The 57,671-nt window shown below is 40.8% G+C and carries 56 protein-coding genes (2 of these 56 cut by a window edge); 38 read left to right on the top strand and 18 right to left on the bottom strand.

Features of this window, described 5'->3' with window-relative positions:
- From tkt to QL986_RS12640, 5 genes are all read left to right on the top strand, one after another.
- Positions 1 to 871 carry the 3' end of a transketolase gene (gene tkt / locus QL986_RS12660; protein ID WP_290191599.1) on the top strand. It extends 1,121 nt beyond the left edge of the window, so the window shows 871 of its 1,992 coding nt (coding positions 1,122-1,992); its start codon lies off the left edge, out of view; the stop codon is at positions 869 to 871.
- Between the two features lie 1,282 nt (positions 872 to 2,153).
- On the top strand, positions 2,154 to 2,468 hold the full coding sequence (locus QL986_RS12655) for a pyrimidine/purine nucleoside phosphorylase (RefSeq protein WP_024602085.1): 315 nt from the start codon (positions 2,154 to 2,156) through the stop codon (positions 2,466 to 2,468).
- A gap of 190 nt (positions 2,469 to 2,658) precedes the next feature.
- Positions 2,659 to 3,015 carry a ribosome-associated translation inhibitor RaiA gene (raiA, locus tag QL986_RS12650; protein ID WP_008110321.1) on the top strand — a complete coding sequence of 119 codons (357 nt, stop codon included), beginning with the start codon at positions 2,659 to 2,661 and terminating at the stop codon, positions 3,013 to 3,015.
- A gap of 142 nt (positions 3,016 to 3,157) precedes the next feature.
- Entirely contained in the window at positions 3,158 to 4,390 is a 1,233-nt protein-coding gene (locus QL986_RS12645; protein WP_290191598.1) for a divalent metal cation transporter, read from the top strand.
- Positions 4,391 to 4,626: 236 nt separating this feature from the next.
- Entirely contained in the window at positions 4,627 to 5,202 is a 576-nt protein-coding gene (locus QL986_RS12640; RefSeq protein ID WP_290191597.1) for a hypothetical protein, read from the top strand.
- A gap of 253 nt (positions 5,203 to 5,455) precedes the next feature.
- Here QL986_RS12640 and QL986_RS12635 read toward each other — a convergent pair whose 3' ends face one another.
- From QL986_RS12635 to QL986_RS12625, 3 genes are read right to left on the bottom strand one after another with little or no spacing between them, the layout of a single operon-like run.
- Complete coding sequence (locus QL986_RS12635; RefSeq protein ID WP_138686832.1) at positions 5,456 to 6,643, bottom strand: VWA domain-containing protein; 1,188 nt, start codon at positions 6,641 to 6,643, stop codon at positions 5,456 to 5,458.
- 1 nt (position 6,644) lies between these two features.
- A complete protein-coding gene (locus tag QL986_RS12630) occupies positions 6,645 to 7,493 on the bottom strand; it encodes a MoxR family ATPase (RefSeq protein ID WP_138686833.1) in 849 nt (282 codons plus the stop codon).
- 50 nt (positions 7,494 to 7,543) lie between these two features.
- Complete coding sequence (locus tag QL986_RS12625; RefSeq protein ID WP_008110327.1) at positions 7,544 to 7,768, bottom strand: DUF1653 domain-containing protein; 225 nt, start codon at positions 7,766 to 7,768, stop codon at positions 7,544 to 7,546.
- Between the two features lie 61 nt (positions 7,769 to 7,829).
- On the opposite strand from QL986_RS12625, the gene QL986_RS12620 reads away from it, so the two are divergent.
- The 11 genes from QL986_RS12620 to rpoS all read left to right on the top strand — a co-directional run bounded on the left by QL986_RS12620 (position 7,830) and on the right by rpoS (position 15,461).
- On the top strand, positions 7,830 to 8,303 hold the full coding sequence (locus QL986_RS12620; RefSeq protein ID WP_138686834.1) for a DUF2947 domain-containing protein: 474 nt from the start codon (positions 7,830 to 7,832) through the stop codon (positions 8,301 to 8,303).
- Positions 8,304 to 8,373: 70 nt separating this feature from the next.
- The gene (locus QL986_RS12615; protein ID WP_016899656.1) at positions 8,374 to 9,006 is read left to right on the top strand and encodes a hypothetical protein; all 633 of its coding nucleotides are present in this window, start codon (positions 8,374 to 8,376) and stop codon (positions 9,004 to 9,006) included.
- 35 nt (positions 9,007 to 9,041) lie between these two features.
- Positions 9,042 to 9,329 carry a cell division protein FtsB gene (gene ftsB / locus QL986_RS12610; protein WP_013465673.1) on the top strand — a complete coding sequence of 96 codons (288 nt, stop codon included), beginning with the start codon at positions 9,042 to 9,044 and terminating at the stop codon, positions 9,327 to 9,329.
- A complete protein-coding gene (ispD, locus tag QL986_RS12605) occupies positions 9,319 to 10,020 on the top strand; it encodes a 2-C-methyl-D-erythritol 4-phosphate cytidylyltransferase (RefSeq protein ID WP_290191596.1) in 702 nt (233 codons plus the stop codon). Before ftsB ends, ispD begins: the two co-directional genes overlap by 11 nt.
- Positions 10,017 to 10,499, top strand: coding sequence for a 2-C-methyl-D-erythritol 2,4-cyclodiphosphate synthase (ispF, locus tag QL986_RS12600; protein ID WP_138686837.1), 483 nt, complete (start codon positions 10,017 to 10,019; stop codon positions 10,497 to 10,499). The genes ispD and ispF overlap by 4 nt, the downstream gene beginning before the upstream one ends.
- Complete coding sequence (locus QL986_RS12595; protein ID WP_013465670.1) at positions 10,496 to 11,545, top strand: tRNA pseudouridine(13) synthase TruD; 1,050 nt, start codon at positions 10,496 to 10,498, stop codon at positions 11,543 to 11,545. Before ispF ends, QL986_RS12595 begins: the two co-directional genes overlap by 4 nt.
- Complete coding sequence (surE, locus tag QL986_RS12590) at positions 11,526 to 12,290, top strand: 5'/3'-nucleotidase SurE (RefSeq protein WP_138563435.1); 765 nt, start codon at positions 11,526 to 11,528, stop codon at positions 12,288 to 12,290. The genes QL986_RS12595 and surE overlap by 20 nt, the downstream gene beginning before the upstream one ends.
- Entirely contained in the window at positions 12,280 to 12,918 is a 639-nt protein-coding gene (locus QL986_RS12585; RefSeq protein ID WP_128583119.1) for a protein-L-isoaspartate(D-aspartate) O-methyltransferase, read from the top strand. Before surE ends, QL986_RS12585 begins: the two co-directional genes overlap by 11 nt.
- A 9-nt stretch (positions 12,919 to 12,927) precedes the next feature.
- The gene (locus QL986_RS12580; protein WP_016899662.1) at positions 12,928 to 13,506 is read left to right on the top strand and encodes a YqaA family protein; all 579 of its coding nucleotides are present in this window, start codon (positions 12,928 to 12,930) and stop codon (positions 13,504 to 13,506) included.
- Between the two features lie 41 nt (positions 13,507 to 13,547).
- On the top strand, positions 13,548 to 14,372 hold the full coding sequence (locus QL986_RS12575; RefSeq protein WP_128583120.1) for a peptidoglycan DD-metalloendopeptidase family protein: 825 nt from the start codon (positions 13,548 to 13,550) through the stop codon (positions 14,370 to 14,372).
- A 117-nt stretch (positions 14,373 to 14,489) separates the two neighbouring features.
- Positions 14,490 to 15,461 carry an RNA polymerase sigma factor RpoS gene (gene rpoS / locus QL986_RS12570; protein WP_128583141.1) on the top strand — a complete coding sequence of 324 codons (972 nt, stop codon included), beginning with the start codon at positions 14,490 to 14,492 and terminating at the stop codon, positions 15,459 to 15,461.
- 61 nt (positions 15,462 to 15,522) lie between these two features.
- On the opposite strand, the gene mutS is transcribed toward rpoS, so the two are convergent.
- A complete protein-coding gene (mutS, locus tag QL986_RS12565) occupies positions 15,523 to 18,108 on the bottom strand; it encodes a DNA mismatch repair protein MutS (RefSeq protein ID WP_290191595.1) in 2,586 nt (861 codons plus the stop codon).
- A 21-nt stretch (positions 18,109 to 18,129) separates the two neighbouring features.
- Here mutS and QL986_RS12560 point away from each other — a divergent pair, with 21 nt between their 5' ends.
- Complete coding sequence (locus tag QL986_RS12560; RefSeq protein ID WP_290191594.1) at positions 18,130 to 18,618, top strand: CinA family protein; 489 nt, start codon at positions 18,130 to 18,132, stop codon at positions 18,616 to 18,618.
- A 68-nt stretch (positions 18,619 to 18,686) separates the two neighbouring features.
- Positions 18,687 to 19,730 (top strand): recombinase RecA, encoded by a 1,044-nt coding sequence (gene recA, locus QL986_RS12555; protein ID WP_013465663.1) that lies wholly within the window; start codon positions 18,687 to 18,689, stop codon positions 19,728 to 19,730.
- A gap of 127 nt (positions 19,731 to 19,857) precedes the next feature.
- On the opposite strand, the gene QL986_RS12550 is transcribed toward recA, so the two are convergent.
- Positions 19,858 to 21,978 (bottom strand): TonB-dependent siderophore receptor, encoded by a 2,121-nt coding sequence (locus QL986_RS12550; protein ID WP_175610029.1) that lies wholly within the window; start codon positions 21,976 to 21,978, stop codon positions 19,858 to 19,860.
- Positions 21,979 to 22,180: 202 nt separating this feature from the next.
- The gene (locus QL986_RS12545; protein WP_290191593.1) at positions 22,181 to 23,341 is read right to left on the bottom strand and encodes a DcaP family trimeric outer membrane transporter; all 1,161 of its coding nucleotides are present in this window, start codon (positions 23,339 to 23,341) and stop codon (positions 22,181 to 22,183) included.
- A gap of 417 nt (positions 23,342 to 23,758) precedes the next feature.
- Between QL986_RS12545 and acs the strand changes: the two genes are divergently transcribed.
- From acs to QL986_RS12530, 3 genes are all read left to right on the top strand, one after another.
- On the top strand, positions 23,759 to 25,699 hold the full coding sequence (gene acs, locus QL986_RS12540) for an acetate--CoA ligase (protein ID WP_290191592.1): 1,941 nt from the start codon (positions 23,759 to 23,761) through the stop codon (positions 25,697 to 25,699).
- A gap of 92 nt (positions 25,700 to 25,791) precedes the next feature.
- Positions 25,792 to 26,442, top strand: a complete 651-nt coding sequence (locus QL986_RS12535; protein WP_013465659.1) for a response regulator transcription factor — start codon at positions 25,792 to 25,794, stop codon at positions 26,440 to 26,442.
- Positions 26,443 to 26,596: 154 nt separating this feature from the next.
- Positions 26,597 to 28,204, top strand: a complete 1,608-nt coding sequence (locus QL986_RS12530) for an AbgT family transporter (protein WP_028833942.1) — start codon at positions 26,597 to 26,599, stop codon at positions 28,202 to 28,204.
- Positions 28,205 to 28,275: 71 nt separating this feature from the next.
- On the opposite strand, the gene purU is transcribed toward QL986_RS12530, so the two are convergent.
- Positions 28,276 to 29,106 (bottom strand): formyltetrahydrofolate deformylase, encoded by an 831-nt coding sequence (gene purU, locus QL986_RS12525; protein ID WP_013465657.1) that lies wholly within the window; start codon positions 29,104 to 29,106, stop codon positions 28,276 to 28,278.
- Positions 29,107 to 29,507: 401 nt separating this feature from the next.
- On the opposite strand from purU, the gene QL986_RS12520 reads away from it, so the two are divergent.
- Both QL986_RS12520 and QL986_RS12515 read left to right on the top strand, forming a co-directional pair.
- Entirely contained in the window at positions 29,508 to 31,175 is a 1,668-nt protein-coding gene (locus QL986_RS12520; RefSeq protein ID WP_024602336.1) for a methyl-accepting chemotaxis protein, read from the top strand.
- Positions 31,176 to 31,474: 299 nt separating this feature from the next.
- Positions 31,475 to 32,827 (top strand): magnesium transporter, encoded by a 1,353-nt coding sequence (locus QL986_RS12515; protein WP_016899669.1) that lies wholly within the window; start codon positions 31,475 to 31,477, stop codon positions 32,825 to 32,827.
- Between the two features lie 124 nt (positions 32,828 to 32,951).
- Here the strand turns inward: QL986_RS12515 and QL986_RS12510 are convergent, their stop codons facing one another.
- The 7 genes from QL986_RS12510 to QL986_RS12480 form a co-directional block, all read right to left on the bottom strand.
- The gene (locus QL986_RS12510) at positions 32,952 to 33,947 is read right to left on the bottom strand and encodes a GGDEF domain-containing protein (protein ID WP_024602337.1); all 996 of its coding nucleotides are present in this window, start codon (positions 33,945 to 33,947) and stop codon (positions 32,952 to 32,954) included.
- A gap of 181 nt (positions 33,948 to 34,128) precedes the next feature.
- Positions 34,129 to 34,506, bottom strand: coding sequence for a DP-EP family protein (locus tag QL986_RS12505; RefSeq protein WP_016899671.1), 378 nt, complete (start codon positions 34,504 to 34,506; stop codon positions 34,129 to 34,131).
- A 23-nt stretch (positions 34,507 to 34,529) separates the two neighbouring features.
- Positions 34,530 to 37,784 (bottom strand): winged helix-turn-helix domain-containing protein, encoded by a 3,255-nt coding sequence (locus QL986_RS12500; RefSeq protein WP_024602338.1) that lies wholly within the window; start codon positions 37,782 to 37,784, stop codon positions 34,530 to 34,532.
- 76 nt (positions 37,785 to 37,860) lie between these two features.
- A complete protein-coding gene (locus QL986_RS12495) occupies positions 37,861 to 38,694 on the bottom strand; it encodes a mechanosensitive ion channel family protein (protein ID WP_024602339.1) in 834 nt (277 codons plus the stop codon).
- 37 nt (positions 38,695 to 38,731) lie between these two features.
- The gene (locus QL986_RS12490) at positions 38,732 to 39,463 is read right to left on the bottom strand and encodes an LrgB family protein (protein ID WP_013465650.1); all 732 of its coding nucleotides are present in this window, start codon (positions 39,461 to 39,463) and stop codon (positions 38,732 to 38,734) included.
- The gene (locus QL986_RS12485; protein ID WP_013465649.1) at positions 39,456 to 39,809 is read right to left on the bottom strand and encodes a CidA/LrgA family protein; all 354 of its coding nucleotides are present in this window, start codon (positions 39,807 to 39,809) and stop codon (positions 39,456 to 39,458) included. The genes QL986_RS12490 and QL986_RS12485 overlap by 8 nt, the downstream gene beginning before the upstream one ends.
- Positions 39,810 to 39,892: 83 nt before the next feature.
- Complete coding sequence (locus QL986_RS12480; protein WP_024602340.1) at positions 39,893 to 40,684, bottom strand: crotonase/enoyl-CoA hydratase family protein; 792 nt, start codon at positions 40,682 to 40,684, stop codon at positions 39,893 to 39,895.
- Positions 40,685 to 40,974: 290 nt separating this feature from the next.
- Between QL986_RS12480 and QL986_RS12475 the strand changes: the two genes are divergently transcribed.
- Genes QL986_RS12475 through QL986_RS12465 form a run of 3 tightly spaced genes read left to right on the top strand, consistent with a single transcriptional unit; the run spans position 40,975 to position 42,667 of the window.
- On the top strand, positions 40,975 to 41,295 hold the full coding sequence (locus tag QL986_RS12475) for an HI1450 family dsDNA-mimic protein (protein ID WP_013465646.1): 321 nt from the start codon (positions 40,975 to 40,977) through the stop codon (positions 41,293 to 41,295).
- A 46-nt stretch (positions 41,296 to 41,341) separates the two neighbouring features.
- Positions 41,342 to 42,154 carry a DUF481 domain-containing protein gene (locus QL986_RS12470; RefSeq protein WP_013465645.1) on the top strand — a complete coding sequence of 271 codons (813 nt, stop codon included), beginning with the start codon at positions 41,342 to 41,344 and terminating at the stop codon, positions 42,152 to 42,154.
- Between the two features lie 27 nt (positions 42,155 to 42,181).
- On the top strand, positions 42,182 to 42,667 hold the full coding sequence (locus tag QL986_RS12465; RefSeq protein WP_013465644.1) for a hypothetical protein: 486 nt from the start codon (positions 42,182 to 42,184) through the stop codon (positions 42,665 to 42,667).
- Between the two features lie 41 nt (positions 42,668 to 42,708).
- Here QL986_RS12465 and QL986_RS12460 read toward each other — a convergent pair whose 3' ends face one another.
- Both QL986_RS12460 and QL986_RS12455 read right to left on the bottom strand, forming a co-directional pair.
- Positions 42,709 to 43,194 carry a peptidylprolyl isomerase gene (locus tag QL986_RS12460; RefSeq protein WP_013465643.1) on the bottom strand — a complete coding sequence of 162 codons (486 nt, stop codon included), beginning with the start codon at positions 43,192 to 43,194 and terminating at the stop codon, positions 42,709 to 42,711.
- Between the two features lie 11 nt (positions 43,195 to 43,205).
- Positions 43,206 to 44,117, bottom strand: a complete 912-nt coding sequence (locus QL986_RS12455; protein ID WP_016899678.1) for a folate-binding protein YgfZ — start codon at positions 44,115 to 44,117, stop codon at positions 43,206 to 43,208.
- Positions 44,118 to 44,269: 152 nt separating this feature from the next.
- On the opposite strand from QL986_RS12455, the gene QL986_RS12450 reads away from it, so the two are divergent.
- Positions 44,270 to 44,521, top strand: a complete 252-nt coding sequence (locus tag QL986_RS12450) for a succinate dehydrogenase assembly factor 2 (RefSeq protein WP_013465640.1) — start codon at positions 44,270 to 44,272, stop codon at positions 44,519 to 44,521.
- A 55-nt stretch (positions 44,522 to 44,576) separates the two neighbouring features.
- Positions 44,577 to 44,933 (top strand): hypothetical protein, encoded by a 357-nt coding sequence (locus tag QL986_RS12445; RefSeq protein WP_013465639.1) that lies wholly within the window; start codon positions 44,577 to 44,579, stop codon positions 44,931 to 44,933.
- Here QL986_RS12445 and nadB read toward each other — a convergent pair.
- Complete coding sequence (gene nadB, locus QL986_RS12440) at positions 44,908 to 46,518, bottom strand: L-aspartate oxidase (RefSeq protein ID WP_013465638.1); 1,611 nt, start codon at positions 46,516 to 46,518, stop codon at positions 44,908 to 44,910. The genes QL986_RS12445 and nadB overlap by 26 nt on opposite strands.
- Before the next feature lie 245 nt (positions 46,519 to 46,763).
- On the opposite strand from nadB, the gene rpoE reads away from it, so the two are divergent.
- From rpoE to pdxJ, 10 genes are all read left to right on the top strand, one after another.
- A complete protein-coding gene (rpoE, locus tag QL986_RS12435) occupies positions 46,764 to 47,345 on the top strand; it encodes an RNA polymerase sigma factor RpoE (RefSeq protein ID WP_010387792.1) in 582 nt (193 codons plus the stop codon).
- Between the two features lies 1 nt (position 47,346).
- Positions 47,347 to 47,961 carry an RseA family anti-sigma factor gene (locus QL986_RS12430; RefSeq protein ID WP_024602341.1) on the top strand — a complete coding sequence of 205 codons (615 nt, stop codon included), beginning with the start codon at positions 47,347 to 47,349 and terminating at the stop codon, positions 47,959 to 47,961.
- A gap of 4 nt (positions 47,962 to 47,965) precedes the next feature.
- Entirely contained in the window at positions 47,966 to 48,919 is a 954-nt protein-coding gene (locus QL986_RS12425) for a MucB/RseB C-terminal domain-containing protein (RefSeq protein WP_016899682.1), read from the top strand.
- Between the two features lie 11 nt (positions 48,920 to 48,930).
- Positions 48,931 to 49,380 (top strand): SoxR reducing system RseC family protein, encoded by a 450-nt coding sequence (locus QL986_RS12420; RefSeq protein WP_013465635.1) that lies wholly within the window; start codon positions 48,931 to 48,933, stop codon positions 49,378 to 49,380.
- A gap of 122 nt (positions 49,381 to 49,502) precedes the next feature.
- Positions 49,503 to 51,290, top strand: coding sequence for a translation elongation factor 4 (gene lepA, locus QL986_RS12415; protein ID WP_013465634.1), 1,788 nt, complete (start codon positions 49,503 to 49,505; stop codon positions 51,288 to 51,290).
- Between the two features lie 16 nt (positions 51,291 to 51,306).
- Positions 51,307 to 52,242 (top strand): signal peptidase I, encoded by a 936-nt coding sequence (gene lepB / locus QL986_RS12410; protein WP_138686845.1) that lies wholly within the window; start codon positions 51,307 to 51,309, stop codon positions 52,240 to 52,242.
- A gap of 2 nt (positions 52,243 to 52,244) precedes the next feature.
- Positions 52,245 to 52,922, top strand: coding sequence for a ribonuclease III (rnc, locus tag QL986_RS12405; RefSeq protein WP_008466504.1), 678 nt, complete (start codon positions 52,245 to 52,247; stop codon positions 52,920 to 52,922).
- Positions 52,912 to 53,844, top strand: coding sequence for a GTPase Era (gene era / locus QL986_RS12400; protein ID WP_013465632.1), 933 nt, complete (start codon positions 52,912 to 52,914; stop codon positions 53,842 to 53,844). The genes rnc and era overlap by 11 nt, the downstream gene beginning before the upstream one ends.
- 22 nt (positions 53,845 to 53,866) lie before the next feature.
- Positions 53,867 to 54,559, top strand: coding sequence for a DNA repair protein RecO (gene recO, locus QL986_RS12395; protein WP_013465631.1), 693 nt, complete (start codon positions 53,867 to 53,869; stop codon positions 54,557 to 54,559).
- Positions 54,560 to 54,580: 21 nt separating this feature from the next.
- Positions 54,581 to 55,312: a pyridoxine 5'-phosphate synthase gene (pdxJ, locus tag QL986_RS12390; RefSeq protein WP_010387803.1), complete on the top strand. Its 732-nt coding sequence runs from the start codon at positions 54,581 to 54,583 to the stop codon at positions 55,310 to 55,312.
- A gap of 29 nt (positions 55,313 to 55,341) precedes the next feature.
- Here pdxJ and barA read toward each other — a convergent pair whose 3' ends face one another.
- On the bottom strand, positions 55,342 to 57,671 hold the 3' portion of the coding sequence (barA, locus tag QL986_RS12385) for a two-component sensor histidine kinase BarA (protein ID WP_013465629.1). Its footprint extends 445 nt past the window's final position; 2,330 of the gene's 2,775 nt are visible here — the last part of the coding sequence; the start codon falls outside the window, past its right edge; its stop codon occupies positions 55,342 to 55,344.

Here is a 57,671-nt window from a genome sequence, read left to right as displayed (position 1 = left end):
GTTTATGGGTGGCTCTGCCGATTTAGCAGGTTCAAACTTAACAATTTGGGATGGCTCTAAAGGCTTAACGGCAGACGATGCAAGTGGTAACTACGTTTACTACGGTGTGCGTGAGTTTGGTATGTCGGCAATTATGAATGGTATTGCACTTCATAAAGGCTTTATCCCTTACGGTGCAACGTTCTTAATGTTTATGGAATACGCACGTAACGCGGTTCGTATGGCTGCATTAATGAAGCAACCAAGCATTTTTGTATACACGCACGATTCAATTGGTTTAGGTGAAGATGGTCCAACTCACCAACCAGTAGAGCAAATTGCCAGCATGCGTTTAACGCCTAACCTTTACAACTGGCGCCCATGTGACCAAGTTGAGTCGGCAATTGCATGGCAACAAGCTATTGAACGTAAAGACGGCCCTACATCATTAATCTTTACTCGCCAAGGCTTAGAGCAACAAGCGCGTGATGCACAGCAATTAAGCGACGTTAAAAAGGGTGGTTACATCCTAAGTTGTGACGGCAACCCAGAGCTTATTTTTATTGCTACCGGCTCTGAAGTACAACTAGCGCAAGATTCTGCGAAAGAGCTACGTGCGCAGGGTAAAAAGGTACGTGTTGTATCTATGCCATGTACTGATGCGTTTGAAGATCAATCGCCTGAGTACAAAGAAAGCGTATTACCAGCAAGCGTTTCACGTCGCGTAGCGATTGAAGCGGGTATTGCTGATTACTGGTACAAGTACGTAGGTCTAAATGGCGCCGTAGTCGGTATGACTACTTTTGGTGAATCAGCTCCAGCTAACGAGCTATTTGAATTCTTCGGCTTCACCGTAGAAAACATCGTTAACAAAGCAAATGCATTGTTTTAATTAATTACTTTAGTATTTTAAAAGCCCGCGCTGTGTAAACAGGGCGGGCTTTTTTATGAGTTGTACTTTTATCACTTCCTCTAAAGCGCAGCGTCTCATAGCCCTCTTTGTGCATAAATCATTAAAAACTTATTTGAACACAGAGAAGCGATTGAGAAGAAAATAAGGTAATACAAAACCCAAATTATAAAAAACAGTTGTTTGAACACAGAGAAGCGAATGAGGCAATATAAAAACCAAATTATAAAAAATAGTTGTTTGAACACTTCTCTAAAGCGCAGCGTCTCATAGCCCTCTTTATGCATAAATCACTAAAAATCTATTTGAACACAGAGAAGGGAATGAGAAGAAAATGAGGCCATACAAAATCCAAATTACAAAATTAATTTTGTTGTTTGATTACTTCTCTAAAGCGTAGCGTCTCATAGCCCTCTTTGTGTATAAATCACTAAAAATCTATTTGAACACAGAGAAGCGATTGTGAAGAAAATGAGGCCATACAAAATCAATTTTGTTGTTTGAACACTTCTCTAAAGCGCAGCGTTTCATAGCCCTCTTTGTGCACAAATTATTAAAAACTTATTTGAACAAAGAGAAGCGATTGAGAAGAAAATGAGGCCATACAAAATCAATTTTGTTGTTTGATTACTTCTCTAAAGCGAAGCGCCTCATAGCCCTATTTGTGCATAATCACTAAAAGGTTTATTTGGACAAAGAGAAGCGAATGAGAAGAAAATGAGGCCATACAAAAACCAAATTAAAAAATTAGTTTAGCTGTTTGATTACTTCTCTAAAGCGTAGCGTCTCATAGCCCTCTTTATGCATAAATCACTAAAAATCTATTTGAACACAGAGAAGCTATTGAGAAGAAAATGAGGCCATACAAAATCCAAATTATAAAATCAATTTTGTTGTTTGATCACTTCTCTAAAGCGCAGCGTCTCATAGCCCTCTTTGTGCATAAATCATTAAAAGTTTATTTGAACACAGAGAAGCGAATGAGAAGAAAATGAGGCAATACAAAAACCAAATTAAAAAATCAATTTTGTTGTTTGATTACTTCTCTAAAGCGTAGCGTCTCATAGCCCTCTTTGTGCATAAATCACTAAAAATTCTGTTCGAAACTCGCAGCCTGTCGCTCGAAGCATATTTCCTATAAAGTCGTTCATTTTTAATCTTTTGGCTTCTAAATGAGTAATTTTCACAGCACTTAACTTGCAAGGTTTTTGTGTATCAGGCACTGTGGAGGTAACAAAATTATAAATTAATAACAGGAGTTAACATGCCAAAGTTCGACAACGTTAGTGTGGTTAAAAAAGCCAATGTATATTTTGATGGCAAAGTATCAAGCCGAACTGTGCTTTTAGGAAATGGTGAAGCGAAAACCTTGGGTTTTATGCAACCCGGTGAATTTGAGTTTAATACTAACCAAAAAGAGTGTATGGAGTTGTTAGCAGGGCAGTGGGATGTGTTACTACCAGGTGAAACACAGTGGAAAACATTTAATGCGGGTGAGTCATTTAATGTTGATGCTAATGTCAGCTTCCATGTAAAAGTAAGTGATTTTGCTGATTATTGCTGTTCATACACAGATTAATTACATGAATGGTTAAATTATCAGCACCTCTGAAAGGCCGCTATCACGCGGCTTTTTGCATACTTAATGCTAAATGAATGATCTAAATCAGGTGGGGTAATAAATAATTGCTAAATTTAGCTATTTTCTCTTGTGTTAATTCGTTTAGCCCCCAATACTAACTGTGAGGTAACATAAAAAAGGATACCCTATGAAAATTAATCTTTCTGGTCACCATGTTGACGTTACTGATTCTATTAAAGAACACATTAACGAAAAGTTTTCTAAAATTGAGAGTCATTTTCCATCATTGATAGCGCTCGACATTATTCTTTCAAAAGAGCATCACAAGTTCCAAGCAGAAATTAGTACAAATTATGAAGGTGCGCGAATATCAGTTAAAGGGGAAAACGAGGTTATGTACCCAGCCATTTCAAGCGCAGCTAAAAAACTCGATGCCGCACTAAAGCATCGTAAAGGGCAAATAAAAGCAAACTTACATGAAAAGCCTGTAAGTACCACTCCTGAAATAGCACACGAAATCATCCAAGAGATGGATTTAAATTAATAACTAACAATGTGTTATTTTTAAAAAGAGCCTAAGGGCTCTTTTTTATTGCCTTTAAATTAGGTAAGTTATGCATTCACACAGTTTATTGATGATTAAAATTAATAATAAAAGCACATAACACACCAAATTTGAGAAGTTAATGCAGTACACACAAAGCACATGGAAGTCTCGGTTAGGGGCGCTCGGCCCAGGTATTTTAATGGCCACCGCTGCCATTGGTGGCTCACACTTAGTTGCATCGACCCAAGCTGGCGCATTATTTGGCTGGCAGCTATTTTGGCTTATTGTGGTGGTTAACGTTTTAAAGTACCCGTTTTTTCGTTTTGGTATGGAGTACACACTCGCTACTAAAAATAGTTTAGTCGAAGGGTATAAAAGCCAAGGGCCTGGCTATTTTTACAGTTTTATTGCCCTCAATATTATTGCCGCTGTGGTAAATACCGCGGGCGTATTGTTGCTTACTGCGAGCTTATTACACTACGCATTACCTATTAGTATTCCTGTTACCTTATTGTGCTGGTTAATATTGGCTGCGTGTTTAATTATATTATTACTAGGGCACTTTAAAGCGCTCGATAACGTTGCAAAAGCTATTATGGGGCTACTTACTATAGCAACCATAACCGCATTAGTTATTGCTATAAATAACGGCCCTGTAGCGCCTGTAAACTATGTTTGTCCCTCACCGTATGAACTTGCCATGTTAGGCTTTATGGTTGCTTTAATGGGCTGGATGCCAGCGCCTATTGAAATTTCGGCTCTGAGCTCGTTGTGGCTTAAAGAAAAACAAACTCAGCAAAGTGTGACTAAAAGCCAAGGCTTATTCGACTTTAATGTAGGTTATTGGTTAACCGCCGGGCTTGCGCTGGTATTTTTTAGTTTAGGTGCGTTAGTGCAATATGGGCAAAGCAGTAATATAGAGCTCGGTGGTGTCGCGTTTGCCAAGCAGCTTATTGATATGTACGCATTAACAATAGGCGAGTGGGCAAGGCCCTTGGTATCAGCCATCGCGTTTTTGTGTATGTTTGGCACCACACTCACCGTGCTTGACGGCTACGCACGTACACTTAACGAATCACACAAATTACTTGGTTTTAAGCAATCAAAACACAGTTTAAATAGGTGGCTTATATTACAAGCGTTGGCTGGTATGGCGGTGATTTTATTTTTTAAATCAGCCCTTGGCCCGATGCTTACCTTTGCCATGACGCTTGCGTTTGTAACTACCCCCGTTTTTGCATGGCTTAACTTCAGCCTAGTTCGATCAGAGCCTGCGATTAAACACAGTCTACTTTTGCGTGTCTTAACCTGGTTAGGCTTGGTGTACTTGGTTGGTTTTGCTGTTGCGTTTGTAGTGTGGAAGTTGATGTGATTTTATATTCGAGGTTCGAGGTGAAAGGTACAAATCAAACAACCTCTGCATAGATGTCGACTGTTGTAGACCCCGATAGGCTTCAGCGAGCGAAGATAAGACGGTCAAAAATTATGATGTTTATCCTAATTAGTTAAAATATGAATTAGATAGGGCTGAGCAAATGTACGATAACAATCCAATTGAGTTTATACACCGCTTATTTGGTATTCCTTACTCAGGAAGACGATACTAAAATGGCAAGTTCGGCTAATCAACTCTCACCTGCCAACCCTAAAAAGGGGTGGTTTTCTATAGGCGTTTTATGTTTAATCATTACTCTCTATGCCTACAGCTTTGAATTAGAAATTAGCACATTAAGTCTTATTGCTGAAAATGTAATTTCGTTAAAAATTAAACCTGTAGTAATTCCTTTGATAGTTATGATGCCCGCTTTTTTTGTACTCATCTACGGGATTTATCAAAGAATGTATGGTGATATATCAGAGAAATCGATGCGAAGGGGGCTGTTTGTTATTATAGGATGCTTCCCTCTATTTCTGATTACCTGGTGGATTTACAGCTGGCAACTTAGTGATAAGCTTGAAAGTGAAGGCTATTCCATTTGTCACTGGTATTCAGGAGCTTCACTAGGGGCTCCAAAAATTTGGCTTTCAGACCCAAGTTACTGCATTGAAGACGGTTATTTAGTAAGGATTGAATTACTTGAATGGCTAAAGCAGCGGTTAAGTGGAAAAAAACCATCCATTGAAGTCTTCGAGAAGGAATTAGAATTCATGCTCAGTGAATACCATCAAAAATATAGTGTATGAACTACTTAAAATACATTAACTAAGTTCTTTTATCGCTTTACTTACCCCATCTTAACTAAGTGGGTACATGCGGTTGTTCATTAACGCGATGCGTCGGATTGTTTCTGGTACATCCATCATTTTGTCGGATGGCGTGGCTTCGCCACTTATCTGAACTACATCAAAAGGTAGGTTGGTTAAGCCGAAGGCGCCACCCAACAATTTTATAGGTTCACGACCGAAGCTCTGCTGCTGAGCTGTCGTAAATTAATATTTAACTCAGCTCTTTTATTGCTCTACTTATCCCATCTAAACTCAGCGGGTACATTCTGTTATCCATCAGCTGCTTTATAAAATCAATTGATTGATAATACGGCCAGTGTTCAACCGGTTGTGGGTTGAGCCACGCGACTTTATCAAAGTGATTAGTGATTCGTGCCAGCCACGCGCTGCCGGGTTCTTCATTCCAATGTTCTACTGAGCCGCCAGGATAGGCAATTTCATATGGGCCCATAGTGGCATCACCGACAAATATAACTTTGTAGTCGCTGGTAAACTTGTTGATCAGCGTCATGGTGTCAATAACGTTTGAGTGGCGGCGTTGGTTATCTTGCCAAACATGTTCGTATAAACAGTTATGAAAGTAGTAAAACTCTAAATGTTTGAACTCGCTGTGGGCGGCGCTAAATAATTCTTCACAGGTATGAATGTAATCATCCATTGAGCCGCCAATATCAAACAGCATCAATACTTTTACGGCGTTGTGGCGCTCGGGTGCCATTTTTACATCCAGCATGCCACCTTGTTTGGCGGTCGCGCGTATGGTTTCGTTTAAATCAAGGGTGTCGCTTGCGCCAGTGCGGGCAAATTTGCGTAGTTTTTTAAGTGCCAGCTTTATAGTGCGTGAGCCAATTTCGCGGTCAGAATCTAGATTACGGTATTCGCGCTTATCCCACACTTTTACTGCTTGGCGATTGCGGTTGCCATCTTGACCAATACGCACACCTTCAGGGTTATAGCCGTATGCCCCAAAAGGCGAGGTGCCGCCGGTACCTACCCACTTATTGCCGCCTGCGTGGCGTTTTTGCTGTTCTTCTAAACGCTCTTTAAGAGTTTTCATCAGCTCGTCTAGCCCGCCCATGGCTTTTAGTTGGGCTTTTTCTTCATCGCTTAGGTGCTTTTCAAACTCTTTGCGCAACCAATCTTCAGGTAAGTTGTGTTGCTGTTTTAAGCTCTCGAGCAGGTCTAAGTCGGCAATACCGCTAAAGTAATCGCTAAAAGCTTTATCGAAACGGTCAAAATGGGTTTCGTCTTTTACCATAATAGTGCGCGCTAAATGATAAAAGGCGTCTACATCAGCAAATACAACACCTTGTTTTAAAGCGTTTATTAAATCGAGCAGTTCGCGCAGACTCACGGGTAAGCGGTATTTGCGTAGCGTGAAAAAAAACTGTACCAACATATTAGCGACGGCTCATAAACGCGAGCTTTTCGATTAGGCTTATGTCTTGCTCGTTTTTAAGTAGTGCGCCAAACATCGGCATTAAGCCGCCTTTTTGCGCTTTGTCGTGCAGGGTTTTTGCGTCTATATCTTCAGCCATTAATAGTTTTAACCAATCCAGTAACTCGCTGGTGGATGGCTTCTTTTTAAGGCCGTTGGCTTCGCGTAAGTTAAAAAACACTTCAAGTGCTTGGCGAACTAAATCTTGTTTAACATGCGGGTAGTGCACATCAATAATTTGCTGCATTTCGTCGCTATTTGGAAAATCAATATAATGGAAAAAGCAGCGGCGTAAAAACGCATCAGGCAGCTCTTTTTCATTGTTTGACGTGATGATCACAATAGGGCGCTCTTTGGCCACAATGCGCTCACCGGTTTCGTAAACGTGAAATTCCATTTTATCGAGTTCGAGTAGTAAATCGTTTGGAAACTCAATATCGGCTTTGTCTATTTCGTCAATCAGGAGTACTGGGCGTTTGCCGTTTAATTCAGCGTACATGAAGGCTTTCCACAGCTTACCTTTAACTATGTAGTTGCTAATATTGTGAACGCGCTCATCACCTAGCTGGCTGTCGCGTAAACGCGATACTGCATCGTACTCGTACAAACCTTGCTGCGCTTTAGTGGTTGATTTTATATGCCACTGAATAAGCTCAGTATCTAAACTTTTTGCCAGCTCTTCAGCCAACATGGTTTTACCTGTGCCCGGCTCGCCTTTAATTAAAAGCGGTTTTTGCAGCATAATAGCGGCGTTTACGGCCTGTTTTAATGCTGAGCTTGCGATGTAGTTGTCGGTTGAATTAAATTGCACGGGTCATCCTCTGGTCTGAGCAGTAATTATTATGCGTTATAATGCCATAGTTAATCGGCTTCACCAAGGTAGGCAAAACGAGCAATCGTTTTACCGTCTTTTTCTACGGTTTCAGTAAACATACTTAGTGGGCGTGCCCATATGCCGTATTCACCGTATAAGGCTTGGTAAATAACCAATTGCTCGTTGGTTTCGCTGTGAGTTGCCACATGCATAACTTTGTATTGTGGGCCTTTGTAGTGTTGATATAAACCCAGTTTTAGTGCTGTAGTCATAGTCTGTTATCTTGTATAATTTGCCTTCGCTTTTTATTATGCCAAAGAATACGCCAATACTATGAATTATATTTCTCTTGATGATTACAAAAAAGCCTGGGTATTTCGCCACAAAGATATTCCGGTTTCAGATATTGATGCAGCTAATATTAAACCGATGAGCAGCGAGCGTGCTGCAGTGCTATGGACAACCATGGTGAGTCGTGAACATGATCATCCTGACTTTTTTGATAAAACCGATTGGTGCGCGCAAGAGCAAAACTTTAGCCAAGAAGTAAATTGGGAAGACGCATGGGAAAGCGAAGATCCCCAATTTCCTTACGCTATTTTAAACCACCTAGACTGGCAGGCTAACACCACCGTTTATTTTTGTATGGCGCGCGATAATATTATTGAAACGAGCTTTGATGTGTTTAAACGCAACTGGCAAAACTTTATGTTTTTAGCCGATGGCAGTTTATTAATTGGAAAAAAACGTAATACGGTTGTGCAATTTTTAGAATCAGGCATTGCGAAATTAGGCGAAAAGCCCTAACAATCGGTGCTTAAAAACTGTGCATTACTGTGTTATAAAACATCTATTAAGGTGTTTTTGAGTACAGCGATTGGTCAGTAAAAATAAGCAATTTGACACAAACCAACAAGTTGAAATGTGGCAAACTGATGCACAAAAAGTGCTTTATGCACAATTATGTAATGCCTTTTATCAGCGTGAGGTGCAGCGCTTAGTGGCTGAACCTAATGGTGATCGTTTACGCAGGCAATTAAAAAGCCTGCCTTATTACATTGAACGTGCCGCAACACGGGTGGCTAATGCAACATCGCCTTTTACGCTCGATGCGCAAAATGGTGGGTGGCTTGAAAAGCAAAAACCAACTCCGCCAGAAGTTAATTCTTCAGCGAATGAACTTTTTTATCAAGTCTATGCCAAAGTTGGGCTGATTATTCCTGTATTATTACAAAATCACGGCCAAATTCGGGTTAGAATAGACAGCATTGATCAAGTAACTAAAACACAGGTTCATTGCAATGAGCTTGGCTGGTTTGATTTTTTAGGTCAAGGGCTTGAGCAGCAAAGTGCGCAATTACTCAAACCCAACAAAGCAACGCTTGCTGCGGCGTGTTGTGGCCACCAGTGGCAGTTTTCAAAGCGCAGTACGCCACGGGTATTATCGTTACGGGAAATGTTATTGGCTGCCAATATTAATTGGCGCAATGTTAAGCGGCCATTGGCGTAAAGCTTACAATTCAAAATTAAAATAAGGAGTGTTTAATGCGATTTTTTCAATTTGGCTTGTTGTGCTTAGCACTTTTTATTCAGTATAGACTTTGGTTTGGCCATAATGGTGTGCAAGACTACACCCGTCTAAAAAATGCGGTAGCATCGCATCAACAAACAAACGAAAAGCTGATCAAGCGTAATAAAGTATTAAAAGCGGATATAGAAGATTTAAAGCTCGGCCTTGAAGGTATTGAAGAGCGTGCCCGCAACGAATTAGGAATGATTAAACCGGACGAAACCTTTATTCGTGTTTTACCGGCTCAACACCATGACAAATAAATTTACTATTGCAGCTATTGTTCCTGCCGCAGGTGTTGGCAGCAGAATGCAACACACAACACCAAAGCAATATATTTCCTTAGCAGGGAAAACCATTTTAGAGCACACGCTCGCTAAGTTATCGCAGTTACCGCAGTTAAATTCTATAGTGGTGGCTTTGAGCGAAACCGACCCTTACTTTGACGACCTTACGCTATCTGATCCTCGCATCTTGCGTGTTATTGGCGGTAAAGAGCGTGCAGATTCAGTATTAAACAGTTTATTGTTTTTAGCTGCCAATCCACCGACTTGGGTTTTGGTGCATGATGCAGCAAGACCTTTAGTTGATATTGCTGATATAGAGCGCCTAATAGCACAGTGCATGCAGGCTGATGAAGGCGGCATTTTAGCCAGCAAAGTAAAAGACACCATAAAACGAGGGCAGAGCCATGCGCAGCAAACAGTGCCTCGTGATGATTTATGGCAAGCACTTACGCCACAGCTTTTTAAATATGACGAGCTCAAAACAGCACTGCAAAATGCGTTAGCCAATGGGGCAATTATTACTGATGAAGCCAGTGCAATGGAGTGGGCAAATAAGCCGGTAAAGCTGGTGGCAGGGCGCAGTGATAATATTAAAATTACCACCCCAGAAGATTTAGACTTAGCAGGCTTTTTACTGCAAAAACAAAATAATGAGAGTGCAACATGATACGAATAGGCCATGGTTTTGACGTGCATAAGTTTGGAGGCCAAGGGCCTTTAACCATCTGCGGCGAAAAAATTGATTACCCTCAAGGCTTTTTAGCGCACTCAGATGGTGATGTAGCTATTCATGCTTTATGTGACGCGATTTTAGGCTCATTGGCATTAGGTGATATTGGTAAGCACTTTCCAGATACAGCCAGTGAGTATGAAAATATCGATAGCCGTATTTTACTTCGCCATGTAGTGAACCTAGCCAAGCAACAGGGCTATGTATTGGGCAATGCGGATGTCACCATTGTGGCACAAGCACCAAAAATGCTGCCGCACATTCAAGCAATGCGAACCAATCTTGCCAGTGATTTAAATGCTGAGCTCTCACAGATAAATGTTAAAGCCACAACCACTGAAAAGCTCGGGTTTGAGGGGCGAAAAGAAGGTATTTCAAGCCATGCCGTGGTCATTATGAGTAAACAAAGCGCATGAGCGAATTAAATTATTTATACGGCGCGCCGCTTTCTAAAGCCGATTTTAAAACCACCGCAGAAGACTTCATGGTTGATGAAGATCTCGGTATAGAGTTTACCGGCAGTGGTGAACACGTGTGTTTGCAAGTGGTTAAAAAGGGTGAAAACACTCAATATGTGGCTAAGCTCATTGCACAAAAAGCGGGTGTATCGCCACGTGATGTAAGCTATGCCGGTATGAAAGACCGCCATGGAGTATGCTCGCAGTGGTTTAGCGTAAAAGTACCGATTAAAAAGCATATTGATTTTACTGAGCTGAACAGTGAAAGCGTGTTTGTGGTATCGCAGCAGCGCCATGAGCGAAAATTACGCACCGGTTGTCATAAAGGAAATAGATTTACCATTACCTTGCGCAATGTAACCGAGCCGCTTGATATTTTGTGCCGTATAAACGCAGTGCGTGCTGGTGTGCCTAACTACTTTGGTGAGCAGCGTTTTGGCCGTGATGGGCATAACTTAGTCATGGCTGAAAAAATGTTTGCCGGTGAGCGCATACGCGATAAAAAGCTGCGAGGCATTATTATTTCTGCAGCACGTTCACATGTGTTTAATCAAATTGTTAGTTTACGCGTGGCAGAACATGGCCTTGCTAAAACCATGCACCGCGAAGTATTTATGCTTAGCGGTAGCAATGCGTTTTTTGAAGATGCGATCAGCGATGAAAATATTGCACGTCTTGCCTCTGGCGATATTATGATGTCGGCGCCCATGGTGGGCAAAAGCGAAAAAGGCCTTACCGAACAAGAAAAAACATGGTTGGCACCGTATCAAGCATGGTGTGATGGCTTAGGTGAGTTAGGGCTTAAAAACGAGCGCAGAATGCTGCGTTTAATCCCCCAAGATCTAAGTGTAGAAACACTTGATGAACGCACATTAAAACTCAGCTTTGGTTTACCCAAAGGCTGCTTTGCAACGGCTTTACTGCGCGAACTGGTTGATTATACTGACGCCAGTCCTCGCGAGCGAAAAGAAAAGGATAACGCAGATGAAGATTCTATTAAGTAATGATGATGGTGTTAATGCCAAAGGTATTGCTGTTTTATACCAAGCATTAACACAAATTGCTGAGGTAACGCTGGTTGCGCCAGATAGAAATTGCAGTGGCGCAAGTAATTCACTGACGTTAATGAATCCTTTGCGTGCAACGACACTCGACAATGGCTTTATGTCGGTTAATGGCACGCCAACGGATTGTGTGCATTTAGGTGTGAATCAATTAATGGATGAAAAGCCCGATTTAGTGGTAGCCGGTATTAACCACGGCGGCAATTTAGGTGACGATACACTTTACTCTGGTACGGTTGCTGCGGCGACTGAAGGTCGTCATCTGGGTTTACCAGCAATTGCGGTGTCTTTGTGCTCTCACCATGGTGAACACTTTGAAACGGCAGCAGCCGTTACGGTCAATATTATTAAAGGGCTTGCTTCGCATCCACTGCCTAAAGATCAGATCATCAATATTAATGTGCCAGATATTCCTTTAAGTGAGCTAAAAGGGGTTCAGGTAACTCGTTTAGGGGCTCGTCACAAAGCAGAAACCATGACCAAGCAAACCGATCCTTGGGGACGCGATATTTTTTGGTATGGTTCTTTGGGTACAGAAAGCGATGCCGGTGAAGGCACTGACTTTTATGCTGTAAATAATGGCTATGCATCAGTCACCCCATTGAGCGTTGATATGACCGCTAAAGACAGTATCAAAGCTGTGGGAGAGTGGTTAGCCGAGTTGGAGATTAACCGTGCTGGCTAATTATACCCGCAGTGCACAAGCGCTTTCAGACCTATTACAACGAGAGGGCGTAGAAGATAAGGAGGTTTTAAAGGCGATTGCGCAAATTCCTCGGCATATCTTTATTGATGATGTACTCAAACACAAGGCGTATCAAAATACCGCGCTACCTATAGGACAAGGGCAAACTATTTCTCAGCCCTATATTGTTGCGCGCATGACCGAGCTAATGCGATTAGCCGGTGTGCAACATAAGGTGTTAGAAATAGGCACCGGGTCGGGCTATCAAACTGCGGTTTTAGCTAAAACCTTTGATAAGGTGTATTCGGTAGAGCGTATAAAAGCTTTGCAATGGCAAGCAAAGCGTCGATTACATCAGCTCGATTTATATAATGTCACTATGAAACACGGTGATGGTTGGCAAGGATGGCAATCGCAAGCGCCATTTAATGGCATTATTGTGACGGCTGCGGCAACGATTATCCCTCCAGAACTACTCGCACAACTTGCAGATGGAGGCGTATTACTTGCCCCCATTGGTGAGGCAGAACAAAAATTAACCATGGTTATTCGCCAAGGCGATAGCTTTACAGAGCATGTAATTGCGCCAGTAAGATTTGTACCTTTGGTCCCTGGCGATATTGAATAGGAATTCATTTTGAAGTTGTTTACCAAGTTATATGATATGGCCTTAGTGTGGGCTAAGCATCGCCATGCAGAACGTTATTTAGCAGGGATGAGCTTTGCCGAATCGGTTTTTTTTCCGGTGCCACCCGATGTAATGTTAGCGCCTATGTCGCTGGCACAACCGAGTAAAGCATGGCGATTTGCAAGCTTTGCTACCGTAGCTTCTGTGCTTGGCGGCGTGCTAGGTTATCTACTAGGGTTTTGGTTATTTGAACCTGTTGTAGAGCCTTTTATTGCACAAATGCAATGGCAAGATAAATTTAATACGGCACTTACATGGTTTAAAGATTATGGCGTATGGGTGGTATTTTTAGCCGGGTTTTCGCCTATTCCTTATAAGGTATTTACTATTGGTGCAGGGGTATTACAAATGGCGTTTTTACCCTTTATTGTTGCATCGGCGGTTGGACGAGGGGCGCGTTTCTTTTTAGTATCTGCTTTAATGAAATGGGGCGGAGTTAAAATGGAGCAAAAATTACGTCAATATATTGAAGTGCTTGGCTGGGCTGTTGTTGCTTTAATTGTTGTTGCGTACATTTTATTACGTTAAGTACTATATATTAATGTTATTAACACAGAGGGCAAAACGCATTGAATAAACAAATACGCTGTTATGTTGCTTTATTTATTAGTGTTTTGCTCTGTGCATGCTCGTCTCGCCATGTTCCCGCTCCGGTAAGCAGTTTAAATAATAATATTAATGACTATCCCTCACGGATTAATATTAACGGCGGAAAATACACAGTACAAAAAGGCGATACACTTTACTCGATTGCTTTTAGTGCCGGAAAAGATTTCAGAGAGCTTGCAAAAAACAATTCAATTCCATCACCTTACACTATTGTTCCTGGTCAGGTTGTATCCCTTTTAGAACCAAGTAGGTCAAGGGTTACACAAAAAAAGTATAAAAAGAAAGCTGTTAAAAATCCATCCCATTTACAAAAAAGCAACAGAAAATTAAAGAAAGAGCTTGATAAGCCGAAAAAACGTAGGTATGTTCAAAAACAAGCTAACCAAAAAATTAGCAAGCCTCAAGGTTCTACAAACAGAAAGTTGAGTTGGTTTTGGCCTGCTAAAGGTAAAATAATCCAACGCTTTTCTAACAAGGAAAATGGTTATAAAGGCCTACAGATTGCTAATAAAAAGGGGACGGCAGTATTCGCCGCTGCTCAAGGAACGGTAGTCTATGCGGGTAGTGCACTAAGAGGTTACGGTAATTTAATTATATTGAAACATAATGATGATTACCTAAGTGCTTATGCACATAACTCAAAGTTACTTGTTAAAGAAAAGCAAATAGTGAAGGCGGGACAAAAAATAGCAGAAATTGGTAATTCAGAGTCTTCAGTAACGGCACTTCGCTTTGAAATTCGTTATCGAGGAAAAGCTGTTAACCCTGCTAAATACCTACCCTGAACTAAAGGTGTTGATTGACAGTTCTGGAGAAGGCTCATGGCTAATACAGCAAAAGCTAATAAAACGACTACAGACCTTAATCATAAAGTTATTGATAGCTTGCTCAGGAGAAGTCTTATGGCTGATGTAGCAAAAGCTGAGAAAACCCCCACTGATGATAAGTTTGACGATTCAAAAGTTGAAGAGCCAACGCAACTACTTGATAACGTGGAAGATGAAGACGTATTTGTTAAAGAAGAAGTCACTAAAAACTTCGACGCCACTCAGTTATACCTAGGCGAAATTGGCTTTTCCCCTCTATTAAGTGCCGAAGAAGAAGTTTTTTTTGCACGAAAATCGCTTAAAGGCTGTGAAGCTTCCCGTAAACGCATGATTGAAAGTAACTTACGCTTGGTTGTGAAAATTGCGCGCAGGTATAACAATCGTGGGCTTGCTCTACTCGATTTAATTGAAGAAGGTAACTTAGGACTCATTAGAGCGGTTGAAAAGTTTGATCCTGAACGTGGTTTTCGATTTTCTACTTATGCTACATGGTGGATACGTCAAACCATTGAGCGGGCGATAATGAATCAAACGCGTACGATTCGTTTGCCTATTCATGTAGTTAAGGAGCTTAACGTTTATTTACGTACAGCACGTGAGCTAACGCAAAAGCTTGATCATGAGCCTACCGCAGAAGAAATTGCAGAAAGCTTAGATAGACCGGTCGAAGACGTCACCAAAATGCTACGCCTAAATGAAAAAATAGCCTCTGTAGATATGCCCATTGGTGGCGAGAATGACAGTGCATTACTAGATGTGATAGCTGATGAAAAAAATGTAGGCCCTGAAGGTGAAGTACAAAACAACGATATGAATACGCATATTATTGACTGGTTAGGTGAATTAAATCCTAAGCAACGCGAAGTACTTGCACGTCGGTTTGGTTTACTAGGCTATGAACCCTCAACCCTTGAAGATGTTGGCCGTGAAATAGGCTTAACCCGTGAGCGAGTTCGCCAAATACAGGTTGAGGCGTTACGTCGGTTAAAAGATATTTTGCAGCAAGAAGGATTAAGTACCGAAAGCTTATTTGAACAATTTGCTTAATCTAATCTAAACACACAGAAAAATGAATACAGCCCGGCTTTTTAAGCCGGGCTGTATGCGTTTAAAGCAGTGCTTTTAATTTATAAAGCAGTTCATGCGCTTGACGCGGTGATAGGTTATCAGGGTCTATTGCGCTCATTTGTTGCTCAAGCTCACTAGGCTGAATTATTTGCGGTTCACTATCAAACGGTAAAACCTGTTGCTCTGTAGTGACTGTGGTGACACTTTGATGGTTTTCAAGCAAGCTTAGCTTTTGTTTAGCTTGGGCAATAACCGCTTTAGGCACACCAGCCAGGGCTGCCACTTGCAAACCAAAACTCTTACTTGCGGCACCATCTAATACCGTGTGCATAAAGGCAATGGTATCGTTGTGTTCAATGGCATCTAGGTGCACATTAACCAGCCCAGGTGTTTGCTCTGCAAGCTCTGTAAGTTCAAAGTAATGGGTTGCAAACAGGGTTTTAGCCGCTATTTTTGAAGCGAGGTGATCAGCCGTCGCGTACGCCAGTGATAAACCATCGTAGGTGCTGGTTCCTCGGCCTATTTCATCCATAAGCACCAATGATTGCGCGGTGGCATTATTTAAAATAGCCGCGGTTTCGGTCATTTCAACCATGAAGGTTGAACGCCCAGATGCTAAGTCGTCACTGGCGCCAATACGGGTAAATATTCTATCTATATTACCAATTTTAGCGCTATCGGCAGGAACGTAACAGCCAATATGTGCCATAAGCACAATAAGCGCAGTTTGGCGCATGTAGGTTGATTTACCGCCCATGTTAGGGCCGGTAATAATCAACATTTTACGCTGGTTATTGAGCTCCACAGGATTGGCAATAAACGGGTCTTTCATTACCTGCTCTACCACAGGGTGGCGGCCTTGTTTAATGCTGATATTATCGCTATCGCAAAGCTCTGGCTTGGCATAATTAAGTGTTTGGGCTCGCTCTGCTAAATTGTTCAGTACATCTAGATCGGCAATTACTGAGGCCATTATTTGTAGCTGCTCAATATGCGGAGCTATAAATTCAAATAACTGTTCGTATAATTGTTTTTCAAGGGCCAGCGCTTTTGATTGACTGCCGAGGACTTTGTCTTCGTGTTCTTTTAGTTCTGGGATTATATAGCGTTCGTTATTTTTTAATGTTTGACGACGAATGTAATCTGCAGGCACTAAGTGCGAGTTGGCGCGACTCACTTCAATAAAAAAGCCATGCACTCGGTTATAACCAATTTTAAGTGTGCTAATACCGGTGCGTTCTCGTTCGCGCTGCTCTAGCTGTTCAAGCACATCGGTGGCACCTTGGCTTAAATTACGCCACTCATCGAGTTCGCTGTTATACCCTGGCGCAATAACACCGCCATCACGAATTAACACTGGCGGATTATCAATGACAGCACGTTCAAGTAATGCTTGTAGCTCAGGAAGCTCTTTAGAATGCGTAATTATATGTGAAATACGTGTATCAGTTGCATCGTTTAATAAGCTATGCAGCGGTGCTAATGCTTGAAGCGCACTGCGAAGCCGTGTTAAATCGCGTGGGCGAGCGGTATGTAATGCCAAGCGAGCAATTACACGTTCTATATCACCAATCTCTTTGAGCGCGTCATGCAGTTCACCACATAATTGTGCATCTAAAATGGCAGTAATAGCATTAAATCGTGAGTTGAGTTCATCTTTATTACGAATAGGAGTATGAATGCGACGTTTAAGTAATCGCGAGCCCATCGCCGTTGCTGTTTTATCAAGCACTTGGGCTAAGGTGTTTTCAAAGCCGCCGGATAAATTAACCGTTAACTCAAGGTTTTTACGGGTTGGCGCATCCAAAATAACCGCGTGTTCGTTATGCTCAAGAGTGATTGCGCGGATGTGCGGTAATGCAATACGTTGGGTATCTTTTACGTACTGCATTAAACAGCCTGCTGCCACCAAGGCGCTATGTGCTTTGTCGACGCCAAATCCCACTAAATCTTTGGTCCCAAACTGCTCGCACAGTAAGTGTTGCGCGGTATCAAGGTCAAACTCCCAATCAGGGCGACGTCTTGCCCCTTTAATGTGTTCAATTAAGTGAATATTTTCAAAGTGTTCGCTATGCAGTAATTCAGCGGGCGCTAAGCGTTGTAGCGTTGAGCTAAATGCTTCATCAGTGTTTACTTCAACAACATTAAAGCGTCCTGAGTTGATATCAAGATACGCAATACCGTATTGGCCTTTTTTATTTTGCCAAACACTGGTTAAAAGGTTGTCTTGGCGTTCTTGCAGTAAGGCTTCGTCAGAAATGGTACCCGGAGTGACAATACGTACTACCTTGCGCTCAACAGGACCTTTGCTGGTGGCTGGGTCGCCCACTTGCTCACAAATAGCCACCGACTCGCCCATTTGTACTAAGCGGGCTAAATAGTTTTCTACTGCATGATAAGGCACGCCCGCCATAGGAATAGGATCGCCGCCGGCTTTGCCACGATGTGTTTGTGAAATATCAAGCAATTGCGCGGCGCGTTTTGCGTCGTCAAAAAAGAGTTCGTAAAAATCCCCCATCCGATAAAACAATAAAATATCGCGATGCTCTGATTTTATTTTTAGATACTGCTGCATCATAGGGGTTTGTTGTTTTATAGTGTGCGGTGCATAAAGATCAAACGACATGTATTTACCCAAAGGCTGAATATGGAATTACATCAAGAGATTAAGACACTTGCTGCGCAATTAGGCGCTATTTTAACGGATAAACGCTTATGGATCACTACCGCTGAATCATGTACTGGTGGTGGAGTGAGTTATTCGCTTACCGATACCCCCGGAAGCTCTGCATATATTGACCGCGCATTTGTCACTTATAGCAATAACGCAAAGCATGAATTACTCAATGTGAAGCGTGATACCCTCGAGGAATTTGGCGCGGTGAGCGAACAAACAGTCATTGAGATGGCAGCAGGTGCATGTAAGGCGGCTAATGCTGATATTGGCATTGCTATTTCAGGAATTGCAGGTCCCGGTGGTGCCACTGAGGACAAACCGGTAGGGCTTGTGTGGTTTGGCCTACAAATTAACGGTAAACACTGGGCGTTTGAGCAAGTATTTGATGGAGATAGGGCACAAGTTAGGCTGCAAGCTATTGTATTTTCATTGAAAAGTATAATAGAGAAGATAAAATAATAAAATTAGCTTGATACTGTGATTTCATACAGTATACTTGTCTGCATTAGCTGGATTTGGAGAGTAAAATGAACGATAACAAACAAAAAGCATTGGACGCAGCTTTATCACAAATTGAACGTCAATTTGGTAAAGGCTCAATTATGAAATTGGGTGATAACAAGGCGTTAAACATTGACGCTGTATCAACAGGCTCGCTAGGTATTGATATTGCTTTAGGCATAGGCGGCTTACCAATGGGGCGTATTGTTGAAGTATATGGCCCAGAGTCATCAGGTAAAACAACGCTAACATTGCAAGTTATCGCTGAAGCTCAAAAAGAAGGTAAAACGTGTGCCTTTGTTGATGCTGAGCATGCTCTTGATCCAATTTATGCACAAAAACTAGGCGTTAACATTGATGAGTTACTGGTATCTCAACCAGATACGGGTGAGCAAGCACTGGAAATTTGTGACATGTTAGTGCGTTCAAGCGCGGTTGATGTGGTTATTGTCGATTCGGTTGCAGCATTAACGCCAAAAGCTGAAATTGAAGGCGACATGGGTGATTCACACATGGGCTTACAAGCACGTTTAATGTCACAAGCATTACGTAAGCTGACTGGTAACATTAAGCGCTCAAACACGCTATGTATTTTCATTAACCAAATCCGTATGAAAATTGGTGTAATGTTTGGTAACCCTGAAACAACAACCGGTGGTAACGCCCTGAAATTTTACGCCTCTGTACGTATTGATATTCGTCGTATTGGTTCGGTAAAAGAAGGCGACGAGGTTGTTGGTAATGAAACGCGCGTTAAAATTGTTAAAAACAAAGTTGCACCGCCGTTTAAACAAGCTGAATTTATCATTATGTATGGTGAAGGTATTTCTAAGCAGGGTGAGCTGATTGATTTAGGTGTTAAGCACAAACTTGTTGAAAAAGCAGGTGCTTGGTATAGCTATAATGGCAACAAAGTTGGCCAAGGTAAGTCTAATTCAATTAAGTTCCTTAAAGAAAACCCTGAAATTGCAGATGAAATTGAAGGTAAACTACGTGAAATGCTATTGCTAAAAGCAACAGTTGAGCCAGAAGATGGCGAAGACGTATTAGGTGACGAAGGCGACCTTTAAGCCAATTAGTTTTAAAAGCTTGATTTGACCCGAGCTTAAAAAAAGCGCTAACCAATTAGGTTAGCGCTTTTTTATTGCTTGCTATAAATTGACTTAAGCTCTGTTCATGAGAGCCCAGTACTCAGATTTATAGCTGCCAGTTAACTGACAGCGAGTAGTTACGCGGTGCACCGTAGTAACCTTGAGCCCAATAGAGGCTGTTTATGTATTTTTCATCAGTGCTGTTATTAACATTGAAGGTAACACCGACGTTTTGAGTAATTTCGTAGGTGGCCATTAAATCTAGTAAGCCATAAGCACCTTGTTTTGTAGTAACCAATGCGTTGCCTGCTGGATCTTTTACTTGCACACGGCTAATAGAATCTTGCCAGCGGTAATTAGCACCTAAGGTTAAACCATCAATAAATGGCACTTGATAAGTGGCAGCCATTTTTAATTGGTTTTCTGGGGTGTAATCTTTGACAAGTTCGTCACCATCAATACTTAAATTACTAAAGCTGATACTGGCACTTAAATCATCAGTTAAGCGACCGCTTAGCTCAATTTCGAATCCATCGCTATTGATACCATCTGCAGCATAATAACGCGTATCGCTAGGAAGAGAGTTTGGAAGTGCAACAGCAAGTCCATCTTGCTCGGCATCAAAGTAGGCGAGTGTAACAAATACTTGCTCACCTAAAAGCTGTGCTTTTAGGCCAACCTCAGTACTTTTGCCAATTACAGGAGCCAGTTGTTCAGCGTTAATGCCTAACTCTTTTTGTGGTACAAACGTTTCGGTATAGCTAGCATACGCAGATAACGACTCAGTAAAATCGTACACCGTACCAATGTAAGGAATAACCTCTGAGTCATCGCGGGTTTGCACGACACTATAAGCAGTACCTTTAGTTTCCCAATCGGTATAGCGAACGCCTGCCAAAATGCTTAATGGCTCTGCTAGTTTAATACGAGTTGAAATATAGGCAGATCTTTGTGTATTTTGTACATCACTGCCGTTAGGCGAATCAACCAGTGTTGCCTCAGGGATAACACCATCCCAAGTCGCTAAATCAGGCATCGCAGGGAAACCATTTCCTGTGCTGTAGTCATAAAGCGATTGGTCATTAAAGTCCATGTTTGCTTGGCTAATACCGAATGATAAGTCGTGCTCTAGTGAAAATAACTCAAATTTACCGCTGGCATATAAGTCAAACAAATCTTGGGTGTCTTTGTAATCATAACGACTCGCATAGCCGGTTAAACCTAAACCAGTTTCTTTATCTGGGGTACCATACACATAAAATAATTCAGAATTTTGTTCATTCTTTATGTGGGCATAACGCGCTTTTGCGACCCAGGTAGCCGATAAATTTTGCTCAAGAGTTACATAGATACGTTCAGCGCTATTATCCCAATACGAGCAATCTGCAGCTGTACTAGTTGACTCATCATAGTTAGTGGGGGAGCCATCTGTGTAATAAAGCGGTAGCGCGCCCCATAGAGGGCTGTCGGCATCTTTTTGTTGGTTTACGTAGTTAATGTTCAGAAGTGTATCGTCGGTTAGCTTTCCTTCATAGGCAAGGTAGGCAATGGTTTTATCGGTTTCGTAGCGGTCTAGATATGACTCTTTATCTTGCTTAGTAAATACAGCACGGACAGCATGCTCGTCGTTAATCGGTGTGGAAACATCAATATCTACACGTTTGTTATTCCACGAACCATAAGAAACCGATGCATGAACTTGTGTTGTGTAGGTTGGCTTTTTTAGCACCATATTAACAGTCGCTGATGGGTTACCTGCACCGGTCATCATGCCATTGGCACCACGTACAATTTCAACACGGTCGTAAATTGCCGTATCAAGTGTACCTTGAATTGAACCAGAGGTTTGCGGTGTGCCTAAGCCATCGATTAAAAAGTTAGTTATTTCAAAACCACGGGCTTTAAAGTAAGTACGATCGGTTTCTATTTGTTCCACTGTTACGCCTGGGGTGCTTTCTAATACCGCATTAATATCATCAAGTGAAAAGTCATCCATCAACGCGCGTGAGACAACAGAAATTGATTGCGGAGTTTCTTTAATGGTTAAACCTAGCTTAGTCGCTGACTGTGCTTCTTCGGTAATATAATTTTTATGATGTTGCCCATAAACGGCAATTTTTTCTAAAGGTAGGTCGTCTTGCGTGTCGTTTGCAACAGCATGCCCAGATAAAACCAGTGAAGTAAGTAGACTCAGTTTAAATGCAGAGTTTTTATGTTTGTACAGCATCATGTTTCCCATAAGATTAAATGTGGGTGGTAATTTAATCTAAATGAGAGTGATTTGCAATTGCGTTTGCTGGGTATTTTACACGTCTTTAATATTTTTTAAGTAAAGCGCATGGATTTGGTTAACTTGAGCTCTGGTTAAAAACAAAAAAAGCGGCCGAAGCCGCTCAGGAAGTAAATCAGTATTTTAATTGGTTAGGAAATTAAAACGCATACTTTACAGAAAATTGTAAACGATCTAGATCGCCATCTACGCCACTTTCAAGCTCGCGTTCTGCATGTTTAAATTCAGCGCCAAAGGTTAGACGTTTAACCGGTGAGTATAAAATATTTGCGCTGTAGCTTTGGCTTGATTCAACAGGGTCGCCAGAGATAGCTAATAAATCAGTGTTATTGTCAGCACTAAAGAAAGAATATAAGAACGTCGAGCGCCACTGGCTGTTCCACTTATGTTGATACGCAATAAAACCAGATGTTGAATCAATCGCATCTAGGTCATCACCATTAAGAACCGCACCACGTGCTACGTTTAGACCCACATAACGACCTAGTCCTTTACCTTGGGTAAGCATAAATTTTAGATTGTCTTCACCAAGCTTCACCATACCCGATGCACTAACACCAAATGAGGTTTCATCGGCATCAACACCACCTACTTTGTAGGTCAGTTGACGAGCAAGGGCTGTTACTACAAAGTTACCCCAATCAGCATTATGGGTGTAGCGTGCGGTAAAGTCAGGTAATGAGGCATCATCAGTTACGGCCATGCCACCGCCGGCTGTAGTAATTGTGCTTTCTGGGTTCTCTAACGAGAATGACCATGCACCCGTAGTGTATTTAATTTGAGATTGACGAACAAACACCGTGCCTTCTGCAGGACCAACAAAATCAAGTGCTTCTGGTAATGCACCGACGTTTTGAAAGTTTGACCATGTTTGACCAAATAACCAGCCATCATATGAGATAAATGCATGGCGAATGCGCGGAGAGTATGAATTAGACACACGCTCGTTGCCGCCAGGAGCTGACAATAAAAAGTCTAGCTCTATTTTAGTTTTAACCGTTTTACCGTTATCTAATAAGGTAGCAGTTCCAAAATTAAAACGTGACTCACGAGCGTGCATATCAAATACGGCGTCTGAACTATTATCGTTACCAACGGTTAGTGTACTTGGCACATAAAAATCACGGCCAACACTGGTGCCCGCAGGAGCGCCTGCTGAGTAGTCACTCCACATTGCGTCGAGTTTAATGTATCCACCGTAGGTAAATTCTGTATCACCTATTTTTGCAGCATAAGCTGTGCTAGAAAGTGCACATAGTACAGCACTAGCTGCCAGTGTTTTAATTGGAGTAAATTTCATTGTTGCGTCCTTTTATAGGCTACTTGTTGTATGTTGTTTGCTTATGATATGTATTAATGTGTGTTACTTATATAGTACTAACAGATTGAATTTAATTATCTTTAATCTAATTTGTTAGTAAATACGAATTATTAATAAACAATCAAAGTTTTTAAATATTCAAGCTACTGTTGTATATGTACACAATTTACTCAATCAACTATTAGTCTATTAGACTAAGGTTTAATAATTATTGAGTGTTCATATACTTTTATTTAATAGTATGTTTTTTATGTAAATAGGGTGTAGCCATGAGGATTATAGATAAGATAATCGTTGTTTGAACTCAGATACAACTAATGTCTAATATTTAATAGTGCACTGCTGAGTAATCCTTGATGAAAAGCCTAAGGCAAGTAATATAAATTGGAGACTAATATGTCACAAAGTATCTATCCAGTTCCTGCGCACATTAAAAACGCAGCGCTCGTCGATAATGAAAAATATAATACGATGTATAAACAGTCTATTGAGGACCCTGAAGGGTTTTGGGCTGAGCACGGTAAGCGTCTTGACTGGTTTACTCCATATTCAAAAGTAAAAAACACTTCATTTGATAAAGGCCATATCAATATCAAATGGTATGAAGATGGCTACCTTAATGCCTCATATAACTGTATTGATCGTCACTTAAAAACAAAAGCAGATAAAGTAGCGTTAATTTGGGAAGGCGATGATCCCTCGCAAAGCGAAAATATTACCTACCAACAACTACATGATGAAGTTGCTAAATTTGCCAATGGTTTAAAAAAGTTGGGTGTGAAAAAAGGTGACCGTGTTGCCATTTACATGCCAATGAGCCCACAAGCTATATATGCAATGCAGGCTTGTGCTCGTATAGGCGCAATTCATTCAGTTATTTTTGGTGGTTTTTCACCGTCAGCTATTGCGGATCGTATTAACGACTCGGGCGCTAAAGTGGTGATCACGTCAGATGAAGGCCGACGTGCAGGTAATTGTGTTCCGCTCAAAGCCAATGTAGATGAAGCGGTGTTACAAGATTCGGTAACTACCGTTGAGCATGTAGTTGTTCATAAACTGACCTCTGGCGATGTTGATTGGCATAGCCATGATATTTGGTGGCATGACTTAGTTGCTGATGAAGCACCCGAGTGTGAGCCTGAGCGCATGAACGCTGAAGACCCATTGTTTATTTTATATACCTCAGGTTCTACGGGGCAGCCTAAAGGTGTGGTACATACCACTGGTGGTTATTTAGTGTATTCATCAATGACTCATGAATATGTTTTTGACTTACAAGAAGATGATATTTTTTGGTGTAGTGCCGATGTGGGCTGGATCACAGGTCACAGTTATATTGCTTATGGCCCGCTTGTTAATGGGTGTACGCAAGTCGTATTCGAAGGTGTGCCAACTTACCCAACAGCAGGGCGTATGGGTGAAGTTGTTGATAAACATAACGTTACTATTTTATACACCGCACCTACTGCTATTCGAGCGCTTATGGCCAAAGGAGATGAGCCAATTGCCAGTTCAAATCGAGATAGCCTGCGTATTTTAGGTTCAGTAGGAGAGCCAATTAACCCCGAAGCGTGGACGTGGTACTACGAAAAAATTGGTAAATCTAACTGCCCAATCGTTGATACCTGGTGGCAAACTGAAACTGGCGGCATTATGATTGCGCCTCTTCCAGGTGCAACTGATATGAAACCAGGCTCTGCAACTCGTCCATTTTTTGGTATTGCACCGGCGTTATTTGATGCTGAGGGTAATACATTAGAGGGCGCTGTTGAAGGAAACCTAGTTATTTTAGATAGCTGGCCTTCGCAAGCACGAACTGTTTATGGCGATCACGAGCGCTTTGAGCAAACTTATTTTAGTGCTTACCCGGGTGTTTACTTCACCGGTGACGGTTGTCGTCGTGATGAAGACGGAGATTACTGGATCACAGGGCGTGTGGATGATGTGCTTAATGTATCTGGGCATCGTTTAGGTACTGCTGAAATTGAAAGTGCTTTAGTTGCTCATGAAGCCGTAGCTGAAGCTGCAGTTGTCGGTTACCCGCACGATATTAAAGGCCAAGGCATATATGTTTACATTACACCTAACGAGGGTGTAACGGTGAGTGATGAGCTAACAAAAGAGATCCGTAATTGGGTACGTAAAGAGCTTAGCCCTATTGCATCACCCGATATGATCCAATGGTCGCCAGGGTTACCAAAAACTCGCTCAGGCAAAATTATGCGTCGTATTTTACGTAAAATTGCTGCAAATGAGTATCAACAGCTTGGTGATACGTCGACACTCGCCGATCCGTCAGTCGTTGATGAGCTAGTAGAAAATCGATTAAATCGTTAATTTCGCGTTAAAAGCTTGATTAGAAGTTGATTCTAAACGTAGTATATCGGCTGTTGTCTATCGGATAGCAGCCGAATTTTTGGGAGTGAACAATGAGTCAGTTTTTAATAGCGGACGATCATCCGTTATTTCGCGAAGCATTAAAGGGCGCTTTGAGCGCAAAATTTGCAGGTTTAGAGGTTTTTGAATCGGCCGATTTTGATAGCACATTGAAAGTGTTAAGCGAACAAGAAGATCTTGATATATTACTACTAGATTTACACATGCCAGGTAACGGTGACTTGTACGGATTAATCCGTATTCGTGAAGATTATCCGAGTTTACCGATTGCGGTGGTTTCGGGTAGTGAAGATGTAAATATTGTTTCTAAGGTAATGGGTTATGGCGCTATGGGGTTTATTCCCAAATCATCTTCATCGGATGATATTGCTAATGCAATAAACCAAATACTTGAAGGCGACACTTGGCTGCCAACCGAACTAAAAAGTAAGGTAGCTGAAATAGAAGGCGAAGATAGGGAAATTGCCGCACAAGTTGCATCACTTACTCCACAGCAATACCGTGTATTACAATATTTGCACGAAGGCTTACTTAATAAACAAATAGCTTACGAATTGCATATTTCAGAAGCCACAGTCAAAGCACACATTACTGCCATATTTAGAAAACTCGGTGTTTATAACCGAACTCAAGCTGTTTTAATTGCCGCAAAATTACAACTAGAACCCATAGAGCAAGTTTAAACAGGTTAAATTAGAGGCGAGAGCCTCTTTTTTGCAACTCAAGCATGCGAAACCATTCAGTTACTATGACATAACAAGTCATTCATCTTTATTACATGACCTGCTGGGTAAATAATGCTAGGTTACGGGCATTTTGTAATTAAGAGAGCATGGTATGTCAGACTCAATAGACTCACCAAACACATCCCAAGATGAAAATCAGGTCGCAAAGAACGGCTGGTTTAATCGATTTTTAGCCACTGTAGAATTTTTAGGGAACATGCTTCCCCACCCAATTACGTTATTTGCATTGTTTTGTATTGCCATTATTTTATTTAGTGGTGTTGCCGATTGGTTTGGACTCAGCGCTATTGATCCACGGCCTGAGGGCTCTGCTGGGCGCGATCCAGATGGTGTTATTGAAGTAGTAAGCTTACTCAGTGCAGAAGGCTTACAACGTATTGTAACGGGGCTGGTGACTAACTTTACTAGCTTTGCGCCATTAGGGACGGTATTAGTTGCGCTATTAGGTGTGAGTGTAGCTGAGCATTCAGGGCTATTGTCTGCCGCTATGCGTGGCATGGTAATGGGGGCATCAAAACGCTTAGTGACCTTTATGGTGGTGTTTGCCGCTATATTATCAAATACAGCTTCTGAGCTTGGCTATGTGGTATTGATTCCGCTAGCGGCAATGATATTTCATAGCTTAGGTCGTCATCCGCTTGCCGGTCTTGCTGCGGCATTTGCTGGGGTATCTGGTGGTTACAGTGCTAATTTATTATTGGGTACTATCGATCCGTTACTAGCCGGTATTACCACGCCAGCTGCACAAATGATTGACCCAACATACCAAGTAGGCGCAGAAGCAAACTGGTATTTCATGATGATATCGGTATTTTTAATTGCCATATTAGGCACGCTAGTTACTGAGAAAATTGTAGAGCCGCGATTAGGCAAATATAACCCAGACGAAGCCAGTGAAGATTTAGCTCAAAACAACATTGCCGGTTTAACTGACAAAGAAAAGTCGGGCTTAAAATGGGCTGGATTCTCATTACTTGTTGTTTCATTACTACTCGCGTGGACAGTTGTACCCGCAGACGGTATTTTACGTAACCCAGAAACAGGCCTAGTTGCTCACTCGCCGTTTTTAAAAGGGATTGTGGTTTTTATTTTTGTCACCTTTGGTATTCCAGGTTTTGTGTATGGCCGCGTTGTTGGCACCATGAAAAATGATAAAGACGTGATTAACGCCATGAGCAAAAGTATGAGCTCTATGGGAATGTACATTGTATTAGTCTTTTTTGCTGCGCAATTTGTGGCATTTTTTAAGTGGACTAACTTAGGTACTATTTTAGCCATTAATGGCGCTGCATTATTACAGGCACTTAGCCTAACGGGGCCGGAAGTATTTGTGCTGTTTATTTTAATGTGTGCTTTAGTGAACTTAACGCTAGGCTCATCGTCAGCGCAGTGGGCAGTAACAGCCCCTATTTTTGTTCCTATGCTGATGCTTATAGGTTATGCCCCCGAGACAATTCAAGCAGCTTATCGTATTGGTGATTCGGTAACTAACTTAATTACCCCGATGATGAGTTACTTTGGCTTGATCCTCGCGGTTGCCACTAAATACAAAAAAGACATGGGAATAGGTACTTTGGTAGCGACTATGTTGCCATATAGTATTATTTTCTTTGTTGGTTGGGTGGTGCTGTTTTACTTATGGGTATTTGTTTTAGGTATGCCAGTAGGCCCTGGGGCACCAACGTATTACACACCCTAACTAAGTAAGGTTTAATATTTACTTAAAAAATGCCAGCTTATTAGCTGGCATTTTTATTTAAAAAGTAAAAATTATGAAAATACGACGGTTTTATTGCCATTAATAAATAGCTTATGTTCTGATGCTAGTTGCAATGCTTTACAAAACACTGTTTTTTCCACGTCTTTACCCATTTTAGCCATCATTTCAGCCGTATTAGCATGAGTTACACTCGATACGTCTTGTAAAATAATAGGGCCTTCATCTAGCTCATTATTTACAAAGTGAGCCGTGGCACCAATAATTTTTACACCGCGCTCAAACGCCTGATGATACGGTTTAGCACCAATAAAAGCCGGTAAAAATGAGTGATGAATATTGATGATTTTACCCTCAAATCGACCAACAAACTCAGGGCTTAAAATACGCATGTATTTAGCTAACCCAATAATGTCAGGGTTATAGCTGGCAATTAAGTCACCGACTTTTTCGTCGTGCTCACTGCGCGTAAGTCCTTCATGAGAAACCACATGAAAAGGAATATCAAATCCCTTAACCAAAGGCTCTAATGTAGGATAATTGGCAATCACGGCAAGTATCTCTATGTTTAGGGTTTGTTCAAATTGTTTTAACAACATGCCGCCTAAACAGTGGGCTTCTTTTGTGGCTAATAAAACAACTTTGGTCTTTTCTTCACCGTGTAGCGCCACTTTTGCACCTGCGGGTAATACTTCGCGCAGCTGTGCTAAAAACTCAGTGTGGGGTTCGCCAGTGAGTTCAGTGCGCATAAAAAAGCGCTGTGCATCTTTATCTACAAACTCGTTATTACGAATAATGTTTAAGTTATGTCTGTGACACAGTCCGGTAATTTTGGCGATTAAGCCAATATCATCGGCGCATTGGGTGGTTAGTATGTAACTCATTTTCCTCATTCTTACCCAGTAGTTAGTTGCTTCATTATTTGCGTTTTAACTCAGAAAGCAAGACCTTTGTGTGATGCCCAATATTTAATTTCATTAAAGCTAAAATAGCGTTAGTCAGGTTAATTTAGCTTTAAGGAAGTTTAACAAGCTGTGTACTGGCTATTTGAAAGGCTAAATTGGTTTTGGTTCTTTATTACTGCTTATATACTATCGTCTAGTTATAAAGTGTTTTTTAGTGTGTTTTACTATTGTAAGAGTGTATTAGATTGCTAAACGATCTCGTTTGTGCTTAATTTGTATACAGGTATGCGTTGTATAGTAATGCAAACAATGAAATTTTTTAGCTAACGGGCTACAAAATAAAAAGAGCTTGATGGCTTGTAATGTTAATTGGAGAAATAATGGGTAATTTAAGCTTAAAAAACAAATTGCTACTGTTGGCTGTTTTACCATTAATTGTATTGCTAATCAGTTTTATGGCGGGTTCATATTATTTAGAGAAGCAAAATCAGCAGCAATACTTTAATGAATTCAAAACCAAACTAATAGCAGATAAACAAACGCTGCTAAAAACAGAAATTGAAATTGGTTCTCAAATAGTGCAATACCAATTAGCACAAGGTAATGAACAAGACGCAAAAAATGCGCTAAGGGATTTAAAATTTGGCGAAGATGGCTATTATTTTATTTACGATACCGATGGCGTGAGTGTTTTTCATGCATTGTTAGGCGATGCAATTGAAGGGCAAAATAAAATAGACATGACCGACCCAAACGGTAAAAAAATAGTGGTTGGTTTACTAGAGCAAGCTCGTAAAGGGGGTGGGTCTTTTACCTATCACTTTCAAAAACCCAACACGACGGGTTTGATTGAAAAAATAGGGTATGCAGCCATGATCCCAGGTACTAACTGGATGATTGGTACGGGTACTTATATGGATGACATTGAGGCTGAACTAGTTAAATACCAAGCAACCATGGCTGAGCATTTAACTGAAAAAATGACCACCTTATTTTTAATATCACTTCTGCTACTTGGTTTAGCAGCCGTGGGTGCCTTATATGCAGCGAGTAATATGGTTAAACCAATACATCGAATGGTACAAAGTTTAGATGACATAGCCAAAGGTGAAGGTGATTTAACCAGAAGATTAGTGATTGACACCCATGATGAAATTGGTCAACTAGGTGAATCGTTTAATCTGTTTGTTAGTAAGCTGCATAGTATTATTTCGGGCGTGGTCGATGTGACGAGCGATGTTAAAACGGCCTCATCAGATATCAATACGCAAACCTTATTAATTGAAGATAAATTATTGAAACATAACCATGAAACTGAACTAGTAGTCACCGCTATTACTGAAATGTCAGCAACCTCGCATGAAGTGGCACAAAATACCACACAAGTTGCGGTATCAACGCAGGCAGCAACAAAAGAAGTGGCCAATGCGCAAGATTGTGTGGATGTTTCACTCAGTGAAGTTTCAAACTTAATGGGCGAAATTAACCAAGCCGCTGAGCAAGTAAACTCGTTAAGTGAACAGTCTAAAAAGATTAATAGCGTGTTGAGTGTTATTGGGGGTATTGCTGAGCAAACGAACTTACTGGCATTAAACGCCGCTATTGAGGCTGCACGAGCGGGTGAGCAAGGTCGTGGTTTTGCCGTTGTAGCTGATGAAGTAAGAAGCTTAGCAAGCCGTACTCAAGATAGCACATTAGAAATTAATGAAATGCTTAGCGAATTACATAACTTAGTCACTGCGGCTGTAGGAGCCATGCAAGCGAGTCAACAAAGCTGTAACCGCTCTGTAGAGTCTTCACGCGCTATATCTGAAAGTTTAGGTGCGGTTACTACATCGGTAACAACAATTAACGATATGAGTACACAAATTGCCACCGCAGCTACTGAGCAAAGTAGCGTTACAGAAGAGATAAACCGTAACGTGTATGCAATTCAAGAAATTGTGAATGAATTAACGCAATCGAGTAAAACGACTTCTTCGGTAAGTCAGCACTTAGCGGGACGAGGTCAAAACTTAGGTGATTTAGTTGGTCAGTTTAAAATATAAATAACACTTAGCTATTAATTGCTTTTGGAAGCCGTGACTTATTTAGTTACGGCTTTTTTTTGCTTTATTTTTAGCTAAAGCGCAATAGTTTATAGCCTGCTACATCCATAAATATTTAACAGCACAGCGATTTTTTAATATTTTTATTAGCGACTAATGTACACTATAAGGGTCTGTTGACCTTTTTGGATTGAAACATGTTCAACCTCGAAAGATAAACAGATCCTAGCTAATCTCATTAATAAGTACTTACTTATTACAGTAAATTTATAGTGAAACGACTATTTTAGGGTTTTTAAATGATAGAGTATCCGGTTGATCAGTTACCACAACTCATAAATGACTTATTGCAGTGTGATACCACTGAGCGCAAAAATAAATTACTTATAGATGCTCAGCAAACTTTATCAACTGAGCACTTATCTTTATTGTTTGAGGCGATCCCTAAAGAGCAGCGTCTTGAAATTTGGCATTTATTAGATGAAGACACGCAGCACGAAATTTTTGTTAATTTAAGTGAAGATAGCTGTTTATGGTTACTACAAACACTAGATGACAGTGCCGGATTTAAATTATTAGACGAAGTAAATGTTGAAGAGCTACTTGAGTTAGAAGAAGTTATTCCACAACGTTTTATTGATTACGCTAAAAAACAACTCGATGAAGCACAAACTAAGCAATACGAACTGGCTCAGCAATATACACCAGAGCAATTAGGTCACTGGATTGGGTTTGATTTTTTAAAGGTGTCAGACAAACTCACTGCGGGTGGCGCTAAAAAGCTGCTACACAAAGGCTTACCGCAATACAGCGAAGTTATTTATTTGGTGAGCCGTAAAGGTAGCTTAATCGGTGAAGTTGCGGTTAATGATCTGATAAAAGCGCATGATAACGAGAGTTTAATGACGTTAGCTAATCATGACTTTACCTCATTGCACGCAGACCATGATTTATATGAAGCCGCTGAAGTGGTTATTCATAGCGAGAAAATGGCCATGCCAGTGGTTAATGCCGATAACAAATTAATAGGGCGTTTAACCATTGCATCAGCTTATGAATTACGTCAAGAAATAGCCGACGAAGCGGCAGCAAAGGCCGGTGGTTTACGAGAAGACGAGGACTTATTTGCCAGTGTTCGTAAAAGTGCTAAAAACCGTGGTATTTGGTTAGGTATCAACTTAGCAACGGCATTTTTAGCCTCGTGGTTTATCGGTTTGTTTGGCGCAACTATAGAGCAAGTGGTTGCACTTGCGGTATTAATGCCTGTAGTGGCGTCAATGGGCGGTATTGCCGGTAGCCAAACCTTAACGGTTATTGTACGAGGACTGGCTCTGGGTCAGGTTACTGACTCAAACCGAAACGCATTACTTAAAAAAGAGTTGCGAGTAGGGGCGGTAAATGGCTTGGTGTGGGCATTAGTGATTGGTTTGCTAACCTTTGTATGGTTTAACGATATTATGCTCAGTATAACCATTACTGTGGCAATATTACTTAACTTAGTGGCAGCATCGTTGGCGGGCGTAGTGATCCCCTCTATTTTAGATAAAATGAAAATTGACCCTGCGTTGTCGGGTTCAGTGATTTTAACCACAGTCACTGATATTGTCGGCTTTGTGACCTTTTTAGGGTTAGGTAGTTTGTTATTACTGTAATTTTTATATAAAGATTAATCTCTTATCTACAGCATTTAAAATTAATCTAAACGCCAGTAAAGTAACTCAATTTAGTGGCTTTTAGGGTAGATATAGCGCCATGGAATGGCCTTTAATTTAAACTTTAAACAACAGTACTTATTTTATTTCTACCTTCGGTTTTTGCGCGGTACAAAGCCGTGTCTGCGGCGTACAACAGCGCCTCGTAGGTACGGTATTGACTATTGTGCTCACAGGCAATCCCTTGGCTCACACTAACTTTAACCTCTGGTGGCAGGCCTATATCTGTAAATGTCATCGCATTAATTTGTTGTTGTACATGCTTGGCAACAATCGTTGCACTTTTTATATCGCAACGCGGTAAAATAATAGCAAACTCCTCACCGCCATATCTCGCTGCCAAACACTCTCTTGACGGGATACAATGCAAAAGCATTTTTGCAATTTTTTGTAAGCATTTATCACCTTTAATATGCCCATAGGTGTCGTTGAATTTTTTAAAGTGATCTACATCAATCAATATGCTGGTTAGAGGTTGTTGGCTTTGAATACTTTCTTGCCAGTATTTTTTTAGTGACTCATCTAAAGCTAAACGATTAGCGAGCCCAGTTAAGTGATCGGTTGAAGCTTGTATTTTTAAACGGTTGTACATCGCTTTATGCGTACTGAGATCATGAAGTATGCAAACGTATAATTTTTGCGCCGATGCAATACTTTTTGGCATACTAGATATTGATAAGTCTGCTTCAATAATATCACCATTCGCTTTATTTATTTTTATTTCATTTGGGCCAAAGCTAAGGGAAGTATCTTTAATGTCTATCCAATTTAATAACGTCTGTTTATATTTATCAAGGTCTGCACCGTGTAAAAACGACAGTAAATTTTCGCCTATTAGAGATTGCTGAGAGTAACCTAATAGCTGTGCTGCTTTTGGGTTTGCAAACTCAAAACCACCGTGCTCATTAAGTACAAAAATGCCTTCGGCGGTGCCGTTAAATAATTCAATTAAAGCGCCAAATTGGGTATGAGAAAAAGGACTCGATAAAGCGCAATCGAAGGGGAGTGCTTTATCGTTTTTAACCGCTGGAGTCTCTTTTTTATTAATTTGTTTAGACACGTTTTAGCCTTAGCATGATACAGACGTTTTTGATGTCTACAAATTTACATAAAAAAGTGCAATTAAACCTTTCGGTAATCTTCTGCTTTTAAGTTTTTGATTAATAGTATTTTTTATTATGCACAGGCGTTAAAGGCCTGTGCAATTTGGAAAACAAAAATTAAATATTAAGCGTTGTTTATTAATTTTTGTCTTTATTTTCAATTTGTGGGTCGGCGCTTTCATAGGCTTTACCATTGCACTCAACATTAAATATTAAACACACAGTGCCATTATTTTCATCTGTGTCTGTGATGGTGATTGATTGGCCATCATCATTGATTTCTGATTTAAAATCACCAGCACAGTCGCCTTCTTTATCAGTGATAGTGGCTCCGGTGAATAAAAAACCTTTAGCAAGTGTTGCTTCATTTAAGCTATAAATACCTGCGGTTTCAGTTCTGACAACGCCACCGCCAGAGACTTCTTTGTTATCTTTAAAGTATGTAAAATTGGCGTTGTCGTTACTGTCTAATTCAATATTTACAGTAAAGTTAATTTGTTCTTGAGAGCTATCCATATTATTTCCTTTTGTATTCGTGGTTATAGTTTAAAGTGAGTAATGCCTAATTTAACTAGACTTGCTTTTATTTTGGGGATTTCGTTTGCTCTATTTAAGCAGGTGTATGCCTGTAACAGCGGGTGCGTTACGTGAACGCTTTGGTTTATTTTTACTGTTTCAGCAATGGCTTTAAGCGCATTTAAGCAAAATTGCTCTCGCTGTACGGTATTTTCAGCTAATTTAGCTTTAAGTAAATTTATATTCGTAAAGTCTACATTATCACCACTCTTTGCTTTATTAGCTATGTACTGTTGGTAGCTTGTATCACTTTCAAGGGCTGTTAAAAACTCATATGCTTTAAGTGGTGACTGTCTATCAATAAAGTACTGTATAAGGATCAATTGAGTATTAATTGCAAAGTTATTTTTAAAGCCCTGCACTTTCAAAAAGTTAATAATATCCTTAACTCGGTTATCAATGTTTTTATTAGGTGAAAGCATTAGCTGGTGGGCTAAAAAACGATAATAAGAATGTTGAATGTCTTTACTTTTTGGATCTTGCAATCGTGCGGTATTAACTGTTTTTGTGGCTTGCTGTGCTTTTTTGTAGGCTGGTTGTTTATTTGGCAGGTAGCTCAAAAGGTAGCTTTGTTGAATATAAGTATAAGCTAAACTGCTTGATAAACTGGCATCATCTGGATATTCAATTAATAAACTTTTTAACTCATTAGATGCATTTTCATACATGGTTAATGCGGCATTAAAGTTACCTAGCCTTTCTTCTGTCTTTGCCAGCCAACTGATGGTATCGGCTTTATCGCGCAGTAAGTTTTTGTTGCTGGGTTTAAGCTCAAGGGCTTCATTTTTAAGGGCGAGCGACTTTGTAAAGCGTTGTTTCGCGGCAGTGTAGTTAAATTGCTTTAAATACAAAGAGCCCAGCGAATTATGCGAATACGATAGCTCCATAATCGAGTTAAAACCATTCGGTGCTAATGAATACATTTTCTCGCTGTAGGCATGATATTTTTTAAATAATGGCTCAGTAGCAGCGTAATCACTTTTATCATAATGAAGCTGACCGAGCCAAAAGGCATTGGCACCGGCAAGCGTTAATAGCTCTAAATTATCTGGTTGTATTTTTAATAGTGCTTCAAGGCGAATGCGGGCGTTTTCAAAGGCAGTGAAGGCCTCAATGGTTTTACCGCGAGAATAGGCCACTTCGCCCATAGCCTCAAGAGTTTGTGCATATTGAAAGCGGTTGTTAAATTCGGCTTTTTGGTCGTTAAAACTAAAAAGAGAGCTGGGCTCATCTGCTTGATTGGTAAAATACTCAAGTGCTTTATTACTAATGCCATCGAGCAAATCCATACGCTTAACGCTGCGCAGTTTATCGGCAAAGTCACCGACCATAAAGCCAAGTAGGCTTTCGGCCTCTTGGCGCTTTTGCTGTGCAAGTTGCTGCGCTTGAAAACTGGTAACACTCATAAATAGGGCAACACAGGTAAGTAAGCAAAGCAGAGCGACCGTGCCGCGTTTTATGATTGTTTTTGTTTTACTGTGTTTAAGAGAGCTGGTTATAAGCGCGCGTTCGTCATTGTCTAGTTTGAATATATTGTCGTTTAATAACGTGAGCGCTTCTTGCAATGGTTTACCCGGTGCTAATAGGTAAGCGCTACTTTTATGTTCATTAAGCCACTGTTGCGTGTGGTGGTGCAAACGGCTTTTAATAGCAAGGGCGTCTTTATGATCGTTTATCCACTGTTTGGCACGTGGCCATTGGCGTAATAATGCCTCGTGGGCAAGGCTAAAGCAGGCTTCTTGGTTTTGTAAGTGCGATACAAATAAGCGACTGTCGACCATGGCTTGTACAAGCTCTTTTTGGCTGGTGTTGGTTAATGCTTGTAAGCGGGCCGCACGGCTAGTAATGGTTTTACCATCTGGGTTTAGCGTCACTAACTGCGATAATACGCTTTTTAGTTGCTGTTGTTGTTTTGCGCTCAGCCCAATAAAAACATCTTCTGCCTTTTTACCAATAGCGCCTTCAATACCGCCGAGTTTTTCATACACGCTGTGCAATAACTCATTATTTTCACTGCGCTGTAAATACAGCTCTTGCAGTGTGTATTGCAACATGGGCAGGGCATCAGGGTTGTTGGCGGTATCTGCAAAGAGTATTTCATCCAGCGGAGTTTTGGTTTGCGGGTCGTGTGAGAACGTTAAATTAGCGGTTAATGCCGGCAAGCGAATAATTTGTTGTAGTTCCTGGCGGTTGGGCGGGGTTAAATCATAATGGGCGCCGTTCGCTTTTGCGGCCATAAGGCTGGGTTGCTCTACCACTAAAGGGTAAAAGTCGTTACGACACGCACTAAATACGATCACCGCTTTAGAGGTGGCTAAACGTTCAATAATCGATAAAAAATGACTTCGGGTGTTGGGACTAAATAGTGGCGATGAAAGCAGCACCTCTAAGCGGTCTATAAACAAAAAAAACTGCGGTGTGTTTAGCTTTGTATTTGCCTTACTGATTGCAGTTTGTAACGTGTTTATCACTTCGTCAATTGTGTGCTCTAATTGCTGCGCCAGTGTTTGCGAGCTTAATCCTTCAAATACGGGTTGTTGGTTTATATCCCAATCAAGCATGGCTGAGGCTAAATCTAAATACAGTCTAGTTTGATGCACATCTGCAAAGTCGAGCTGAGTGTATGAAACAACGCCAATACCATCATAACCGCGCTCATCAAGTAGCTTTGGTAAAATACCCGCATTGACTAACGACGATTTACCCGTACCACTTGGGCCAAGTATTAAGCAAAAAGCACGGCCAGATTTTACTTGGTTTGATACGTTTTCGAGTAAGGTGGTGATGGCTTGGTTACGACCAAAAAATAAATGGGTATCGGTTGGGTTATACGCGCTTAAACCTAAAAAAGGAGAACCACCTTGCCACGTGTTTATAGAGCTTGATGTATCTTCTGCAAATGGAAATTCAAGTTTTGCAATAATACGGTAGCCGCGTTTACGAATGGTTTCTATGTATAGCGGGGAGCTTGCCTTATCACCCAGTGCTTTTCGCAGTTGTGTGATGGTTTTATGCAGTGGGTTATCGCCTACTTCAATGTTTTGCCAGCACTGATTGAGTAATTCGTCACTGGTGACAATTTCGCCCTTTTGTAAGCAAAGATATAATAATACATCCATTGCTTTAGGTTCTAATTGCGTTACTTTTTCAGCACATTGTATACAATTGCTGGCAGGTGTTACCTGCCAGTCGCCTAGATAAAAAGGTGATTGATGCATAAGGACTCGTTATTATTTTATTTGTAAGCACGCTTAATTAATTTAATATGATTTAAAATCATATTAAGGTTTTTATTTATTTTAGGTCGCTTTTATTAAGCGTAACAATGCGTTGTGGAAACGGAATTTCAATATTGGCATCGTTAATCGCTTTATACACACCGCCATTTATAGCGAGTTTAGTTTCAATAATTTTAGTGGTGGGCACCCAATAACGATAACTAATGGTGACGCCGCTATCAGCAAAACGTTCTATACCAATTTGTGCATTGGGTTGTTTAGCTACGAGTTCGTGATTGACTAATACGTTTTCAATAAGGCTTATCGCAGTATCACTACAGGCACTGTAGGCTATGTCTATTTCACCTTTTACCAGTGAATAATTAAATGAGTTATGTAGAATTTCGCCAACAATATGTTTGTTAGGAATGGTTATTTCTACTTTTTCTTCATTAATTAATACGGTGTGCCCCAGCTCAATTATTTTTACTTGGCCACTAACGCCTTTTACTTCTATGGTATCGCCAACCACAAATGGCCGCGTAGCAATAATAGCAAGACCCGCACCATAGTTAGAAAGCATGCCTTGTAACGCTAAGCCTGCGCCCAATGAGGCGGCACCTATTGCAGCTACGAATGGGGTCACACTAATGCCAATTTTACCAAGCGCAATAATGATCACCATAATGATCAGCAGTACTTTTACAACATTACTGACAAAATTAGTCAGGGTGATATCAATGTTGTGGCGGGTCATTAAGTTTGCTACAACTTCGGCGAGCTTTTTAGCGACCCACAGGCCAACGAGTAGAATAAAAATAGCGCCCACTATTTGCATACTGTAGGTAACTAAATACTCGGTAAGTAGGGCGTAGTACTTTTCAAATTGCTGAATTTCGGAACTGATCATGCTGGGCTCTATTTTTAGCGATACTGTTATCCGCTTACTATAACAAAGTGTTAACTAAAATTGGATATAATAGTGGTACTATCACTGCGGTTAATAATGCACTGAGTGCCATAGCCACTGATGAAAATGCGCCTATTTTTGGGTGTTCGGCAATAGCTGCCGCGGTACCAATTGCATGGCACGCGGTACCGATTGCAATTCCTTGTGCCTCAAAGTTATAAATCTTAACTAATTTGAGCAATATAAAGCCAAATAAAGCCCCCAATAAACCAATAAAAATAACCATGGCAGCGGCAAGTGAGCTAATTCCTCCTAATGAGTCAGTAACCAGCAGTGTAATAGGGGTTGTTACACTGAGTGCCGCAACAGAGGCGCTCAATTGTGAGGGCACAGCAAATAAAATACTTAATACAAAAGCCACTAGTGTGGCGTTAACAATACCTATACTGCAAGTAGCGACAATTAATAGTAAGTTTTTACGTACGTGCATAAATTGCTGATAAAGCGGCAAGGCTAAAGCAACTATGGCCGGCTCTAATAGCCAACTTAGTAACTGACTATGTGAGGCAAATTGTGAATAAGGTAATTTAAGGTTAACTAACAGTAGGGCAATAATGCCAATGCTTAAAAAAACAGGGTTGGTTAATGACTTTAAAATACTCTGGTTTATTTTAAGATTAACCGCTCTTAGCGCAATAAAGAGAATAATAATAAATGGCACGGTTAACCACCATAGGCTGGGGTTTATGCTAGTGGTTAAGTTAGTCATTATTAGCTCTGCCTTTAAAGTAGCCCACTAGGCTTGCCACTAAAATTAAACTACTGAGTGGGACTAATAAGATGACCGCAGTTAAGAAAGGCCAATGTGATTTAATCAGCCCTAAATGTTCTATAAAACCGACGCCTGCAGGAATAAAGAAAATAGGCATTACATTCAAAATAGGTGATGCGCAGGGGGCGAGTTGATGTTCTTTAACTATGCCTAATAACAGTAACGTTAGCAGCAAAACCATGGCGAGTAGAGGAGCAGGAAAACTTGCATCAAGAAGATGCATAATGAATTTGCTTGTTGCCAAGCACAATAAAATAATTGCGCTACTTAGTAGGTATTTCATTAATTTGGCTCACTAGAATAGAGGAGCCTAACTTTAACAAATAACGCTGTTTTATGCATTGTGCCTTAGTATTACCATCAATGTTACCAGCGCTTGGCGTTTGTAAACTCAATATCAGATTTCCCTTTAGCTTTAGCAATGGCTTTTTTAGTATTAGGGTTGATCAGTAAGCGAATTTGGCTCCATGTTTCTTTAGCGAGTATTTTTCGAGCAGGAGCTTTATAGCTTTGTTGAGTTACACGCTTTATTGCGGCTAATGTGTCAGGTGAGCGCGCTAGCAGTGTATCAAGCATCTCTTTAGTTGCTTTATCTGTATCGTCGGTTATTTTGGTTACTAAACCTAGTTCAAAAGCATGTTGTGCGTTTATTGGATTTGCGTGACTTGCTAACCAAAGCGCTTGGTCGCGTTTTACTAAGCCTGAAAGCATAACATTAGCGCCCATATCTGGGCATAACCCCCAGCGCGCTTCCATAATGGCGAGTTTGGCATCGTGGTGAACAATCCGGTAATCGGCACCCAGTGCTATTTGCAATCCACCCCCAAGGCAATTTCCGTTTATTTTGGCAATAACAGGCACACTCAATGATTGCCAACCAAGTACTACTTTTTGCGCTAAATTTTGATTACCAGGAAGCCATTTAAATAGGAGTTTTATAATATTCATTGGCGAGGCCATAACCGCGTTAATATCAAGCCCTGCACAAAAGTGTTCGCCTTCACCGGTTAATACAACCGCACGAATATTGGCATCTTTTTTAATATTTTTAATCACCTTGTTAAGCTCAATAAACATAGTAAAGCTTAAGGCATTTTGTTTTTCTACTCGATTTAATGTGACGGTGGCAATGCCCTGTTTTTTTTCTAGTTTTATCATCTTGCACTCCTCTGACCTGTTACTTGAGCTTATGTTTTTATTTGTGCTAAGTAAAGTGGGTGAAGATGAATAAAAAACAAAGTGAATTTTTTAATGCAATTGCGGTCTGTTATCTTTCAAGGCAAATTTAATCTTTAAAAGTCAACAGACCCTAATGCTAACCAATCCATTAATATCTATAAGTATTAGGTAAAAGTAAAAAAGTCAGTATTTAACGTGTTTTTTTTATCAAAACACTAACAACTTTTGATATTATGGCGCCAACTTAAAAGCTCAGAGGTTAACCACTCATGTCAGGTCCACGTTTATTTACGGTAGAAGAAGCAACCCATCAAGCTTATGATATTTTTTTGGAGCTGGCTCCCAACAACCTGAGTGATAAAGATGTTGAAGAATTTAACCTGCATCGTGAAGAACTTGGCTTTATTGAAGAAGATGAGCCCGATGAACAGTGGCAAGATTTTGTTGCACTAGAAATAGAGCCTGAGCATTTTATTCAAGTATTAGTGGGCCTTGAGTTTGATAACGAAGACGTCTTATTTGCGAAAATTTTAATTAGCCGTGATAAAGACGCGCCTTTTTGCCATATTTTATGGAAAGAAAGTGAATAACTTTTTCGGCCCCTTTTCATTATTACCATTTGCAAGAGAATGTATTTTGCGAAAGTACGTTGTATTACTGCTTTTATTATTTAGCTCCTACAGCTGGGCAGTGGATCCCTTTGAAGATTTTCATCAATATGGGGAGCTCTCCGATGAAGAAATTCATGAGCTACACAAAGGCGAAGTACTTTATGGTGATACCGAGTTTGGTTTTATTTTAAGTAAAGGTAATACCAACTCAACCAGTTTTAAACTCAAAGGTAATCTTTACCAAGATTTTGAAAACTGGCGTAATCAATTCAAAATAGATTCCTTATACAAACGTGACGAAAATGAAGAAACGGGCCAGTCGGATGTTACGGCTAATCGCGTGTTTGTTTCTGCGCAGGGTAACTATAAAGTTGGTGTTAAAAATTCGTCTTTCTTTATTTATGGCGATTATGAAGAGGATGAATTTAGCGGTCTGGATTTTAAAAGTACGGTGGCAACCGGCTATGGTGCACGTATTTATCAAGGGGTTAAAAACAAAGTAGATATAGATATTGGCCCTGGTTTATATCGCTCCGTTGCTGATGATGAGTCAACAATAAGCGAAGACGATAAAGACAAAATGGGTTACTTGTTACGTATTGCCATGCAATGGGAGCGATTAGTATCTAAGCGCACCCGATTTAACCAAGACATTAGTATAGAGCAGTCTTTATCTGGGCTTAACTCACGGTTAAAGTCAGAAACCGCCTTAATTAGCCAAGTGGTTGGGGCTGTATCGCTCAAGTTTGCTTATATGTACCGTTATAACTCTAAGCCTGAAGAAGATAAGCTTAAATATGATTCAGAGCTCAGCGCAACGTTAGTATACAGTTTTTAATTTTTTAACTTTTTAATTGAGAGTGTTATGTATCAGCATAAGCAGTATGCGGTATTTATATTTGTAGTATTGGCATGGATAGGTGGTTTTGTTGCACTTGCATGGAATTTAATGGGTGCCGATGTGCCGTTAATGGTATTTGCAGGTATTTTATTGCTGGTGGGTTTTTTATTTCATGGTTTAACCATTAAAGTTGATGAAGCCCATATTAGCTGGGCATTTGGTCCAGGCGTTGCGGGTCAAAAATTAGCACTAGAGGACATAGTTGACGTAAAAGCAGTACAAAACTCATACCGTCACGGTATTGGTATTCGCATTACACATGATGGTTGGATTTATTCAGTATCAGGCTTTAGTGCCGTGCAATTAACGCTTAAAGATGGCAGCCAATACCGCTTAGGGACTAATGACCAAGCAGGATTAGTTGCTGCGCTTGAAGATAAAATAACCCCTGGCGAAGCACCTGCAGCAGAGCCTCAAGTTAAATTACGTACGCATAATAATATGCTATAAAAAAAGCGCCTGAGGCGCTTTTTTTATTACTGGGTTAGGGTTTAGTGATCGTGACCACAACCGCCTTCACCATGTACATGGCCATGCTCAAGCTCTTCAGCCGTTGCATCGCGTACTTCTAAAATCTCTACATCAAAATTGAGCGTAATACCAGCGAGTGGGTTGTTACCATCAACAATCACTTCTTCGTCTTGAATATCGATGATCATGACTGACTGGTCGCCGTCATCGGTGGTTGCACGAAATTGCATGCCCACTTCAATGTCCATGCCTTCAAACATTGATTTTGGCACGGCTTGCATGAGGTGATCATGACGCTCACCGTAACCTTCTTCAGGTTCAACTTTTACACTTAGTGTATCGCCAGCTTGTTTGCCTTGCAGCGCGTTTTCAAGTCCTGAGATCAGGTAACCCGTACCAACGATAAAAATTAATGGCTCACCGCCAAATGAGTTATCAATGGTATTGCCGTCATTATCTAGTACAGAGTAATGCATTTTTACCACTTTATTTGCTGCAACGATCATAGTCATTCCTATTATTCATCTTCAAGAGAGTAAGGTAGAGGCAGAATGTTTAGCTCTACCGAAGGGGTATGTTTTGCACGAAGAACCTGAGCGGTGTCAGTATCGTTTGGCAACACAACTAAGCCAGTTAAAGTGTGTGTTTTTTCATTAAAGCTTTGCGCAATAAGTTTGCCCGCGCGGCGCCAGTTTTCACCTAACTGGGTTTCGATATCGGGTGCATCGAGCAATCCTTCACTTTGCCCTGTAACGATATACATGGCACGTTTATTTTTACCTAAGTATTTCATACGTGCGACGGTTTCTTGGCCGGTGTAGCAACCCTTTTTAAAACTGATGCCATTGATGGCTTGAAGGTTAACCATTTGCGGCACATATTCATCAATTGCATCAACGCTTAACTGAGGCTCACCAGCTAGCAGTGAGGCCTGTTGCCACATAGCGTCGTTGTCGAGGGTAGATACTTCATCAGGTAAGCAAAATTGGCTATCAACCATAAGTAAAACGCGGTTTGGCGCAAGTTTAAGGGCTTTGCCGTTAGCAAAGTCGCATGCTGTGGCATCGTCACTAAAGTGAATATCAAGTTGCGTAAGCAAATCAGTTAGGTCATCACCTAATAAACCAATTAATCGCTCTGGGGCTTTATTAATTTCAACTTTTGCAAATACAGCGTATTTTTTTAACTCAGCCAGTGAGCGTTCTACTTCAGCACTTGATCCGGTTAAATAATAGTTTTGCTGGTAAGAAAATAGCTTAAATACACCCCACAGCTTACCTTTTGCGCTACAGTGACCTGTCCACAAAAAGTTGTTGTTGTTGATTTTATTGAGATCTTGAGTGATTTGTCCGTGTAGGTAAGATAATTTATCTGTGCCTGAGAGGCTAATAACCTGATGTGATAAAGGACATGCATAAACCAGAGACATAAACACCTTCTTTGCAATAACAAATGAAACCACATAATAACGTAGTTAAAGCCGATGGTACAGCCACCAACAAGCGTTGTTTTTTTATAATTTAGTGCTGTTAAATTAACGTGCATTTGTTAAACTCGAATTAATTAAATATGAGGTTTAAAATGGTTGAAATACATAGTAAAGCACGTATCCGTTGGGCTTGCCGCCGTGGCATGTTAGAACTAGATGTTTTGTTTATGCCGTTTGTTGAAGAAGCTTATGATTCGTTAGATGCTAAACAGCAGGCGACTTTTCAGCGCTTATTAACACAAGAAGACCCAGATTTATTTGCTTGGTTTATGGGCCATGAAAAATGTAAAGACGTTGAGCTAAACAGTATGGTTGAGCTAATTTTAGACCGAGTTCGTGTATAGGTTTACCGTCACAAATAATCAGACAGACCACAAACAGATTGTGGTCTTTTTTTGTGTGCTAACTTTAATATTATGCTTATTTACCACTTCTATTTTGGCAACTCTTTTTTGCATTGCGCTTAATATCGTTGCTGGCATTATCGTTTGGCGAAAAATCGTGGCTGCTCAGCCAGAGCAGGGCGTTATATTATTAGAGCCAAATCAATTTCGTTTTGAGAATGAAAAGCTGCTAATTCAAGGGGTTATTGGTAAGCAAAGCCGATTACTTGGTCGCAGTGTGTGGTTGTATATTAATGGCTTTAGTGAAAACTATTGGCTGATTATCTCAGCCAATAGTGTTGATGAGCAAAGCTATGCGCGTTTAAAACGGGCAACACTTGCGGCAATTAATTGCGCTTTGGAGTCAAAATAGTTGGCGTTGGATTTTCGTTTTGCTCTGGGTAGTCAATGGTAAAGTGCAGTCCGCGACTTTCTTTACGTTCCATAGCACTTCTAATTATAAGCTCGGCTACTTGAACTAAGTTACGTAACTCAAGTAAGTTATTACTCACTCTAAAGTTCGCGTAGTAATCGTGGATTTCTTGCTGTAATAGTTCAACACGATGAAGCGCGCGTTCAAGTCGTTTGGTTGAGCGCACAATCCCAACATAATCCCACATAAATAATCGCAGCTCATGCCAGTTATGGGTGATCACGATTTCTTCATCTGAGTTAGATACGCGGCTTTCATCCCAACTAGGTAACTCAACCAGTGCAGGAGCGGTCTCTATTTTACTCAAAATGTCTTTTGCTGCTGCATGGGCAAATACAATGCACTCTAATAATGAGTTACTTGCCATACGGTTAGCACCGTGCAGCCCAGTGTAAGCCACTTCACCTACAGCGTATAAATTAGCTAAGTCGGTTTTGCCATTAAAGTCGGTCATAACGCCGCCACAGGTATAATGCGCAGCAGGGACAACAGGAATTGCCTCCTTGGTGATATCAAGCCCTACGCTTAAACATTTGGCGTAAATCGTTGGGAAGTGTTCAATAATAAAATCTTTGTCTTTGTGGCTAATATCTAAATATAAGCAATTTGCACCAAGGCGCTTCATTTCAAAATCGATAGCGCGCGCGACTATGTCGCGCGGGGCGAGTTCTTCTCGCTCATCAAACTCTTTCATGAATCGCGTGCCATCTGGGCGTTTTAAATAGGCTCCCTCACCACGCATTGCTTCGGTAATTAAAAAGTTTTGCAACTCAGGGTGATAAAGACTGGTTGGATGAAATTGATTAAATTCCATATTAGCAACGCGACACCCTGCACGCCATGCCATGGCAATACCATCACCGCTAGAAACATCAGGGTTAGAGGTATAAAGGTATACTTTACTTGCGCCACCCGTTGCTAGGGCAACAAATTTTGCGCCAATTGTTTCTACTTTTTTGGCTTTTTTATTCCACACATACATGCCATGAACATGTGAACCCGTTTTGCCGATACTTTTATCGGTAATTAAATCAATCGCGTTGTAATGCTCTAACAAGGTGATATTGCTATGCGCTTGAACTTGGCTAATCAAGGTTGTTTGCACAGCTTTGCCTGTGGCATCGGCTGCATGCAAAATGCGTCGGTGGCTATGCCCACCTTCACGAGTTAAATGAAAGCGCTCTTTACCTTTGCTATCAAACTCCATATCAAAAGGCACGCCTTGGTCAATCAGCCATTGCAGGCAGTCATGAGCATTGCTGGCAGTGTAATGAACCGCCTCTCTGTCGCATAAACCGCCACCGGCGTCTAAGGTATCTTCAACGTGAGACTCTATACTGTCATTTTTTTTATCAAAAACAGCGGCAATTCCGCCTTGGGCATAAAGAGTAGAACCTTCGGTTAATTCACCTTTACTAATTACGGTAACGTTACAGTAATTAGCCAAAGATAAAGCAAGTGATAAGCCTGCTGCGCCGCTACCAATAATAGCGACATCGGTAATGTGATGTTTATTTTGGTTCATCTGTGAGGTACTTTGCGGTTACAATGCTCAGATAGAGCAATATTTATTTTTAATACTTATAGTTGTACCATATTTGTAGCACTACCACGAAGTGGTTTTAGCGTATAAATACGTAATTTTTTAGCTATTTTATAAAAAAACAATATGAAGCAGAACTTTTTATTCATCTAAGGGTCAGAGTAGGTGTGAACAATGGCGACACTATGAATAATAAGCAAGAATCAATCAGAGGAGTACCGGCTCGAATGAGCGAGCAGGAATTAGATTTAGCGTTAGTGAAAAGGGTTCAGCAGGGAGATAAAAACGCCTTTAACCTATTAGTTAAGAAGTATCAGAACAAGATTGCCGGTTTGATCTCACGTTATGTATCAAATCAGGGTGACATTGCTGATGTAGCACAAGAGGCGTTTATTAAAGCGTATCGTGCCCTTCCAAACTTTCGTGGTGACAGTGCTTTTTATACTTGGCTTTACCGTATCGCCGTTAATTGTGCTAAAAATTACTTAGTGGCTCAAGGGCGTAAACCGCCAGCAAATGATATAGATGCTGACGATGCCGAGTTTTATGAGGGTGCTGATTCAATGCGTTCAAACGCATCACCTGAAAATTTACTATTAAGCGAAGAAGTACGCGCTGTTATTTTTAATACGATTGATAGTTTGCCTGAAGATCTAAAAACCGCGATTACCCTTAGAGAAATTGAGGGGATGAGCTATGAAGAAATAGCCGTGGTGATGGATTGCCCAGTCGGGACGGTGCGTTCGCGTATTTTTCGTGCCCGTGAAGCAATTGATAACAAATTAAACCCATTAATAGGCGAGTCTTAGTATGACAAAAGCACACGTTAACCGCTTAGATAACGAATCGTTATCAGCATTACTTGACGGTGAGCAAGCATTAAATGATGCCGAGATTGCATCTGCTGATGTAGCTACATTTGGCCGTTACGCGTTAATCGGTGATGCAATGCGAGCTAAAGAAAACAACAAAAATATGGATTTTGATATTAGCGATCGCATTTCGTTAGCACTTGATAGTGAGCCGGTTTATGCAGACTTTAGCCAGTCTGAAAGTGTGGCAAAGCCGGTAAATACTGAAGCCGATAATAAAATCGTGGCGTTTAATTGGCGCAAGCCGGTTGCGCAGTTAGCAATTGCAGCTAGCGTGGCAATGTTTACTATTGTTGGCGTGAACACCTTGCCGCAAGGTGAAGATGCTGTGCAAAACGAAATTCCTTTATTACAAACCACGCCGTTAACCGGCATGGCATCGCCAGTGAGTTATTCATCAGCACCGGCGCTAGAGAACGCAGAGAAAGGCTTACGAGAGCTTCAACAGCAACGTATTGGCGCTCTAGTACTTGAACACCAGCGTCAAGCACGTGTGGCTCATTCGTTGAAAACTGCGAAAACAGATGAAACGTCACAAGAGGAAAAAAACTAATTAGATGAAAGTAATAACTTTTGTTATGTCGTTGGTGTTAAGTTTTAATGCTTTCGCCAATGACACAAACCCCGCTAAAGATTTACTGCTTGAAATGGCCAGTGCAGTTCATACACGTAATTTTGATGCCTCTTTTGTTGTTGTTAAAGGCAAAAGTATGGAGCCCTACCGTTGGGTGCATGCTAAACAGGGGGACGTTGAGCTTGAGCATTTGAGTTTACTCAACGGTGCTGGCCTTGAAATGATCCGCATTGACAACCAAGTTACCTATTTTGAGCCACAATCAGAGCCGTATTCATTAACAACCGACTCAATTGCCGGCCCTATTCCTGAAGTGCTTTTTAAAGATATTAACCGCTTAAGTGCGCATTATGATTTTGTGCTTGGTGGTAAAGGCCGTATTGCTGGGCGTCCCGCGCAATTAGTTCGAATTGAATCTAAAAACGAAGACAAATACAACTATTGGATATGGATTGATACTGAGTCGTCGTTATTATTAAAAGCGGCGTATGTTAATCATCAAGGTGAAGCGCTTGAGCAATTACAGCTCACTCATATTAGCGTGACTGAGCAACCGGCAAACTTATTATTAGAAGTGCTTAATCGTAACTTTCCAACCCCATTACCTGCCAATTCAATTGATGAACAAACTAAAGCGAATGCCATGAATTGGACTATTGGCTGGTTACCTGAGGGGTTTGAATTACTTAAGTCAGACAGGCATAAGCTCGACTTAAATAATGAATTAACAGACTATTATTTATTTTCTGATGGGTTTGTTGAAGTATCTGTGTTTGTACAACGACCACTACCGGGTAAGCGTTTAAGCGGTGCCCTCACCTCAGGGGCAACTACGATTTATGTACACAACGGCGGAAATTTTGATGTCTCTGTGGTGGGAAACATTCCAACCATGAGTGCCAAAGCCATTGCTGAGTCTGTATCGCGGGCATTATAAGTAACTAAACTATGATTGAACAAACGTTAACCGTCGTGGCCCTTAGTGGCCACGTTGCGCATTTAGAAGCCCAACAAAAACAGGCCTGTGAAGGCTGTAATGGACGTTGTGGCTCACAAGTGTTTAGTAAGTTATTTGGTACCGCCAAAAAAACATTACCTTATAAATTTGAAACACAGTTAGAAATAGGCCAAAAAGTAACTTTGTCATTGGATGATAGCCATGTTGTAAAGCATGCCTTTGCAGTTTACATGCTGCCTTTGTTTTTGAGTTTAATATTCGCTTTAATAGCCAGTGAATTGATATTGTTAGCCGAAGGCTGGCAAATTTTAGCCGCGATATTGGGTGGGATCACCGGCTTTTTAATTGCTAAAACATGGGTGAAATCATTAAGACATGAGATAAAAGTGATAAAAATTCATCCAATTAGCCTCCCTTTAACTCAAATAGATGGTGATTGACGCCAATTAAATGTAAAATTGCGTTTTTATGCCACAGTAACTTGAAAATACACAGCAAGTATTTTCAAGTTATTTAGGCATATGACCTTAGTCCTTTAAAATAGAAGTTTAGAATCCAGTTTATGAAGCATATCCGTAATTTTTCGATCATCGCCCACATTGACCATGGTAAATCGACCCTTTCTGACCGTTTGATCCAAGTTTGTGGTGGTTTAACCGACCGTGAAATGCAGAAGCAAGTTCTGGATTCAATGGATATTGAACGTGAACGTGGCATTACCATCAAGGCACAAAGTGTAACCTTAAATTATAAAGCGAATGATGGTGAAACTTACCAACTTAACTTTATCGACACCCCTGGGCACGTTGACTTTACCTATGAAGTATCGCGTTCGTTAGCGGCTTGTGAAGGGGCACTGCTTGTTGTTGATGCTGGTCAAGGCGTAGAAGCGCAAACATTAGCAAACTGTTACACCGCCATTGAAATGGACTTAGAAGTTATACCGGTACTTAATAAAATTGATTTACCGCAAGCTGATCCATTACGTGTAGCCGAAGAAATTGAAGACATTATTGGTATTGATGCCCTTGATGCGGTGCAATGTAGCGCCAAAACAGGTGTAGGTATTGCTGAAGTACTTGAAATGATCGTTAAAGATGTACCGCCACCAGTTGGTGATAAAGACGCGCCATTACAAGCGCTAATTATCGATTCTTGGTTTGACCCGTACCAAGGCGTTGTATCGCTAGTGCGTATCAAACATGGCGAACTTCGCGCGGGCGACAAAATTAAAATCATGTCAAACGAAAACGTACATACCGCAGATCATGTGGGGATTTTTACGCCTAAACAAACTAACACCGGTGTTTTACGCACTGGTGAAGTAGGCTTTGTTATTGCTGGTATCAAAGAAATACATGGTGCACCGGTGGGTGATACCATTACTCATCAAAAAAATGCGGCACCACTGCGCTTACCTGGTTTTCAAAAAATTAAGCCGCAAGTTTATGCGGGTATGTTCCCAATAGCCTCTGATGATTACGAGTCATTCCGCGATGCCCTTAACAAACTTAGCTTAAACGATGCCTCGTTATTCTTTGAACCAGAAAATTCAACTGCGTTAGGGTTTGGTTTCCGTTGTGGATTCTTGGGCATGTTACACATGGAAATTATCCAAGAGCGTTTAGAGCGTGAATACGACATTGATTTAATCACCACGGCACCAACGGTTATTTACGAGGTGGTAACTAAAGAGGGCACGACGCAAATTGATAACCCGTCTGATCTTCCACCAGTTAACGATATTTTAGAGATACGTGAGCCGGTTGTAGAAGCTAATATTTTAGTTCCACAAGAGTACTTAGGCAGCGTAATCACCTTATGTGTTGATAAGCGCGGTATGCAAACTAAAATGAGTTATCACGGTAAGCAAGTTGCAGTAACGTATGAACTGCCAATGGCTGAAGTGGTAATGGACTTCTTTGATAAGCTAAAATCAACAAGCCGTGGTTTTGCCTCGCTTGATTATAACTTTAAGCATTTCCAAACTTCAGACATGGTACGTGTAGATATACTTATCAATGGCGAGCGTGTGGATGCATTGGCTATCATTGTTCACCGCGACAGCGCACAATCACGTGGTCGACAGCTTGCTGATGCGTTAAAAGAACTTATACCACGTCAAATGTTTGATATTGCGATTCAGGCAGCAATTGGTCAACATGTAATCGCCCGAACAACTGTTAAGCAACTACGTAAAAACGTAATCGCTAAATGTTACGGTGGTGACGTGAGCCGTAAGAAGAAATTACTTCAAAAACAAAAAGATGGTAAAAAGCGAATGAAGCAACTTGGTAACGTTGAAGTGCCTCAAGAAGCGTTCTTAGCCATTTTGAAAGTTGGTAAATAAAAATAAAGGATAATAAATGGCTGGCTACTTTTCAGTTTTATTGGTGTTGTTAACTTTAGGCTCAGGTCTAATATGGTTAGTAGATCACTTAATGTTTGCCCCTAAAAGGCAGGAACGTTTAGCAATTGCTCAAACTTCTGCCGGTGGTCAACTTGATGAAGAAACCGCAGCATTGATTGCGCCTGAGCCAATGATTACTGAAACAGCAAAGTCGATTTTTCCGATGATTGCTGCTATCACTATTTTTAGATCATTTATTTTTGAGCCGTTTCAGATCCCATCGGGTTCAATGATGCCCACCTTATTAGTGGGTGATTTTATTTTAGTGCAAAAGTATTCTTATGGGATTAAAGACCCAGTATGGCGCAGCCAATTAGTGGATGTAAGCGAACCAGAGCGTGGCGATATTGTTGTTTTTAAATACCCGTTAGATGAGAGAGTGGACTATATTAAACGTGCTATAGGTTTACCTGGCGATAAAATTGTTTATCGTGATAAGCGTTTATATATTCAACCAAAATGCGAAGAAGGCGAAGTTCAAAAGGGCGCACTTCTTTGTAATGAATTCAATAAAATTGATTTTAAATTAATTAATGATAATGAATTTAAGCAAGGCCCAATGGATTTAGCGCGTTTAAATGAAGATTTAACCACGACTAACCATGACATTTTAATCAACCCAAAATCGCCTGAACGTAAGGGGCGTTACTACCAGCAATTGGGCACACCTGCGGATGAATGGGTGGTTCCAGCTGATCATTACTTTATGATGGGTGATAATCGCGATAACAGCCAAGATAGTCGCTTTTGGGGCTTTGTACCAAAAGAAAACTTGGTGGGTAAAGCTGTCTTTATATGGATGAGTTTTGAATTTGATAATGGCCCAGATGACATTTTACCAGGATGGGTTCCAACTGGTGTTCGTTTTGAACGCCTAGGTAATATTCAGTAACAATGAAAAAAAATGTAACAGAGTTATACAAAAGAATTGGCTACACATTTGCTGATCAAGGGTTACTTGAGCAAGCAATGACGCATCGCAGCCACAAAGGTCAACATAACGAGCGACTCGAATTTTTGGGCGACTCAATTTTGAGCTTTGTCATTGCCAATGCACTGTACGCTAAATTTCCTAAAGCACGCGAAGGCGATTTAAGCCGCATGCGTTCGACTTTAGTTCGCGGCCAGACTTTAGCTGAATTTGGTCTTGAATTTGAGCTTGGTGATTACCTACGCTTAGGTCCTGGCGAGCTAAAAAGTGGTGGTTTTAGACGCGAGTCAACCCTAGCGGATGCAGTTGAAGCTATTATTGGCGCTGTATTTTTAGATTCAGACATAGATCGCTGCGGCGAGCTTATTTTAGCGTGGTATGAATCACGTTTAGATGCTATTTCACCAGGGCTTAACCAAAAAGATCCTAAGACCCTGCTGCAAGAGTATTTGCAAGCTCGTAAGCTATCATTACCAGGCTACACCGTAGTTGATACTAAAGGTCAGGCACACAATCAAACATTCACGGTTGAATGTATCGTTGATGGAATGGATAGCATTATTTCTGTTGGCAGCTCACGGCGTAAAGCCGAACAAAAAGCGGCCGAAAAAGCATTGAAGATACTTAAAAATGAATCTTGATACCTTAATACAGCCTCATGAAGGCGAAATAGACACATTTTGTGGCATGGTTGCGATTGTTGGCCGTCCTAATGTGGGTAAATCAACACTTCTTAATGAAATTATTGAGCAAAAAGTCAGTATTACCTCACGTAAGCCACAAACCACGCGCCACCGTATTATGGGTATTCATACTGAGGGTAAGCACCAAGCGGTGTACGTCGATACCCCAGGCCTGCACGTTGAAGAAAAGCGTGCTATTAACCGTTTAATGAACCGTGCAGCGTCTAGCTCAATTGGTGATGTTGAGCTGATCATTTTTGTGGTTGAAGGCACTCATTGGAATGCCGATGACGACATGGTACTTAACAAAGTAAGCCAAAGTGGCAAGCCGGTATTGTTAGTTATTAACAAAATTGACCAAGTGAAAGATCGCGACCTTGTACTTCCACATATGAAGTTTTTAGGCGATAAGTTTGATTTTGTCGGTATTATGCCTGTATCTGCGACTCAGGGTAAAAACATTAACCTGATCAAAGAAGAAGTGACTAAGCGCTTACCACCGTGCGAATTTTATTTTCCTGATGACTACGTAACTGACCGCTCAATGCGCTTTATGGCGGCTGAAGTTATCCGTGAAAAGCTAATGCGCTTTATGGGTGAAGAGTTACCGTATTCAGTGACTGTGGAAATAGAGCAGTTTAAATGGCAAGAAAACGGTATTTGGCATATTAATGGCCTGATACTAGTTGAGCGTGAAACGCAAAAGCGCATGGTAATTGGTAACAAAGGCGAAAAGCTAAAAGTAATCGGCCGTGAAGCGCGTAAAGACTTAGAGGAAATGCTTGAAAATAAAGTGTTTTTAGAACTGTGGGTTAAAGTTAAATCGGGCTGGGCTGACGATGAGCGTGCCTTAAGAAGCTTAGGTTACGGTGAAGATTAACATTTTATACGCAGCATAATTTATGGACAGCGATTTCTATAAAGCTTATTTATTACATCGGCGTCCATATAGCGACTCGCAAGTAATGCTCGATATGCTAGTAGAAGGCGTTGGCCAGCTTAGAATGCTCGCACGAGTTAGTGGCCGCCAGGCCACTAAATACAAAGCCCAACTCCAACCATTTCAAGCCTTACTCGTCCATTACAATGGCAAATACGATTTAAAGTACATCAATAAATTTGAGCTTCATGGTAATCCGTTATTTTTAACCGGTGATAAGCTTTACTGTGGCTTTTATTTAAATGAATTAACCAACCGAATTGTGCCGATTAATGAACCCATTGATCAGGTTTTTCAACTTTATAAAACTCACCTAGAAAACCTTAATAGCGGGACTGACATGCAAGCAGTGCTTCGCTCTTATGAGTTTCAATTGCTAGAGCTACTAGGTTATGGGGTTGATTTTAGTTTTGATGCGGATGGTGAGCCAATTGATGACACGCAAACGTATAGCTACTTTGCAGAAGTGGGCTTTGCGGTGCAACACGACTCGCGTTCTGGGTTTACTGGTTCACAACTCAATGCTATAGCAAATCATGACTTTAGCCAAGCGGATGTGTTATATATGGCAAAGCAATTAAGTCGTTATTTATTAAAACCATTGTTGGGCAACAAGCCATTAAAAAGTCGTGAATTATTTACGGCCTCTCAATAAACAAATTTCACAGGTACAAAAATGAAAGATATTCTTCTAGGCGTGAACGTAGATCATATTGCAACGCTTCGCCAAGCACGAGGCACTTCTTATCCTGATCCTGCCCATGCAGCCAGTGTTGCAGAGCATGCCGGTGCTGATGGCATTACTATTCATTTACGCGAAGACCGCAGACACATTCAAGACCGCGATGTGTATGTAATGGCTAAAACCATTCAAACACGTATGAACCTTGAAACCGCAGTAACCGATGAAATGATTGCTATTGCACTTGAGGTTAAACCTGAATATGTATGCTTAGTGCCTGAAAAACGTGAAGAGCTTACCACTGAAGGGGGCTTAGATGTGGCAGGCAATATCGATAAAATAGCCGCTGCAACTAAAACATTAACGCAAGCTGGAATTAAAGTATCGCTGTTTATTGATGCTGATAAAGCGCAGTTAGATGCAGCAAAAGCGTGTGGTGCACCTTATGTTGAAATTCACACTGGGGCTTACGCAGATGCCACCAACGATGAAGACACTGCCAAAGAGCTTGAGCACATTCGCCAAGGGGTGAAATATGCAGCCAGTATTGGTTTAATTGTTAATGCTGGCCATGGTCTGCATTATCACAATGTAAAACCAATTGCGGCGATGCCAGAGATTTATGAGCTAAACATTGGCCACGCTATTATTGCCCGCGCAGCCATTGACGGTTTAGATAAAGCGGTTCGTGATATGAAACGCTTAATGCTTGAAGCTCGCGCGTAGAGTTATAATTAACGATATTAAAGACGAGCTTATTTATTAGTGATATCAATGTTGGCATCAACAAGTAAGTTTTCAAGCTCGTCTTGCAACTCAAATAACTCGGGCTCAATATTCTCAAGCGTACATTCATTTTTAAGTGATGTTTCGATCGTTTCAGCCAATGTTTTTAATTTTGGTACACCTGTATAGCAGCATGCGCCATGAAATTTATGGATAACGCTAAGTACTTGAGGGCAATCTTCGCTGGTTATTGCTTGATTTAGTAAGTTTAGGGTTTCGGGCACGCTTAGCAGTAACATATTAAGCATTTCATTGGCTAATTCTGCTTTACCGCCTGCACGTTGCAATGCCAGCGTCCAGTCAAGGCGAGTGCTATCAAAAGGAGCAGGGCTATGTTCAAATGTGCTTTTTGACTTATCACGACTCACTGGTAATTGCGGGCTATGATCGCAAATAATCTGGTTTAGCATATCTTCATCGATAGGCTTAGTTAAATAACCTTCAAAACCATCTTTCAATAACTGTTCTTTTTCACTATTAAGTGCATGCGCAGTTACGGCAATAATAGGCGTATCTTCATTCAAAGATGACTCTTTAATGAGTTTACAGGCTGTAATACCATCCATTATAGGCATTTGAATATCCATAAAAATCACATCATATTTATGGCTTTTGCTTAAACTATACGCTTGTGACCCATTATGCGCGGTATCAATTAATTCAACTTGCTCGTTGAGTAGGGTGTAAATTAATTTTAAATTAGCGTCATTATCATCCACCACTAACACTTTTAGTGGCAGCAGGGTTTGTTCATGCTGTTCTATATTATGTGCCGGGTGGTCGAGTCGATAAGGTGCTGCTAACAGCTCACATAGCTTTCGGTGATTAAGAGGTTTACTCAAACAGGCGTCAGCGCCGCTGCCGATGAAGGCTTCGCGCATGTTGTGCGATACGGTATTGAGCATTAAATATAAATAATCGGTTGATTCTCTAACCGCTTTTACATAGCTTTTTAAACGCTGCATATCGTCAACTGATGCCATGTGACCAATAAGACAAATATCAAAATTGATCTCTGAATTTTTTATGCACTCTAAAAATTCGGTTTCGTTATAGCAAGGAGTGACACTAACTTTCCACTCTTGTAATAATGAGGCAACAGCATGATGGGTATGCTTATGCGGCTCTAAATAAAGAACACGTTTACCAATTAATGACTGGGTAGGCAAATCGTTGATAAATACATGATTTGGTAATCTAAATACACCATTAAAGGTAAAACAAGTTCCGCTACCAGGGGCTGAATTTAAGGTAATACGGCCGCTCATTGCTTCAACGATATGTTTAGTAATAATAAGCCCTAAGCCGGTACCGCCAAATTTGCGGGTAATACTGGAGTCGGCTTGACCAAAGGCGGTGAATAGCGCGTCTTGTTTATCTGCTGGAATACCTACCCCAGTATCTGCGACTGACACCAAGACAGAGGTGCGCTCTTCATCAAGCAAACGATGGCTAATATCAACTTTTATCGCGCCTTTTTCAGTAAATTTTATAGCGTTACTTAATAAGTTAATCAGCACTTGTTTAAACCGTGTGGGGTCGCCGGTTAAGTGGTCAGGCACCTGAGGATTAATATAAATAGAAAGCTCAAGTTGTTTGTCGTGTGCGCTAGGTGCTAGTAATGTCATTACTTCGTTTACGCTATCGCGCAGTTGAAACTGAATAGACTCAAGCTCCATGGCTCCTGCTTCTAACTTGGAGAAATCTAATATGTCACTAATAATAGTCATTAAGCTGTTAGCCGAAAGCTCTATGGTATCAAGGTAATCTTTTTGGTTTTTATTCAGAGGCGTTTTATAAAGCTGACGGGTAAATCCAATAACCCCGTTAAGTGGGGTGCGTAACTCATGACTCATTTTAGCTAAAAAGTCAGATTTAACGCGGTTAGCATCCTGCGCTTCTTTTTTAGCCATGGTGAGCTGGATATTTTGTGTTTCGTATTGTTCAAGCGTTTCGCGGTAATCGCTGGTTGCCTGATCAATATTTTTTTGCATTTCATCTTTTTGCATCACCATAGAATGCGAGATGGTATTGAGCCCCTCACGTAATAACTCAAACTCGCCATTCATGGGTTCAGTTAATCCGGTTTGTCTTTTACCTTCAATCAATCTGTCGGTAGCAAGTACTAACTTATTAAGCGGGGTCATAAACATCCGACTAAGTCTTAGCGCTAAAATAGCGGCTAATACTAAGGCGAGAATAATAATAATACCGCTGACCAATAATGCACGTTGTTGGCCAATAACAGCTTTGTCGCGGTTAAGCTGAATCACAACGGTGCCCAATGAGGTTTGGAACT

Source organism: Pseudoalteromonas sp. APC 3250, assembly GCF_030407915.1.
GTDB classification, from domain to species: Bacteria; Pseudomonadota; Gammaproteobacteria; order Enterobacterales; family Alteromonadaceae; genus Pseudoalteromonas; species Pseudoalteromonas tetraodonis.
The sequence above is the reverse complement of the archived record's forward strand: the minus strand, read 5'-3'. Positions and strand labels throughout refer to the sequence as shown.

What these genes read in the sequence shown, in the direction of transcription:
- QL986_RS12655 (WP_024602085.1), top strand. Translation starts at nt 2,154, where the DNA reads ATGCCAAAGTTCGACAACGTTAGTGTGGTTAAAAAAGCCAATGTATAT.
- raiA (WP_008110321.1), top strand. Translation starts at nt 2,659, where the DNA reads ATGAAAATTAATCTTTCTGGTCACCATGTTGACGTTACTGATTCTATT.
- QL986_RS12645 (WP_290191598.1), top strand. Translation starts at nt 3,158, where the DNA reads ATGCAGTACACACAAAGCACATGGAAGTCTCGGTTAGGGGCGCTCGGC.
- QL986_RS12640 (WP_290191597.1), top strand. Translation starts at nt 4,627, where the DNA reads ATGGCAAGTTCGGCTAATCAACTCTCACCTGCCAACCCTAAAAAGGGG.
- QL986_RS12635 (WP_138686832.1), bottom strand. Translation starts at nt 6,643, where the DNA reads ATGTTGGTACAGTTTTTTTTCACGCTACGCAAATACCGCTTACCCGTG.
- QL986_RS12625 (WP_008110327.1), bottom strand. Translation starts at nt 7,768, where the DNA reads ATGACTACAGCACTAAAACTGGGTTTATATCAACACTACAAAGGCCCA.
- QL986_RS12620 (WP_138686834.1), top strand. Translation starts at nt 7,830, where the DNA reads ATGAATTATATTTCTCTTGATGATTACAAAAAAGCCTGGGTATTTCGC.
- ftsB (WP_013465673.1), top strand. Translation starts at nt 9,042, where the DNA reads ATGCGATTTTTTCAATTTGGCTTGTTGTGCTTAGCACTTTTTATTCAG.
- ispD (WP_290191596.1), top strand. Translation starts at nt 9,319, where the DNA reads ATGACAAATAAATTTACTATTGCAGCTATTGTTCCTGCCGCAGGTGTT.
- ispF (WP_138686837.1), top strand. Translation starts at nt 10,017, where the DNA reads ATGATACGAATAGGCCATGGTTTTGACGTGCATAAGTTTGGAGGCCAA.
- QL986_RS12595 (WP_013465670.1), top strand. Translation starts at nt 10,496, where the DNA reads ATGAGCGAATTAAATTATTTATACGGCGCGCCGCTTTCTAAAGCCGAT.
- surE (WP_138563435.1), top strand. Translation starts at nt 11,526, where the DNA reads ATGAAGATTCTATTAAGTAATGATGATGGTGTTAATGCCAAAGGTATT.
- rpoS (WP_128583141.1), top strand. Translation starts at nt 14,490, where the DNA reads ATGGCTGATGTAGCAAAAGCTGAGAAAACCCCCACTGATGATAAGTTT.
- mutS (WP_290191595.1), bottom strand. Translation starts at nt 18,108, where the DNA reads ATGTCGTTTGATCTTTATGCACCGCACACTATAAAACAACAAACCCCT.
- QL986_RS12560 (WP_290191594.1), top strand. Translation starts at nt 18,130, where the DNA reads ATGGAATTACATCAAGAGATTAAGACACTTGCTGCGCAATTAGGCGCT.
- recA (WP_013465663.1), top strand. Translation starts at nt 18,687, where the DNA reads ATGAACGATAACAAACAAAAAGCATTGGACGCAGCTTTATCACAAATT.
- QL986_RS12550 (WP_175610029.1), bottom strand. Translation starts at nt 21,978, where the DNA reads ATGCTGTACAAACATAAAAACTCTGCATTTAAACTGAGTCTACTTACT.
- QL986_RS12545 (WP_290191593.1), bottom strand. Translation starts at nt 23,341, where the DNA reads ATGAAATTTACTCCAATTAAAACACTGGCAGCTAGTGCTGTACTATGT.
- acs (WP_290191592.1), top strand. Translation starts at nt 23,759, where the DNA reads ATGTCACAAAGTATCTATCCAGTTCCTGCGCACATTAAAAACGCAGCG.
- QL986_RS12535 (WP_013465659.1), top strand. Translation starts at nt 25,792, where the DNA reads ATGAGTCAGTTTTTAATAGCGGACGATCATCCGTTATTTCGCGAAGCA.
- QL986_RS12530 (WP_028833942.1), top strand. Translation starts at nt 26,597, where the DNA reads ATGTCAGACTCAATAGACTCACCAAACACATCCCAAGATGAAAATCAG.
- purU (WP_013465657.1), bottom strand. Translation starts at nt 29,106, where the DNA reads ATGAGTTACATACTAACCACCCAATGCGCCGATGATATTGGCTTAATC.
- QL986_RS12520 (WP_024602336.1), top strand. Translation starts at nt 29,508, where the DNA reads ATGGGTAATTTAAGCTTAAAAAACAAATTGCTACTGTTGGCTGTTTTA.
- QL986_RS12515 (WP_016899669.1), top strand. Translation starts at nt 31,475, where the DNA reads ATGATAGAGTATCCGGTTGATCAGTTACCACAACTCATAAATGACTTA.
- QL986_RS12505 (WP_016899671.1), bottom strand. Translation starts at nt 34,506, where the DNA reads ATGGATAGCTCTCAAGAACAAATTAACTTTACTGTAAATATTGAATTA.
- QL986_RS12500 (WP_024602338.1), bottom strand. Translation starts at nt 37,784, where the DNA reads ATGCATCAATCACCTTTTTATCTAGGCGACTGGCAGGTAACACCTGCC.
- QL986_RS12495 (WP_024602339.1), bottom strand. Translation starts at nt 38,694, where the DNA reads ATGATCAGTTCCGAAATTCAGCAATTTGAAAAGTACTACGCCCTACTT.
- QL986_RS12490 (WP_013465650.1), bottom strand. Translation starts at nt 39,463, where the DNA reads ATGACTAACTTAACCACTAGCATAAACCCCAGCCTATGGTGGTTAACC.
- QL986_RS12485 (WP_013465649.1), bottom strand. Translation starts at nt 39,809, where the DNA reads ATGAAATACCTACTAAGTAGCGCAATTATTTTATTGTGCTTGGCAACA.
- QL986_RS12480 (WP_024602340.1), bottom strand. Translation starts at nt 40,684, where the DNA reads ATGATAAAACTAGAAAAAAAACAGGGCATTGCCACCGTCACATTAAAT.
- QL986_RS12475 (WP_013465646.1), top strand. Translation starts at nt 40,975, where the DNA reads ATGTCAGGTCCACGTTTATTTACGGTAGAAGAAGCAACCCATCAAGCT.
- QL986_RS12465 (WP_013465644.1), top strand. Translation starts at nt 42,182, where the DNA reads ATGTATCAGCATAAGCAGTATGCGGTATTTATATTTGTAGTATTGGCA.
- QL986_RS12460 (WP_013465643.1), bottom strand. Translation starts at nt 43,194, where the DNA reads ATGATCGTTGCAGCAAATAAAGTGGTAAAAATGCATTACTCTGTACTA.
- QL986_RS12455 (WP_016899678.1), bottom strand. Translation starts at nt 44,117, where the DNA reads ATGTCTCTGGTTTATGCATGTCCTTTATCACATCAGGTTATTAGCCTC.
- QL986_RS12450 (WP_013465640.1), top strand. Translation starts at nt 44,270, where the DNA reads ATGGTTGAAATACATAGTAAAGCACGTATCCGTTGGGCTTGCCGCCGT.
- nadB (WP_013465638.1), bottom strand. Translation starts at nt 46,518, where the DNA reads ATGAACCAAAATAAACATCACATTACCGATGTCGCTATTATTGGTAGC.
- rpoE (WP_010387792.1), top strand. Translation starts at nt 46,764, where the DNA reads ATGAGCGAGCAGGAATTAGATTTAGCGTTAGTGAAAAGGGTTCAGCAG.
- QL986_RS12430 (WP_024602341.1), top strand. Translation starts at nt 47,347, where the DNA reads ATGACAAAAGCACACGTTAACCGCTTAGATAACGAATCGTTATCAGCA.
- QL986_RS12425 (WP_016899682.1), top strand. Translation starts at nt 47,966, where the DNA reads ATGAAAGTAATAACTTTTGTTATGTCGTTGGTGTTAAGTTTTAATGCT.
- QL986_RS12420 (WP_013465635.1), top strand. Translation starts at nt 48,931, where the DNA reads ATGATTGAACAAACGTTAACCGTCGTGGCCCTTAGTGGCCACGTTGCG.
- lepA (WP_013465634.1), top strand. Translation starts at nt 49,503, where the DNA reads ATGAAGCATATCCGTAATTTTTCGATCATCGCCCACATTGACCATGGT.
- lepB (WP_138686845.1), top strand. Translation starts at nt 51,307, where the DNA reads ATGGCTGGCTACTTTTCAGTTTTATTGGTGTTGTTAACTTTAGGCTCA.
- rnc (WP_008466504.1), top strand. Translation starts at nt 52,245, where the DNA reads ATGAAAAAAAATGTAACAGAGTTATACAAAAGAATTGGCTACACATTT.
- era (WP_013465632.1), top strand. Translation starts at nt 52,912, where the DNA reads ATGAATCTTGATACCTTAATACAGCCTCATGAAGGCGAAATAGACACA.
- recO (WP_013465631.1), top strand. Translation starts at nt 53,867, where the DNA reads ATGGACAGCGATTTCTATAAAGCTTATTTATTACATCGGCGTCCATAT.
- pdxJ (WP_010387803.1), top strand. Translation starts at nt 54,581, where the DNA reads ATGAAAGATATTCTTCTAGGCGTGAACGTAGATCATATTGCAACGCTT.